The 56,726-nt window shown below is 69.8% G+C and carries 58 protein-coding genes (1 of these 58 running past the window's edge); 16 read left to right on the top strand and 42 right to left on the bottom strand.

All coding sequences use genetic code 11. The annotated features are described in order from the left end of the window. The first annotated feature begins 69 nt into the window (after positions 1-69). Positions 70-900 (top strand): inositol monophosphatase family protein, encoded by an 831-nt coding sequence (locus tag ACZ1DY_RS03210; protein ID WP_126733241.1) that lies wholly within the window; start codon positions 70-72, stop codon positions 898-900. 305 nt (positions 901-1,205) lie between these two features. On the opposite strand, the gene ACZ1DY_RS03205 is transcribed toward ACZ1DY_RS03210, so the two are convergent. The 3 genes from ACZ1DY_RS03205 to menD form a co-directional block, all read right to left on the bottom strand. Further along, a complete protein-coding gene (locus ACZ1DY_RS03205; protein WP_465483565.1) occupies positions 1,206-1,658 on the bottom strand; it encodes a DUF3592 domain-containing protein in 453 nt (150 codons plus the stop codon). Positions 1,659-1,680: 22 nt separating this feature from the next. Further along, positions 1,681-3,198, bottom strand: a complete 1,518-nt coding sequence (locus ACZ1DY_RS03200; protein WP_465483564.1) for a M1 family metallopeptidase — start codon at positions 3,196-3,198, stop codon at positions 1,681-1,683. Between the two features lie 108 nt (positions 3,199-3,306). Continuing rightward, a complete protein-coding gene (gene menD, locus ACZ1DY_RS03195) occupies positions 3,307-4,983 on the bottom strand; it encodes a 2-succinyl-5-enolpyruvyl-6-hydroxy-3-cyclohexene-1-carboxylic-acid synthase (protein WP_257489358.1) in 1,677 nt (558 codons plus the stop codon). A gap of 57 nt (positions 4,984-5,040) precedes the next feature. Here menD and ACZ1DY_RS03190 point away from each other — a divergent pair, with 57 nt between their 5' ends. From ACZ1DY_RS03190 to ACZ1DY_RS03175, 4 genes are all read left to right on the top strand, one after another. Continuing rightward, positions 5,041-5,964: a 1,4-dihydroxy-2-naphthoyl-CoA synthase gene (locus tag ACZ1DY_RS03190; RefSeq protein ID WP_126733237.1), complete on the top strand. Its 924-nt coding sequence runs from the start codon at positions 5,041-5,043 to the stop codon at positions 5,962-5,964. Between the two features lie 97 nt (positions 5,965-6,061). After that, a complete protein-coding gene (locus tag ACZ1DY_RS03185; protein WP_257489360.1) occupies positions 6,062-6,439 on the top strand; it encodes a hypothetical protein in 378 nt (125 codons plus the stop codon). Between the two features lie 32 nt (positions 6,440-6,471). Beyond that, positions 6,472-7,596 (top strand): o-succinylbenzoate--CoA ligase, encoded by a 1,125-nt coding sequence (gene menE, locus ACZ1DY_RS03180; RefSeq protein ID WP_465483563.1) that lies wholly within the window; start codon positions 6,472-6,474, stop codon positions 7,594-7,596. A 306-nt stretch (positions 7,597-7,902) separates the two neighbouring features. After that, positions 7,903-8,772, top strand: a complete 870-nt coding sequence (locus ACZ1DY_RS03175) for a 1,4-dihydroxy-2-naphthoate polyprenyltransferase (protein WP_465483562.1) — start codon at positions 7,903-7,905, stop codon at positions 8,770-8,772. A 220-nt stretch (positions 8,773-8,992) separates the two neighbouring features. On the opposite strand, the gene cds1 is transcribed toward ACZ1DY_RS03175, so the two are convergent. From cds1 to ACZ1DY_RS03160, 3 genes are read right to left on the bottom strand one after another with little or no spacing between them, the layout of a single operon-like run. Next, a complete protein-coding gene (gene cds1, locus ACZ1DY_RS03170; RefSeq protein ID WP_126733235.1) occupies positions 8,993-10,075 on the bottom strand; it encodes an L-cysteine desulfhydrase Cds1 in 1,083 nt (360 codons plus the stop codon). Next, entirely contained in the window at positions 10,072-10,350 is a 279-nt protein-coding gene (locus tag ACZ1DY_RS03165; protein WP_126733234.1) for a DUF4229 domain-containing protein, read from the bottom strand. Before ACZ1DY_RS03165 ends, cds1 begins: the two co-directional genes overlap by 4 nt. An 11-nt stretch (positions 10,351-10,361) precedes the next feature. Next, the gene (locus ACZ1DY_RS03160) at positions 10,362-10,835 is read right to left on the bottom strand and encodes an Lrp/AsnC family transcriptional regulator (RefSeq protein WP_185927119.1); all 474 of its coding nucleotides are present in this window, start codon (positions 10,833-10,835) and stop codon (positions 10,362-10,364) included. A gap of 249 nt (positions 10,836-11,084) precedes the next feature. Between ACZ1DY_RS03160 and ACZ1DY_RS03155 the strand changes: the two genes are divergently transcribed. Next, positions 11,085-11,297 (top strand): BldC family transcriptional regulator, encoded by a 213-nt coding sequence (locus ACZ1DY_RS03155; protein ID WP_005151795.1) that lies wholly within the window; start codon positions 11,085-11,087, stop codon positions 11,295-11,297. A 148-nt stretch (positions 11,298-11,445) separates the two neighbouring features. Next, entirely contained in the window at positions 11,446-11,634 is a 189-nt protein-coding gene (locus tag ACZ1DY_RS03150) for a hypothetical protein (RefSeq protein ID WP_125788692.1), read from the top strand. On the opposite strand, the gene ACZ1DY_RS03145 is transcribed toward ACZ1DY_RS03150, so the two are convergent. The 7 genes from ACZ1DY_RS03145 to hemL form a co-directional block, all read right to left on the bottom strand. Beyond that, complete coding sequence (locus ACZ1DY_RS03145; RefSeq protein ID WP_465483561.1) at positions 11,631-12,965, bottom strand: MinD/ParA family ATP-binding protein; 1,335 nt, start codon at positions 12,963-12,965, stop codon at positions 11,631-11,633. The genes ACZ1DY_RS03150 and ACZ1DY_RS03145 overlap by 4 nt on opposite strands. A 78-nt stretch (positions 12,966-13,043) precedes the next feature. Further along, positions 13,044-14,012 (bottom strand): c-type cytochrome biogenesis protein CcsB, encoded by a 969-nt coding sequence (gene ccsB, locus ACZ1DY_RS03140; protein WP_257489364.1) that lies wholly within the window; start codon positions 14,010-14,012, stop codon positions 13,044-13,046. 5 nt (positions 14,013-14,017) lie between these two features. Then, positions 14,018-15,517 carry a cytochrome c biogenesis protein ResB gene (gene resB / locus ACZ1DY_RS03135; RefSeq protein WP_465485813.1) on the bottom strand — a complete coding sequence of 500 codons (1,500 nt, stop codon included), beginning with the start codon at positions 15,515-15,517 and terminating at the stop codon, positions 14,018-14,020. A 74-nt stretch (positions 15,518-15,591) separates the two neighbouring features. Beyond that, entirely contained in the window at positions 15,592-16,365 is a 774-nt protein-coding gene (locus ACZ1DY_RS03130) for a cytochrome c biogenesis CcdA family protein (RefSeq protein WP_034310635.1), read from the bottom strand. A gap of 135 nt (positions 16,366-16,500) precedes the next feature. Then, positions 16,501-17,082, bottom strand: coding sequence for a TlpA family protein disulfide reductase (locus tag ACZ1DY_RS03125; protein WP_257489365.1), 582 nt, complete (start codon positions 17,080-17,082; stop codon positions 16,501-16,503). Then, complete coding sequence (locus ACZ1DY_RS03120) at positions 17,079-17,711, bottom strand: histidine phosphatase family protein (RefSeq protein ID WP_126733229.1); 633 nt, start codon at positions 17,709-17,711, stop codon at positions 17,079-17,081. Before ACZ1DY_RS03120 ends, ACZ1DY_RS03125 begins: the two co-directional genes overlap by 4 nt. After that, the gene (hemL, locus tag ACZ1DY_RS03115; RefSeq protein ID WP_465483560.1) at positions 17,708-19,012 is read right to left on the bottom strand and encodes a glutamate-1-semialdehyde 2,1-aminomutase; all 1,305 of its coding nucleotides are present in this window, start codon (positions 19,010-19,012) and stop codon (positions 17,708-17,710) included. The genes ACZ1DY_RS03120 and hemL overlap by 4 nt, the downstream gene beginning before the upstream one ends. Before the next feature lie 121 nt (positions 19,013-19,133). Here hemL and ACZ1DY_RS03110 point away from each other — a divergent pair, with 121 nt between their 5' ends. Continuing rightward, on the top strand, positions 19,134-19,625 hold the full coding sequence (locus ACZ1DY_RS03110; protein WP_465483559.1) for a TspO/MBR family protein: 492 nt from the start codon (positions 19,134-19,136) through the stop codon (positions 19,623-19,625). On the opposite strand, the gene ACZ1DY_RS03105 is transcribed toward ACZ1DY_RS03110, so the two are convergent. The 4 genes from ACZ1DY_RS03105 to hemB all read right to left on the bottom strand — a co-directional run bounded on the left by ACZ1DY_RS03105 (position 19,618) and on the right by hemB (position 22,136). After that, positions 19,618-20,001, bottom strand: a complete 384-nt coding sequence (locus tag ACZ1DY_RS03105; protein ID WP_126733226.1) for a hypothetical protein — start codon at positions 19,999-20,001, stop codon at positions 19,618-19,620. The two genes, ACZ1DY_RS03110 and ACZ1DY_RS03105, sit on opposite strands and share 8 nt — an antisense overlap. After that, a complete protein-coding gene (locus ACZ1DY_RS03100; protein WP_465483558.1) occupies positions 19,979-20,431 on the bottom strand; it encodes a hypothetical protein in 453 nt (150 codons plus the stop codon). Before ACZ1DY_RS03100 ends, ACZ1DY_RS03105 begins: the two co-directional genes overlap by 23 nt. Continuing rightward, positions 20,428-20,979, bottom strand: a complete 552-nt coding sequence (locus ACZ1DY_RS03095; protein ID WP_126733224.1) for a hypothetical protein — start codon at positions 20,977-20,979, stop codon at positions 20,428-20,430. Before ACZ1DY_RS03095 ends, ACZ1DY_RS03100 begins: the two co-directional genes overlap by 4 nt. A gap of 185 nt (positions 20,980-21,164) precedes the next feature. Then, positions 21,165-22,136 (bottom strand): porphobilinogen synthase, encoded by a 972-nt coding sequence (gene hemB, locus ACZ1DY_RS03090; RefSeq protein WP_257489370.1) that lies wholly within the window; start codon positions 22,134-22,136, stop codon positions 21,165-21,167. A 121-nt stretch (positions 22,137-22,257) separates the two neighbouring features. Here hemB and ACZ1DY_RS03085 point away from each other — a divergent pair, with 121 nt between their 5' ends. Continuing rightward, positions 22,258-23,544 (top strand): Nramp family divalent metal transporter, encoded by a 1,287-nt coding sequence (locus ACZ1DY_RS03085; protein ID WP_126733222.1) that lies wholly within the window; start codon positions 22,258-22,260, stop codon positions 23,542-23,544. Positions 23,545-24,117: 573 nt separating this feature from the next. Here ACZ1DY_RS03085 and ACZ1DY_RS03080 read toward each other — a convergent pair. The 7 genes from ACZ1DY_RS03080 to ACZ1DY_RS03050 all read right to left on the bottom strand — a co-directional run bounded on the left by ACZ1DY_RS03080 (position 24,118) and on the right by ACZ1DY_RS03050 (position 32,541). Further along, positions 24,118-25,650, bottom strand: coding sequence for a bifunctional uroporphyrinogen-III C-methyltransferase/uroporphyrinogen-III synthase (locus tag ACZ1DY_RS03080; RefSeq protein WP_034310603.1), 1,533 nt, complete (start codon positions 25,648-25,650; stop codon positions 24,118-24,120). A 60-nt stretch (positions 25,651-25,710) separates the two neighbouring features. Continuing rightward, positions 25,711-26,658 (bottom strand): hydroxymethylbilane synthase, encoded by a 948-nt coding sequence (gene hemC / locus ACZ1DY_RS03075; protein WP_185927118.1) that lies wholly within the window; start codon positions 26,656-26,658, stop codon positions 25,711-25,713. An 85-nt stretch (positions 26,659-26,743) separates the two neighbouring features. Next, positions 26,744-28,141, bottom strand: a complete 1,398-nt coding sequence (locus ACZ1DY_RS03070) for a glutamyl-tRNA reductase (protein ID WP_465483557.1) — start codon at positions 28,139-28,141, stop codon at positions 26,744-26,746. A gap of 1 nt (position 28,142) precedes the next feature. Beyond that, positions 28,143-28,970, bottom strand: coding sequence for a redox-sensing transcriptional repressor Rex (locus ACZ1DY_RS03065; RefSeq protein WP_371878877.1), 828 nt, complete (start codon positions 28,968-28,970; stop codon positions 28,143-28,145). Between the two features lie 248 nt (positions 28,971-29,218). Beyond that, on the bottom strand, positions 29,219-30,751 hold the full coding sequence (locus tag ACZ1DY_RS03060; RefSeq protein ID WP_465483556.1) for a molybdopterin-dependent oxidoreductase: 1,533 nt from the start codon (positions 30,749-30,751) through the stop codon (positions 29,219-29,221). A gap of 57 nt (positions 30,752-30,808) precedes the next feature. Further along, the gene (locus ACZ1DY_RS03055) at positions 30,809-31,045 is read right to left on the bottom strand and encodes a glutaredoxin family protein (protein ID WP_038520134.1); all 237 of its coding nucleotides are present in this window, start codon (positions 31,043-31,045) and stop codon (positions 30,809-30,811) included. Positions 31,046-31,056: 11 nt separating this feature from the next. Beyond that, a complete protein-coding gene (locus ACZ1DY_RS03050; RefSeq protein WP_465483555.1) occupies positions 31,057-32,541 on the bottom strand; it encodes an AMP-binding protein in 1,485 nt (494 codons plus the stop codon). A gap of 293 nt (positions 32,542-32,834) precedes the next feature. Between ACZ1DY_RS03050 and ACZ1DY_RS03045 the strand changes: the two genes are divergently transcribed. From ACZ1DY_RS03045 to ACZ1DY_RS03035, 3 genes are all read left to right on the top strand, one after another. Further along, the gene (locus ACZ1DY_RS03045) at positions 32,835-33,533 is read left to right on the top strand and encodes a sigma-70 family RNA polymerase sigma factor (RefSeq protein WP_126733218.1); all 699 of its coding nucleotides are present in this window, start codon (positions 32,835-32,837) and stop codon (positions 33,531-33,533) included. Between the two features lie 109 nt (positions 33,534-33,642). Further along, positions 33,643-34,731 carry a DUF5667 domain-containing protein gene (locus ACZ1DY_RS03040; RefSeq protein WP_465483554.1) on the top strand — a complete coding sequence of 363 codons (1,089 nt, stop codon included), beginning with the start codon at positions 33,643-33,645 and terminating at the stop codon, positions 34,729-34,731. A 96-nt stretch (positions 34,732-34,827) separates the two neighbouring features. Beyond that, positions 34,828-35,730 carry an HAD family hydrolase gene (locus ACZ1DY_RS03035; protein WP_192747707.1) on the top strand — a complete coding sequence of 301 codons (903 nt, stop codon included), beginning with the start codon at positions 34,828-34,830 and terminating at the stop codon, positions 35,728-35,730. Positions 35,731-35,988: 258 nt separating this feature from the next. Here ACZ1DY_RS03035 and ACZ1DY_RS03030 read toward each other — a convergent pair whose 3' ends face one another. The 11 genes from ACZ1DY_RS03030 to ACZ1DY_RS02980 all read right to left on the bottom strand — a co-directional run bounded on the left by ACZ1DY_RS03030 (position 35,989) and on the right by ACZ1DY_RS02980 (position 46,422). Further along, complete coding sequence (locus tag ACZ1DY_RS03030) at positions 35,989-37,080, bottom strand: lysophospholipid acyltransferase family protein (RefSeq protein ID WP_465483553.1); 1,092 nt, start codon at positions 37,078-37,080, stop codon at positions 35,989-35,991. After that, positions 37,077-38,126: an NAD-dependent epimerase/dehydratase family protein gene (locus ACZ1DY_RS03025; protein WP_465483552.1), complete on the bottom strand. Its 1,050-nt coding sequence runs from the start codon at positions 38,124-38,126 to the stop codon at positions 37,077-37,079. Before ACZ1DY_RS03025 ends, ACZ1DY_RS03030 begins: the two co-directional genes overlap by 4 nt. Before the next feature lie 287 nt (positions 38,127-38,413). After that, the gene (locus tag ACZ1DY_RS03020; RefSeq protein ID WP_007030867.1) at positions 38,414-38,515 is read right to left on the bottom strand and encodes a 30S ribosomal protein bS22; all 102 of its coding nucleotides are present in this window, start codon (positions 38,513-38,515) and stop codon (positions 38,414-38,416) included. 145 nt (positions 38,516-38,660) lie between these two features. After that, complete coding sequence (locus tag ACZ1DY_RS03015; protein ID WP_016330918.1) at positions 38,661-38,876, bottom strand: helix-turn-helix domain-containing protein; 216 nt, start codon at positions 38,874-38,876, stop codon at positions 38,661-38,663. Between the two features lie 193 nt (positions 38,877-39,069). After that, positions 39,070-39,885, bottom strand: coding sequence for a pyrroline-5-carboxylate reductase (proC, locus tag ACZ1DY_RS03010; RefSeq protein WP_465483551.1), 816 nt, complete (start codon positions 39,883-39,885; stop codon positions 39,070-39,072). A gap of 24 nt (positions 39,886-39,909) precedes the next feature. Then, positions 39,910-40,740 carry a thioesterase family protein gene (locus tag ACZ1DY_RS03005; RefSeq protein WP_465483550.1) on the bottom strand — a complete coding sequence of 277 codons (831 nt, stop codon included), beginning with the start codon at positions 40,738-40,740 and terminating at the stop codon, positions 39,910-39,912. Positions 40,741-40,881: 141 nt separating this feature from the next. Further along, on the bottom strand, positions 40,882-41,679 hold the full coding sequence (locus ACZ1DY_RS03000) for a sugar phosphate isomerase/epimerase family protein (protein WP_126733212.1): 798 nt from the start codon (positions 41,677-41,679) through the stop codon (positions 40,882-40,884). Positions 41,680-41,701: 22 nt separating this feature from the next. Next, entirely contained in the window at positions 41,702-43,282 is a 1,581-nt protein-coding gene (locus ACZ1DY_RS02995) for a hypothetical protein (protein WP_465483549.1), read from the bottom strand. A 105-nt stretch (positions 43,283-43,387) separates the two neighbouring features. After that, entirely contained in the window at positions 43,388-44,377 is a 990-nt protein-coding gene (locus ACZ1DY_RS02990) for a Ppx/GppA family phosphatase (RefSeq protein WP_126733210.1), read from the bottom strand. Positions 44,378-44,503: 126 nt separating this feature from the next. Next, positions 44,504-45,193: a response regulator transcription factor gene (locus ACZ1DY_RS02985; RefSeq protein WP_034310560.1), complete on the bottom strand. Its 690-nt coding sequence runs from the start codon at positions 45,191-45,193 to the stop codon at positions 44,504-44,506. Continuing rightward, positions 45,190-46,422 (bottom strand): sensor histidine kinase, encoded by a 1,233-nt coding sequence (locus tag ACZ1DY_RS02980; protein WP_185927116.1) that lies wholly within the window; start codon positions 46,420-46,422, stop codon positions 45,190-45,192. The genes ACZ1DY_RS02985 and ACZ1DY_RS02980 overlap by 4 nt, the downstream gene beginning before the upstream one ends. A gap of 271 nt (positions 46,423-46,693) precedes the next feature. Here ACZ1DY_RS02980 and ACZ1DY_RS02975 point away from each other — a divergent pair, with 271 nt between their 5' ends. Both ACZ1DY_RS02975 and ACZ1DY_RS02970 read left to right on the top strand, forming a co-directional pair. After that, positions 46,694-47,341, top strand: a complete 648-nt coding sequence (locus ACZ1DY_RS02975; protein WP_465483548.1) for a DNA-binding response regulator — start codon at positions 46,694-46,696, stop codon at positions 47,339-47,341. Then, a complete protein-coding gene (locus ACZ1DY_RS02970; protein ID WP_465483547.1) occupies positions 47,338-48,255 on the top strand; it encodes a hypothetical protein in 918 nt (305 codons plus the stop codon). The genes ACZ1DY_RS02975 and ACZ1DY_RS02970 overlap by 4 nt, the downstream gene beginning before the upstream one ends. 69 nt (positions 48,256-48,324) lie before the next feature. Here ACZ1DY_RS02970 and ACZ1DY_RS02965 read toward each other — a convergent pair whose 3' ends face one another. From ACZ1DY_RS02965 to ACZ1DY_RS02935, 7 genes are all read right to left on the bottom strand, one after another. Next, positions 48,325-49,074, bottom strand: coding sequence for a phosphoglyceromutase (locus tag ACZ1DY_RS02965; RefSeq protein WP_034310552.1), 750 nt, complete (start codon positions 49,072-49,074; stop codon positions 48,325-48,327). Between the two features lie 605 nt (positions 49,075-49,679). Next, positions 49,680-50,600 carry a DUF4349 domain-containing protein gene (locus ACZ1DY_RS02960; protein WP_465483546.1) on the bottom strand — a complete coding sequence of 307 codons (921 nt, stop codon included), beginning with the start codon at positions 50,598-50,600 and terminating at the stop codon, positions 49,680-49,682. 68 nt (positions 50,601-50,668) lie between these two features. After that, positions 50,669-51,184: a type III secretion system chaperone family protein gene (locus tag ACZ1DY_RS02955; protein WP_034310547.1), complete on the bottom strand. Its 516-nt coding sequence runs from the start codon at positions 51,182-51,184 to the stop codon at positions 50,669-50,671. After that, positions 51,181-52,485 (bottom strand): D-inositol-3-phosphate glycosyltransferase, encoded by a 1,305-nt coding sequence (mshA, locus tag ACZ1DY_RS02950; protein ID WP_257489384.1) that lies wholly within the window; start codon positions 52,483-52,485, stop codon positions 51,181-51,183. Before mshA ends, ACZ1DY_RS02955 begins: the two co-directional genes overlap by 4 nt. Positions 52,486-52,506: 21 nt before the next feature. After that, entirely contained in the window at positions 52,507-53,319 is an 813-nt protein-coding gene (locus ACZ1DY_RS02945) for an alpha/beta fold hydrolase (protein ID WP_465483545.1), read from the bottom strand. Positions 53,320-53,451: 132 nt separating this feature from the next. Next, complete coding sequence (locus tag ACZ1DY_RS02940; protein WP_257489386.1) at positions 53,452-54,624, bottom strand: L,D-transpeptidase; 1,173 nt, start codon at positions 54,622-54,624, stop codon at positions 53,452-53,454. Positions 54,625-54,803: 179 nt separating this feature from the next. Further along, positions 54,804-55,856 carry a UDP-N-acetylmuramate dehydrogenase gene (locus ACZ1DY_RS02935; RefSeq protein WP_465483544.1) on the bottom strand — a complete coding sequence of 351 codons (1,053 nt, stop codon included), beginning with the start codon at positions 55,854-55,856 and terminating at the stop codon, positions 54,804-54,806. Positions 55,857-55,882: 26 nt separating this feature from the next. Between ACZ1DY_RS02935 and ACZ1DY_RS02930 the strand changes: the two genes are divergently transcribed. After that, on the top strand, positions 55,883-56,380 hold the full coding sequence (locus ACZ1DY_RS02930) for a DUF2505 domain-containing protein (protein WP_192747693.1): 498 nt from the start codon (positions 55,883-55,885) through the stop codon (positions 56,378-56,380). Then, positions 56,362-56,726: the beginning of a class I SAM-dependent methyltransferase gene (locus ACZ1DY_RS02925; protein WP_465483543.1), read on the top strand. The gene runs 433 nt beyond the window's last position; only the first 365 of its 798 coding nucleotides appear in the window; it begins with the start codon at positions 56,362-56,364; its stop codon lies off the right edge, out of view. The genes ACZ1DY_RS02930 and ACZ1DY_RS02925 overlap by 19 nt, the downstream gene beginning before the upstream one ends.

The following is a 56,726-nucleotide window of genomic DNA, read 5'->3' as shown; positions in this document are numbered from 1 at the left end:
AAACGGAACAGACGACATGTCATCTCAAGGTCGTGTTCCGTAAACCAGGCTCGGCCACACTAGTCAGGCATGACCCTCCTGTCGTCTAGGCCGCCTCAGCCCGTCGAGCCCGGGCTGGTGTCGAGGGCCCTCGAAGTGGCCGGGCGGCTGGCCAACGACGCGACCGACGTGATCACCGCGACCGCGGGCCGGGGCGCCCAGCCCGATCCGAAGGACTCGCCCTTCGACTGGGTCACCGACACCGACCGGATCCTCGAACGCCACACCCGGCGCGTGCTGACCGCGGAATTCCCCGGTATCCCCGTCGTCGGCGGTGAATTCGGTGCCGACCACGGTGCCGACGTCGCGGAATACCGCTGGGTGGTCGACCCGGTCGACGGCACCGCGAACTACGTCGCCGGGGTGCCTTGGTGCGCGTACAGCCTCGCCCTGATCGACGCTTCGGGCCCGGTGGTCGGCGTGGTCGCGGACCCGTACCGCGCCCAGATCTACGCCGCCGCCCGCGGCCGCGGCGCGCGGGCGAACGGCAAGCCGATCACGCTCACCGACCGATGCGGGACCGCCGGCGCGATCGTCTGCACGGAACTCACGCGCAAGGGTGTCTGGCCCGGGATGGGCCAGTTCATCGAACGGGCCGCCGCCGCGCACGCCGGCGTCCGGGTGCTCGGCTCGGCGGCGCTGGCGATCGCGCAGGTCGCGCTGGGGCACGCGGCCGCGGCGGTGCTGCACAGCTACCGCGAATGGGACGTCGCCGGATCGGTCGCGCTGGCCATCGAGGCGGGTGCCGTGGTCCTGGACCGGCACGGGGAAGGGACGGCCCTGCCCGTCGACGCCCTGCTGGTCGCGGCACCGGGGGTGGCCGACGAGGTCCTGGGCTGGTGGCAGGAGTCGGTGGGCTGAGTTACGCCTCCAAGCACGCGAGTTACGTCTCCAAGCACGCGAGTTACGCCCCTGATCACGCGAGTTCGCCTTCCGATCACGCGAGACGTCCGTTCAATCACGCGAGTCGTCCATCTGATCACGTGAGTGCGCCGTCTGATCACACGTGTTCGCCGGTGCCGCGCGGCAAGCTCGCGCGACTGAGCACGGAACTCACGTGATTGGGCGCGAGATTCGCGTGATTGGGGGCGTAACTCACGTGATTGGGGACGTAACTCGCGTGATTGGGGGCGTAACTCGCGTGATCAGAGGGACGACACGCGTGATCAGACGGACGACTCGGCGAGCGAGCGCCGGTAGGCCAGCCGTTGCCCCCGGATCCACCAAAGGAGCGGGCCGGCGATCAGCCAGGTGAAGAAGATCATGCTCCCCAGCGGCAGCAGTGTGTTCGCCGCCGAGCGCCCGGCCACCCGGGCGAGTTCCGGGTCGCCGACGTCGTACTCGATGTTCACCAGCTGCCCGGCGGCCAGGCCCGAGGGGTAGAGCACCCCGTTGGCCGGGCTGTGCATGATGCCGTCGGGGGTCGCGTAGTTGATGATCGTGCGGTCGAAGGCCACCGACTCGACCTGCGCGGTCGCCTGCCCGAGCTCCGCTTCGATCGCGCTGTCGTTCCGGATGGCGGCGAACAGCAGCGAGACGCCGAGCACGGTGACGAGTGAGGCGACAACGAGGGCGGCATACCACCCGATGCGCCTCACCCGCTCCGCTTTGGCCGTCACGCCGCGAGCGTATCGCTACCCGTCAGTGGGCGTGTCGCTCGGCGAGGAATTCATGGGTCGCCTTGATCTGCGGGTACGACTTCGGTGCGACCGGGGCCACAGCGGCCCGCAATGCCGCCTGCGCACCGTTCGGGCCCACGGCGGGCTTGCCCTTGGTGTACAGCCACGTCTGGAACAGGTCGTACAGCGGCTTGCCCGAGATCCGCTCCGCGAGCGCGATGAACTCCGGGATCACCGCCGACTTGGCCTTCTTCACCTGCTGCCAGGTCTGCAGGATCCGGAAGAACGTGTCGTCGCCCACGGCCTTGCGCAACGCGTGCACCGCGAGCGCGCCGCGGTCGTAGACGGCCGCGTCGAACTGGTTGTCCGCACCGGGGTCGGCGGGCAGGACCTGCCAGAACGGGTCCTCGGCCGGAATCGAGTCGTAGATGTACTGGGCGAGTTCGTCGGCTGTGCCCTCGCCGCTCTCCTCCGACCACAGGAACTCGCCGTAGGAGGCGAAGCCCTCGTTCAGCCAGATCTCGCTCCACTTGCCGAGCGTGACGCTGTCTCCGAACCATTGGTGCGCCTGCTCGTGCGCCACGATCGAGGTGTTGGAGCCGCTCCGGAAGGCCCTGGCGCCGTACACCGGCCGGGTCTGGTTCTCCAGCGCGAAGGTGATGCCGGTGGTGACGACGCCGCCCTGCGCCTCGAACGGGTAGGGCCCGAACTTCGAGGCGAGGAATTCGGTGATCTCCGGCGTCCGCTCGATGCTGGCCTTGGCCGCGCCGAGCGATTCGCCGAGGTCGGCGCCGTAGGCGGTGATGAACGGCTTGCCGTCCGGCGTGGTCTGCTCGTTCACCTCGAACTTGCCGACCTCCAGCGACGTGAGGTACGTCGCCTGCGGTTTGGTGCTGCGCCAGTTCCAGCGCGTCCAGCCGGGCCGCTGCACCGTCTTGCGGACGAGCGTGCCGTTCGACAGCGCGGCGACGTCGTTCGGGACCTCGACCGAGACGTCGTAGGTGGCCAGGTCGGTCGGGTGGTCGTTGGACGGGAACCACCAGGCCGCGCTCTGCGGCTCGTCGACGGCCAGCGCGCCGTCCGGGGTCTTCTTCCAGGCGGTGAAGCCGTCGATCTTCACCTTCGACGGGGTGTCCGCGTAGGCGACGACGACGGTCGCCGTCTGGCCCTTCTTCAGCGGCGAGGCCGGCGTGACGGTGAGCTCACCGGTGCCGTCGGTCGACGTCGCGAACTTCGCGGGCCGGTTGTTGACCCGGACGCTCGACACCTTCAGCCCGAAGTCGAGGTTGAACGCCGAGAGGTCCTGCGTCGCGGTGAGCAGGATCGTCGTGGCGCCAGACAGCAGGTCGGTGGCGGGCTGGTAGGTCAGGCGGAGGTCGTAGTGACCGACGTCGTAGCCGCCGTTCCCGGCGTGCGGGTAGTACGGGTCGCCGATGCCGATCGAGCCGGGCGCGGGTGCGGCGGCCGCGCTGCCGGCGAGCAGCACCGAGACGACGCACGCGGTCAATCCGGCGAAGCCGGCGCGAGTCTTCAAGCGCATTGCGAATCCTCCCAGGATTTGTCAGCGCGCTCGAACGTAGCCAGCCGATCGACGCGGAGACACGTCCGAAGGAGGGGTTCCTAGCCTCTGGACTGAGATCAAAATCGGCTAGACAGCGCGTACGGCCGACGACACCGCCGTACGGAGGCGCGCGTGCAGCTCGCGGTGACGCGTTCGGTCCACGCGGACCTCCACCACGCGCAGCCCCGGCGCGGGCTTGAGCGCCGCGCGGAACTCGGTGAGCGTCTCGGCGACGACGTGCGGCACGCGGTAACCGGCGCACAGGGCACCGAGGTCGGCGCCGTGCGGCGTGCCGAAGACCCGCTCGAAGCTGGCGTTGTGCTCGGGCGCCCCCTGCTCCAGCAGGGAGAAGATGCCGCCGCCGTCGTCGTTGAGCACCACGATCGTCAGGTCGGGGCGCTGTTCGGCGGGCCCGGTCAGCAGGCCGCTCGCGTCGTGCAGGAACGTCAGGTCGCCGAGCAGGGCGTACGAATGTCCCCTGTGGACGGTCGCGGCGCCGATCGCGGTCGACACCATGCCGTCGATCCCGGCGACGCCGCGGTTGCGGTGCACGAGGACGTCGGGCCGCAGGCGTCCGGCGAGGGCGACGTCGCGGGTCGGGTTGGACGAGCCGACGACCAGCAGCGACCCCTCCGGGACCGCGTCGACCAGCTCGGTCGCCAGGCGCAGCCCGCTCGGCCACGGCTCGTCGGCCAGCGCTTCGGTGACCGCCCCCGCCGCCGCCTTGTCCGCGCGCTGCCAGCTCGCGAGCCACTCCGGATCGGCCGGTTTGGTCGGCTCGTCGAACCACTGGCCGACCTGGCGGACGTTGTGCGCGGGCGCGGGCCAGTCCGAATCGGGCCGGACCAGCAGCACCTCGACGTCCGGATCGGACAGCACCCGCTGGACCTGCCGGAACACCGTCGGACGCCCGATGCACAGGACCTGCTCGGGTTTGTGCCGCGAGATGAACTCCTCGACGCCGAGCAGCCAGGCGCCGGACGAGATCGCGGTCGCGCCCGCCATCCCGATGCCGCCGGTCTCCGAGACGACCGGCCAGCCGTGCAGCTCGGCCCACTCGCTGGCCGCCTGCACGCCGGTGTCACACGCGATGACCAGGCCGTGGCGGGCCGAGGGCACCACGAAAGAGGGAAGCGCGCCGAAGTCCGGGAGCTCCGTCCAGCGAGCGCCGTCGGGACGCCCTTCGAGTGACTCGTACCACTCGCCGTCATCGTCGAGATCGGGCACGAGCGGCTCGCGGAACGGGATGTTCAGGTGCACCGGCCCGCAGCGCCATTCGCCGTACGCGGCGTTCCAGGCGCGGCAGATCTGGCCACGCCAGTACGAGTTCTGCCCGGCGCGGCGTTCGGCGACGGCGAGCTCGTCGAAGTAGCGGATGGCGTTGCCGTAGAGCTGGTGCTGGTCGATGACCTGGCTCGCGCCGGCGGCCCGCATCTCGGGCGGCCGGTCGGCGGTCAGCACGATCAGCGGGACCCCGGCGCGGTCGGCCTCCAGCACAGCGGGGTGGAAGTTCGCGGCCGCGGTGCCCGAGGTGCACAGCACCGCCACGGGGCGGCCGGTGCGCGCGGCGATGCCGAGGGCGAGGAATCCGGCGCCGCGTTCGTCGATGCGGACGTGCAGCTGGAGGCGCCCGGCGGCCGCCGCGTCGTACAGCGCGATCGACAGCGGGGCGTTGCGTGAGCCCGGGCAGAGGACGACGTGCGAGACGGTGTTGCGGACGAGTTCGTCGACGATGACCCTGGCCTGCGCGGTGGAAGGATTCACCGGCAGACCTCGGGTTTCACACTACGACTCACGGCCACACGTCCTATTCTCCCAAACGTGGATGACGCCCAGGTTTCCGAGCTGTTCGACCCCGCCTTGTGGACCGAGGTCGAAGGTTTCGACTTCACCGACATCACCTATCACCGCTCCTCTGAGAGCCGCTCAGGCAAACGTGTCGTACGTGTCGCGTTCGACCGTCCCGAGGTCCGCAACGCCTTCCGCCCGCACACCGTCGACGAGCTCTACCGCGCGCTCGACCACGCGCGGATGAGCTCGGACGTCGGGTGCGTCCTGCTCACCGGCAACGGCCCTTCGCCGAAGGACGGCGGCTGGGCGTTTTGTTCCGGTGGTGACCAGCGTATTCGCGGACGCTCCGGGTATCAGTACGCGGAAGGGGAGACCTCCGACACGATCGATCCCGCCAGGGCCGGACGGCTGCACATCCTCGAGGTCCAGCGGCTGATCAGGTTCATGCCGAAGGTGGTCATCGCCGTGGTCCCCGGCTGGGCGGCCGGTGGCGGGCACTCGCTGCACGTGGTGTGCGACCTCACGCTCGCCTCGGCCGAGCACGCGCGCTTCAAGCAGACCGACGCCGACGTCGGCTCCTTCGACGGCGGCTACGGCTCGGCGTACCTGGCCAAGCAGGTCGGGCAGAAGTTCGCGCGGGAGATCTTCTTCCTCGGCCGCGAGTACACCGCCGAGCAGATGCAGGCGATGGGCGCGGTCAACTCCGCCGTCCCGCACGCGAAGCTCGAGGCCGAGGCGCTGGACTGGGCGTGGACGATCAACGGCAAGTCGCCGACGGCGCAGCGGATGCTGAAGTACGCGTTCAACCTCACCGACGACGGTCTGGTCGGCCAGCAGCTCTTCGCCGGCGAAACCACCCGGTTGGCGTACATGCAGGACGAGGCCGTCGAGGGCCGCGACTCCTTCCTGGAGAAGCGCTCCCCCGACTGGTCGGCCTTCCCGTACTACTACTGACCCTTTTCGACCAGGCGAAAAGGCCTGGAGCAGGGAGTTCGGCGGCGCTTACGTTTCCCCTCGAAAGCGAAACCCGACTATTTCGAGGGGACCAACGATGAAGAAGTCACTCCGAAGAGCTGCTCTGGCGCTGCCGGGCGTCGTCGCGGCGGGGCTGCTCGGCGTCGGCGGGGTCGCCGACGCGGCACCCGCCGACCCGGTGCAGACCCTGAGCTGTAGCCACGGGCACTCGAACAAGGACAGCGGTGAAGGCCGGACGAAGGAGAGGATGCGTTACCGCTCCGGCCCGCACACCAACTGCTCCTCGTACGGGTGGGTCGCCGGGGGCACGCTGATCTACTACCACTGCTACACGACCGGCACCGAAGTCAACGGCAACCCTTTCTGGACCTGGGGCCGGATCGCGGGCACGCAGAAGCAAGGCTGGTTCTCCGACCACTACCTCAGTGACGGCGGCGCCACGAAGCACTGCTGAGCCGAGTGTCCTTTCGGCGTTAGCCTGGCGGGATGCGTGCGGTAGGGGTGGACGGGAGTCCAGGGTCGATCGTCGAGCTGACCGCGGCACTGGCCGAGGCGCTCGACGGCGGCCCCGCCGTCCTCCCCTACTCGTCGGAGCCCCTGCGGGACGCGATGGAGCCGATGCGCCCGGCCGAGCCCGGGACGGCGGTGATCATCGCCACCTCAGGCTCCACCGGTGAGCCGAAGGGGGTCCTGCTGTCGGCGTCGGCGCTCACCGCGTCGGCTCACGCGACCCACAAGAGGCTCGGCGGGCCGGGCCACTGGCTGCTCGCGACCCCGGCGCACTACATCGGCGGGCTCCAGGTGCTGGTGCGCTCACTGCTGGCCGGGACGACGCCGTCCGTGCTGCACGCCTCCGGTTTCCGGCCGGACGACTTCGCCGAAGCCGCCGCACCGCTGCTGTCCCTGGACGGGCCGCGCTACACCGCGCTCGTGCCGACCCAGCTCGGGCGGCTGCTCGACGCGGGCGGCCCCGGCCTGGCGGCGGCGCGCGCCTTCGACGCGATCATCGTCGGCGCCGCGGCGACGACGGCGGATCTCCGCGAGCGCGCCGCCGAAGCGGGCGTGAAGATCGTGCCCGCGTACGGCATGAGCGAGACCGCGAGCGGCTGCGTCTACGACGGTGTACCGCTGGACGGAGTACGCGTCGAACTCGAGGACGAGCGGGTCTGTATCACGGGTGACGTCCTCGCGCACGGCTACCGGCTGCGCCCCGGCCTGACCGCGGAGGCCTTCGAGGACGGCCGGTTCCGCACTTCCGACCGGGGCCGGTGGACGACCGACGGGCGGCTGGAGATCCTCGGGCGGATCGACGACATGATCAACACCGGCGGGGTGAAGGTGGCCGCCGCGGCCGTCGAGCGGATCTTGACCGCCCAGCCCGGAATCCGGGACGCGTGCGTGGTCGGAGTGCCCGACCCCGAGTGGGGCGAAGCCGTCGTCGCGCTCGTCGTCGGCGCTGGTTGCGACGTCGAATCGCTGCGTGCCGCGTGCCGCGAAGAGGCCGGTGCGGCCGCCGCTCCGAAGCGGGTCGAATTCGCCGAAGAGCTCCCTTTGCGGGGCCCCGGGAAGGTCGACCGGGCGGCCGTCAGGAATCTCCTACGAAGGTCGTGAATTCCCCACCGATTACCGGGACGTTGTTGACACAGTCATTACCCGCGGGTTTACGTCTACTTATGACGCGCTGGACACGCACAGTATTGGCCTGCACCGCCGTCACGATGGGACTGGTCGCTTTGGCCGGGCCCGCGCTGGCGGACGAACCGGAGACCGCCGTTCCGAACAGCGGCACGCTCACCTGGACCCTGGAAGACACGATCGACGACCTCAAGTAGCGCGACTCGTCACCTGCTCGCGAGGGCGCGGGCAGGTGACGAGCCCCGCATACCGGCCGGTAGTGGCCAGGGCCAGAATGGCGGCATGGCGACTGCTGGTGAATGGATCGAAGGGGCGCGCCCGCGGACGCTGCCCAACGCGGTGGCGCCGGTGGTCGCCGGAGTCGGCGCGGCAATCGCGCTCGACGGCTTCTCCTGGACCCGCTCGATTCTCGCGCTGCTCGTCTCGCTGGCGCTGATCGTCGGTGTCAACTACGCCAACGACTATTCCGACGGCATCCGCGGCACCGACGAGAACCGCGTCGGCCCGCTGCGGCTGGTCGGCTCCGGAGTCGCGAAGCCGAAGGCCGTCCTGACAGCCGCTCTCGTGGCCCTCGGGCTCGCCGGAGTCCTCGGGCTCGTGCTCGTCGCGATCAGCGGCCTGTGGTGGCTGCTGGCGATGGGCGCGGTCTGCATCCTCGGCGCCTGGTTCTACACCGGCGGCAAAAAGCCTTACGGCTACTACGGTTTCGGCGAGATCGCGGTCTTCGTCTTCTTCGGGCTGGCCGGCGTACTGGGCACTGTGTACGTCCAAGCCGGACAGCTCAGCTGGACCGCGCTCGGCTGCGCGGTCGCCGTCGGCTCGTTTTCGACCGGCGTGCTGACCGCCAACAACCTCCGCGACATCCCGACCGACATCGAGTCCGGCAAGCGCACGCTCGCGACCCGGCTCGGTGATGGCGGCACCCGCCGGCTTTACCTGGTGCTGGTCGCGGTGCCGTACGTCGTGAGCGTGCTGCTCGCCTTCGTGACGCCGTGGGCGCTGCTGGGGCTGCTGACCGCGCCGCTGCTGCTGAAGTCGGTCAAGGCCGTCGGCGGCGGGGCGCAGGGGCGGGCGCTGATCCCGGCGTTGCGGGACACCGGGTTCGCGATGCTGGGGTGGGCGGTGCTGACCGCGGTGGCGCTGGCGCTGTGAGCCTGGCGCTGTGAGCCTGGCGCTGTGAGGCGTCACCGGACCTTTGATACGGGACTGTGTGGATTTCGGGGCGTTGGATGACCCGAAATCCACACAGTGCGGCGCGAAAGGTCCGGTCACGCGTCTTCCGTGCTTGCACGGGCACCACCTGGTGTCGCGAAAGCCACTTTCGGGACACCAGACGTCGCGAAAGTGGCTTTCGCGACACCACCCGAAGCCCTCAGGCCTCCGGGGCGAGCTTCCCGCTCACCAGGAACTCCCGGTACTTCTCCAGGTAAGGCGCGATGTCGATGTTCTTCTGCGCCAGCCAAGCGTCGTCGTAGTACGTGTTGGCGTACCGTTCCCCGCCGTCGCACAGCAGTGTGACGACGCTGCCCGCCTGGCCTTCCGAGACCATCCGCGAGATCAGTGTGAAAGCGCCGAAGAGGTTCGTCCCGGTCGAGCCGCCGGCCCAGTGCCCGGTCCGCTCGCGCAGCACGCGGATGGCCGCCAGCGAAGCGGCGTCGGGGACCTGGAACATCTCGTCGATCACGCCGGGCACGAACGACGGCTCGACGCGCGGCCGCCCGATTCCCTCGATCCGCGAAGGCATGCCGGTGCTGTAGTCGAGCGCCCCGGTCTGCCAGGCGCCGAAGAACGAAGAGTTCTCCGGGTCGACGACGGCGATCTTCGTGGTGTGCCGCTTGTAGCGCACGTAGCGGCCGAAGGTCGCGCTCGTGCCGCCGGTCCCGGCGCCGACGACGATCCACGCCGGCACGGGGTGCCGCTCGGACTGCATCTGCGCGTACACCGATTCGGCGATGTTGTTGTTCCCGCGCCAGTCCGTCGCGCGCTCCGCGTAGGTGAACTGGTCGAGGTAGTGGCCGTTGCACTCCGAAGCGAGCCGCTCGGCCTCGGGATACATGTCCGGCGCGCGGTCGACGTAGTGGCATTCGCCGCCGTAGAACTCGATGAGCGCGATCTTCTCCGGCGACGTGCTGCGCGGCACCACGGTGATGAACCGCAGCCCGAGCATCCGCGCGAAGTACGCCTCCGAAACCGCCGTCGAACCGCTGGACGCCTCGACGAGCACGGTGTCCGGCCCGATCTGGCCGTTCACCAGACCGTAAAGGAACAGCGAACGCGCGAGCCGGTGCTTGAGCGAGCCGGTCGGGTGGACGGACTCGTCCTTCAAGTACAGGTCCACGCCCCATTCCGGGGGCAGCGGGAAGACGTGGAGGTGCGTGTCGGCGCTGCGGTTCGCGTCGGCCTCGATGATGCGGACGGCTTCGCGGACCCAGCTGCGGCTGTGCAGGAGGCTCACGCGGCACCGTCCACCCGGTCGCCGCGCAGCTGCGAGCGCAGCTCGGCACGGGCGCGGGCGCGTTTTTCGTTGCGGCGGGCGAGCCCGGCGGTCACGCGCGCGTTCAGCGGGCGGAACAGCAGCAGGCCCAGCGGCAGCCCCACGACCAGGCCGATCACCAACGCGACCAGCAGCGGGACGTTGGCCAGCAGCAACCCGCCTGCGATGACCCCGACCAGGACGAACCTGGCCAGCACGTACAGCGTCAGGTCACGGGGCAGGTGATTATCGCTCACACCAACGCAGGCTACGCGTTGCCGTCGCGGCCGTCGTCCAGGCCCGCGTTGTTGGGCCGTCCTTCGAAGCGGGTGGAGAGCACGACGGTGGTGTTCGTGCGGCCGACGCCGGGGATCCGCCGCAGCCTGCCGAGGGTCCGCTCCAGATCATCGACGGTCGCCACCCGCACCTTGACGACGAAGGCCTCGTCGCCCGCGACGGCGTAGCAGCTTTCGACCTCGTCCAGCGCCCCGAGCGCCTCCGCGACGTCGTCCTCGGTCGCGGTGTCGGTGGGGTGGATGCCGACCAGCGCCGTCACCCCGAGTCCGACCGTGCTCGGGTCGACCATGGCGTGGTAGCCGGTGATCACGCCGGCGGCCTCGAGTTTGCCGACGCGTTCGTGCACTGATGAAGCCGAGAGTCCGACAGACCGGCCGAGGTCGGCGTAGGTAGCCCGCCCGTTCTCCCGTAATGCCGCGATGATCTTCCGATCCACCTGGTCCACCGCTACACCTTAGGTGCCACGGCCCGATTCGCGTGATCAGGGCGCGTTTTCATACATCCGTGACAAGACCGCGGGGCCGGAACGCGTATGTCGCGGTTGTCGGTTTTGACCTTTAAGGGCTCTTTACCTATGGACAACCGTTCGAGTACCTGACGGGTGAGATGCAACGATTGCCGCGTTGGCTACCCGGCACGACGGGCATCGGGCCCGCCCTCCGGTTTAGCACTGGAACCGTGAAGGAGGCGGAAAATGACCGCGACCATGGGCGGCAGGTTGCTCACCCCCGGCGAAGTGGCGGCTCTGTTCCGGGTCGACCCCAAGACCGTGACCCGCTGGGCGACCGCGGGCCGGATCGGCTCGATCCGCACTCCCGGCGGGCACCGCCGGTTCCGCGAGGCCGAGGTGAACGAACTCCTCGCCGAGCTCACCACCGACGCCAGCGAGCCCGCCCGCAAGGTCTGAGCAGGCATTTCCCTCAAATAGGACTCCAGTGACGAAGGGCCCGTAACCGCCCTTCGTCACATTGGGGTATCCATGAGTCCCCCCACGCGCGGCAAAGGGGCTAGCCTCGTGGGACTGAGGAACGTCCTCCACGCGGAAGGGACCGAGCATGATCTATCTGCTCGCGGCCATCGGAGCGCTCACCGTCGCCGTGGTCTTGTGGCGCGCGTTCGGGATCGAGCGTGTCGGGGTGCCCTCGTCGCGACCGACACTGGCCCCGGACGACGACCCCGACTTCCTGCGCAAGCTCGGTGAGCAGCAGCGCAAGGGTAAAGACGAGGACAAAGGTAAAGACTAGGCCTGGATCGGCTGGTACGGCTGGCCACCGAAGCCGTCGGCGACGGTGGCCGCCAGTTCCAGCAGCGCCAGCCTGGTGTCCGCGTCGAGCCGGTCCAGTTCGATCTCCGCGCCCTCTTCCAGGTGCGGGTCGAACGGGATACGGCACACCGATCGGACGCGCGCGCCGAAGTGCGCGGACAGCTTGTCGAGATCGACGGAGCCGCCCTTCGGCCGCACCGAGTTGATCACCGCGACGGACCGTTTGACCAGGTCGCCGTAGCCGTGCGCCTCCAGCCAGTCGAGCGTGGCCGACGCACTGCGCGCCCCGTCGACGGAGCCGGAGGAGACCACCACCAGCGCGTCCGCGACGTCGAGGACGCCCTTCATCGCCGAGTGCATCAATCCGGTCCCGCAGTCGGTGAGCACGATGTTGTAGAAGTGCTCCAGCAGGTTGACCGTGCGCCGGTAGTCGTCCTCGGAGAAGGCCTCCGAAACCGCCGGGTCCTGCTCGCTGGCGAGGATCTCCAGGCGGCTCCCGCCCTGTGAGGTGTACGAACGGACGTCGCTGTACCTGGTGATCTTGTCCGCGTCCCGCAGCAGGTGCCGGACGGTCGCGGTGGTCTCGATCGGAATCTTCTGCGACAGCGTCCCGCGGTCCGGGTTCGCGTCGACGGCGACGACGCGGTCACCGCGCAGCGACGCGAACGTCGAGCCCAGGGTGGTCGTCGTGGTGGTCTTGCCGACGCCGCCCTTGAGGCTCAGCATCGCGATCTTGTAGCACCCGCGCAGCGGCTGGTTGATCTGCGCGATCAGCTCCCGCTTACGCGTGTCCTTGGGGCTTTCGCCCGGGTTGACCAGCTTGCCGGTGCCCACGTAAAGCGCCTTGCGCCAGCCCGACTGCGGCTTGCGCTTCTGCGGCTTCACCAGGCTCGCGGTGGCGAGTTCGTCCGGGAGCGCGTGCCTGCCCTGCGGCTGCGGAAGCCCCGGCACCGCCTGCTGCGGCTGCGCGTACTGCTGCTGGGGCGGGTACTGGGCGGCCTGCTGCGGCGGCGCCTGCTGGGGCTGCTGAGGGTGCAGCGGCGGCAGGTTCTGGTCGTAGGGCTGCTGGTACTGCCCTTGCGACGGCTGCGGCAGCGGCTGCTGCTGGGGAGCGGGCTGCTGCTGCTGCGGATACTGGGCCTGCTGGGGCGGATACTGCGGCTGCACGACCTGAGTCGGCTCGGCCTCGAAACCCCCCGCGGTCGGATGCGGCGCCGAATCCGTCCGGTCCTCGGAGAACAACTCCGAGGGCTGGACGCTCTCGGTCGGTTCGGGGTGGCCAGGAGCCGATTCTTCGCTGGGTCCGGTCACCGCTGAATTCCTCCTCCGCGCACGTCTACCCCCATACCTCAGTATTGACGGTAGTCGTCGCGCGCGCAGAGGCGGCGGTCAGCCCCCGGCGTAGGAGTGCAGACCCGACGTCACCAGGTTCACGAAGAACATGTTGAAGATCGTCGCGGAGAAACCGACGATGTTGATGATCGCGGCCCGCTTCCCACGCCAGCCCGCGGTCGCGCGGGAGTGCAGGTACGCCGCGTAGACGACCCACGCCACGAAGGCGACGGTCTCCTTGGGGTCCCAGCCCCAGAACCGGCCCCACGCCGCCTCGGCCCACACCGCGCCGCAGAGCACGCCGAAGGTGAAGATCGGGAAGGCGAAGATGGTGGTGCGGTAGGCGATGCGGTCGAGCACGTCCGCCGCGGGCAGCTTCGGGCCGAACTTGGCGAACTTCGCCGGGTTGTCGTCGTGGGCGGCGCGGAACAGGTAAAGGACGCTCGCGACACCCGGCACCAGGAAGACACCGGAGCCGATGATCGCCGCGGAGACGTGGATGATCAGCCAGTACGACTGGAGCGCGGGCTGCACCGGCGCGGCCGTCGTGTACAGCATGGTGCCGTTGACGAACATCAGGATCACCACCGGCAGCAGCAGGAAGCCGGTGAGGTGGCGGACCGGGAACTTCCGCATGATGACGATCCAGGTCACGACGGCGATGAAGGTCGTCGCCATGCCGTATTCGTAGAGGTTGCCCCACGGCGCGCGGTGCACGGCGAGCCCGCGCAGCACGATCGCGGCCAGGTGCAGCAGCGCGGCCAGCACCAGCAGCGCGGCGCCCATGCGGCCGATGCGCTCGGGGCGGCCGACCTCGCGCGGGGCCTCGACGGGCGTCCCGTATGCCGGCGGACCGCCGGCGCCGACCAGTTCGCGCGCCTTCTGTTTGCTGCGCTCGGCCGCCAGACGGCCCTTCGCACCGAAGCCCTGCTCGACGAGGGCGAACATCAGCGCGAGGACGTAGATCGCCGCCGCGGTGGTGTAGGAGTAGTCGCTGTACTGGGACAGCGTCTCGTTGATCGGCATGACCTCTAGTTGCCTCTCTGCCCCTGGACCAGCTTGTCGCTGATCCGCTGGAACTCTTCGCCGTAGCCCGCCTGATCGGTGCGCGCCAGCCCGGCGACCTCGATCACGGTACCCGGCTCACCTTCGCGCGCCGGGGTCACCCGGACCCACACCCGGCGCCGTTTGACCAGCAGCGATCCCGCCAGCCCGATCAGCATCGCGACCGCGCAGACCAGCACCCAGCCCTGCACCGGATCGTGCGAGACCTGGATGGCGACCCATTCCTGGACGCCGTCGAAGCGGACCTTCGTGCCGTCGTCCAGCACGGTCTCCTGGCCCTGGTCGAGGTTCTGCCGCGTGAGCTTCTTGAGCCTGCCGTCCGCGACGAGCGACTGGTCGATCTGGAAGATCGACTGCCCGCGGCCGGCGTCGAGGCCGAGGTCGCCGCGGTAGATGTCGACGGCCACGGCCGGCTTGTTCGCCTCGGGCCGCGACGACGTCAGCACGTTGCCGTGCATGAACGCGGTCGGCGCGAGGAGGCCGGTGATCGCGAGCTGGCGGGTGCGGCGTTCGATCGGGTCGGTGATGCCGGGCTGGTCGATCTTCGTCGCGCCTTCGGAGAGCTTCGTCGGCTCGTCGGCGGGACGCCACGGAGTGATGTTGGTGCGCACGGTGCCGTCGGGGAAGGTCACGGTGAACTTCGGGGAGTAGCCGAAGTTCAGCAGGTAGACGCGGTCGCCAGCGGTGCGCAGCGGCGAGTTGACCTCGAGCCCGTACGGCTTCCACGCGCCAGTCTGCAGGTCTTCACCGGACTGGTACTCCATGTTGGAGTGGTAGTAGTTCGCCTGGCCGGACTCGGTGTAGCGCGCCTCGAAGTCCTTGAGGCGGATGCAGAACGCGTTGAGGTCGGTGCCGTCGACGCGCAGCCCGGCGTTGAAGGTGTCGTAGCCGAGGATCCCGGAGTTGCACCACGGGCTGCCGTCGGCCTGGACGATGACCTGGCCTTCGTAACCGAACAGCTTGCCCAGCGCGAAGAAGATGATCAGGCCGAGCATGCCGAAGTGGAAGACGAGGTTGCCGGTCTCGCGGAGGTACCCGCGTTCGGCGGAGATGCTCCGGCTTCCGTCGGCCTCTTCGCGCTCGACACGGCGCCAGCCCTTGAGCAGCGTGTGCGTGTCCGTCAGGACCGTCTCGGGAGTCCGGTCGGTCGTGGTGGACACGTGATGCGGCATCCGCGAGAGCTTGCGCGGCGTGAGCACCGGCTTCGCGCGCATCGCCTTCGCGTACTCGAAGCTGCGCGGCGCGAGGCAGCCGATGAGCGAGACCATCAGCAGGATGTAGATCGCCGAGAACCAGACGCTGCCGTAGACCTCGAAGAACTGAAGGCGGTCGAGCAGTTCGCCCCACCAGCCGTGCGCGGCGATGTACTCGTCGGTCTTGGCGACGTTGAGGTTCCGCTGCGGCAGCAGGGCGCCGGGCATCGCGGCGAGCGCGAGCAGGAACAGCAGCACCAGCGCGGTGCGCATCGACGTCAGTCCTCGCCAGGTGTTGCGCAGGAAGGCGAAGGCGCGCTTGAGCGGCGTCGGGCGGTATCGAGTGGTCACAAGGGCAGCCTGATGTCGTTCACGAGGGTGTTGCGGATCCAGCCGGTCAGGTCGCCCCACAGTCCGGTCACCAGCAGGACGCCGACGACCAGCAGCAGGACACCGCCGAAGACCTGCACCTGGCGGCCGTGGCGGCGCAGCCAGTCGGTGGCGCGGACGGCCCAGCGGGCGCCGAACGCGATGATGAGGAACGGCAGACCGAGGCCGAGGCAATAAACCAGGATCAGCACGTACCCGCGCGCCGCCGCCCCGCCGGTGGCGCTGGCCATCGACATGACCGCGGACAGCGTCGGGCCGATGCACGGCGTCCAGCCGAGCCCGAAGACCGCGCCGAGCACCGGCGCGCCCCAGAGCCCGCCGCGCGGAACGTGGTGCGAGCGGAACTCGCGCTGCAGGCCCGGGATCCAGCCGAGGAAGACCAGCGCCATCGCGATGGTCAGCACGCCGCCGAGGCGCTGGAGGAGGTCCATGTTGAGCTGGACGACGTCGGCGATCCACACCAGCGTCCCCAGCGTCACCACGAAGACGACGGTGAACCCGAGCACGAACAGCGCCGCCGCGCCGACGACGGCGTAGCGGCCCTTCTTGCGCCCCTCGTCGGGGCTGACCGCGGGGGCGTCCGCGCCGACCAGCGCCGCCAGGTACGCGAGGTACCCGGGCACCAGCGGCACGACGCACGGCGACGCGAAGGAGATCGTCCCGGCCAGCAGCGCCACGCCCGCCGCGAGCAGCAGCGGCCCTGAGAGCGCCAGCTCGGTAACACCGTTCACGCAAAGGAGCGTAGGCAGTGTGGTCGGCGTGAAAGCGCCGGGGCTGGCCGAACGGGACCTACGTCGCACCCGGTCAGGACCTTGGTCCCGGTCGGCGGATCGCGTTTAGCGGGCTAAACGCGATCCGGGCGGGGGTCAGGCGGGTTCGGCGGCCAGGCGCTGGACGACGGGCAGCAGGTCCGACGCCAGCAGTTCCCGCAGGAACACCGCCGCGACCCGGTGCTGTTTGTCCAGCACGATCGTCGACGGGATGATGTTGCGCGGATAACCCGAAAGCTGCAGCAGCGTCCGCCCCGACGGGTCGTAGATCGACGGGTACGTCAGCTTCCGGTCCCGCATGAAGTCCTGCGGCGGCTTCCGGTCGTTGTCGCGCAGATCGATGCCGATCACCTCGACGCCCGACGCCTTGGTCTGGTCGTAGACCTTCTGCATCTCCGGCGCCTCGACGCGGCACGGCCCGCACCACTGGCCCCACAGGTTCAGCACGATGACCTTGCCGGGGAAGTCCGCGATCGAAAGCTGTTTGCCCTCGTTCATCAGGTCGTCGCCGGACAGCGTCGGCGACGGCTGGCGGTCCGCGACGTCGTAGGTGATGTCGACCTTCCCGCCCGGCGAAACGAAGTTGAACGAACCGCCGGTGACGACGGCGTCCTTGCCGGTGGTGCAGCCGGTGACGACGAGCGCCAGCCCGACGACGGCCGCCACGAGTCGCTTCATGCCCCGGTCACCTTCGGGTCGGTCGTGCCGGCGGGCTCGCTGTAGACGATCCGCACGAGCTCCTCGCCCTCGAAGACCAGGCTGGTCAGCGACGCGAGGGAGCACTGCCGGTTACGCGGGTCGTGCCAGAGCCGCTTCGCCTCCAGAAACCGCCGGACGGTCCAGATCGGCAGCTGGTGCGAGACGCACAGCGCCTCGTGGCCCTCGGCCGCCCGCCGCGCGCGATGGATGGCGCCGAGCATGCGGTGCGCGATCTCGACGTACGGCTCGCCCCAGGACGGCCGGAACGGGTTGACCAGCTTCGGCCAGTGCTTCGGCTGGCGAAGGGCGCCATCGCCGACGGCGACCCGCTCGCCTTCGAACTGGTTGTCCGCCTCGATGAGCCGATCGTCGGTGTCGACGTCGAGGCGGTGCGCGGCGGCGATCGGCGCCGCGGTCTCCTGCGCGCGCTGAAGCGGCGAAGCGACCACGTGCGTGATGTCGTGCGTCGCGACGGCTTCGGCGACCGTCAGCGCCTGACGCTGTCCGCGGTCGGAGAGCTTGAAGCCGGGCAGGCGGCCGTACAGGATCCCGTCCGGGTTGTGCACCTCACCATGGCGGAGCAGGTGCACGATCGTCGTCGCGCTCACGCCTGGACCGCCTCGGCGGCGGCGCGGGCGGCGACGCGCAACGCGGACTCGATGATCTCGAACTCGGCGTCGCCCATGGCCGCGTTGACGAACCACGCCTCGTACGCGCTCGGCGGCGCGTACACGCCGTTGTCCAGCAGCGCGTGGAAGAACGCCGGGAACCGCCAGGTCTCCGAGGCCTGCGCGCCCGGGTAGTTCGTCACCGGGTTCTCGCTGAAGAACACGCTGACCAGGTTGCCCGCGTACTGCACGGTGTGCGTGACACCCGCCTCGGTGAGTGCCCGGCCGAACAGGTCGCCGAGCCGCTTCGCGTTGGCGTCGAGGGCCGCGTACACGGCGTCGTCGGCCGCGCGCAGCGTCGCGAGCCCGGCGGCGACGGCGACGGGGTTCCCCGACAGCGTCCCCGCCTGGTACACCGGCCCACCCGGAGCCAGCTTCGCCATCACGTCGGCGCGGCCGCCGAAGGCCGCGGCGGGCAGCCCGCCCGACATCACCTTTCCGAAGGTGTACAGGTCACCGGCGACGCCTTCGAGGCCGAACCAGCCCGCCTTCGAGACGCGGAACCCGGTCATCACCTCGTCCATGATCAGCAGCGCGCCGTGCTCGCGCGCGATCTCCTTGAGCCCGGCGTTGAAACCGTCGAGCGGGGCGACTGCGCCCATGTTGCCCGCGGCGGCTTCGGTGATGATCGCGGCGATCGCGTCCGGATTGTCCACAAAGGACTTCCGGACCGCGTCGAGGTCGTTGTAGGGCAAGACGATCGTGTCGGCCGCCTGCGCGCCGGTGACCCCGGGAGACGTCGGGAGGCCGAGGGTCGCGACGCCGGAGCCCGCTTCGGCGAGCAACGCGTCGACGTGGCCGTGGTAGCAGCCCGCGAACTTGATGATCTTCGCCCGGCCGGTGAACCCCCTGGCCAGCCGGATCGCGCTCATCGTCGCCTCGGTGCCGGAGTTGACCAGGCGCACCTGCTCCACCGGCTCGACGCGGCCGATGATCTCCTCGGCGAGCTCGACCTCACCGCGCGTCGGCGTGCCGAAAGACAGGCCGTCGAGAGCGGCTTCACGGGCGGCGGAGACGACGTCCGGATGCGCGTGCCCGAGGATCATCGGGCCCCACGACGAGACCAGATCGACGTAGCGGTTGCCGTCGGCGTCCCAGAGGTACGGACCCTCACCGCGCACCATGAACCGCGGGGTGCCGCCGACGGAGTTGAAGGCCCGCACCGGGGAGTTCACCCCGCCCGGGACCACGGCCTTCGCTCGTTCGAACCATGCCTTGGACTGATCGACTCCGGTAGTCACGTCCCCAGTCTCGCAAATCGCCGGGGACACCCGCCGCCGAGTCCTCGCCGTTCCGGGCATGGCGTGACCAGGCCCACTAGGGTGGGAGCACTCCCGCCGAAACCCTCGCGGAGGAATCCACGTGTCCACGGTGCCGTCACCACCGACCCACCACCGTCGCCTGCGCTGGCAGGCCTTGGCGGGATTCATCGCCATGGCGGCGATCGTGGGGATCGTGGCCGGGCTGGCGGTGGCCACCCGCACCGAGACGCACAACGCGCTGGCCCGTCCGTCGTGGGCACCGCCGGGCTGGCTCTACGGCCCGATGTGGTCGGTCCTGCTGCTCATGGTCGCCTTCGCGGGCTGGTTCTACTGGCGCACCGACGGCGAAACGCGCGGCTTCGCCTTCTACGGCGTCTGCCTGCTGCTGACCCTGCTGTGGACGCCGCTCTTCTTCGCCGGCGGCGCGCACGTCCTCGCGCTGGCCGACGTCGTCGTGCTCGACTTCGTCGTGCCCGTCACGATGGCGGAGTTCGGCCGCCGGTCGAAACTCGCGGCCTGGCTGCTCGTGCCGTATCTGCTGTGGCTGCTGTTCTCGACCGCGGTCAACGCCGCGGTCGTGTTCCTCAACTGAGCTTCGGTTCCTTGGGCTTGCGGCCCTTGGCCCGGACGGCGAGCAGGAACTGGCGGATCGCGTCCACCACCAGGATCGCGGCCAGCACGCCCAGCCCGATGGCGCCGGCGAGCGGGCCGCCGAAGTAGCGCTGCGATTCGAGCGTCGTTTCACCGTAGGAGATCACGACCGGGACGACACCGGCCTTCCAGCAGGCGAAGGCACCCCACACGGCGAGCGCGGCGAGGATCAGTTCGACCGCCCCCACCACGGCGCGCAGGGGTTTGTGCAGCCGGGCGTCGCGCCGGGAGTCCTCCGGTGGCCACAGATCGGCGCCGGTCGGCTGGGGAAGGTCGATCACGGTGAGCAGTTTCTCATGACTCTGAGGTGCGGGCACGCACCAAATCCCCGAGAGCCGCACGGAGGGCGTCCGGATCCTTGGCCCAGGCGCGCACGAAAACGCCGTCTTCGAGTTTCAACCCGACTTCGCCGTACTTCTTGGGGATCGTCCAGCCTCCACCGAGGACCCGCGAGCCGACCGGGGCCTCGTCTTCGAGCACCTCGGCGATCCGGGCCACTTCGAGCGTTTCCCGGCCTTGGCGGTAGCCGTCCGCGGTGACTTCGAGCGAGAGGTACCGGCGGCGCGCGTACACCCAGGGCACGGTGATCGCCACCAGTCCTGCCGCGACCAGGATCCAGGCGAGCCAATGGACCGGGCCGCCCGTCGCCAGTTCCGCGAGCAGCCCGGCGAGCGCGAACAACGGCGCCCAGAGCAAAGCCGTCCAGCCCACGCCGGGTTCGTCGTAGAGGGACGGCTCGGCGGTCATGGCAGCGTGCGCCCGACCTTCGGGAAATGGTCGGCGACGCTGGGCAGGTACATGAGCACCAGCGCGATCGCCACCAGCAGGGTGGAAACCAGCAGGAACACGTTGAGCGAACCGCGCAGGATCAGCAGTTCCACCAGCACCAGGAAGACCGCGCCCACGGTGAGGACCGTCCTGGCCGACCGCGTTCCCTCACGGGCCTTGTACGCGAACAGCGCGAACAGGACCGCGAAGGTGAGCGCGCCGCCGAACAGCATCCAGAGGAGCGTGTTCACGCCGGAGGCGACCTGCGCCGGATCGGCGGGCTGGCCGGGAACCGGGTTCTCCCTGATCTGCTTGAGGATCCCCTCGGTCAGCTCGTCCTTCAGCACCAGCAGGGCGATCTGCCCGGCCACGAGGACGACGCCGGCGAGGATCCACAGCCAGAACGAGATCGCGACCGGCTTCGGCACCGTGATCTTCGGTGGCTTCTGGCCGGGCAGGATCGGATCCGGTGACATCCCCCGCTTGCGGCGCTCGTCGTCCGTTTCGTCGGCTCTGCTGTCGCTCACGCTGGGCAGCCTAGAGGGTGGCTCAGACCGCCGTCGACCGGTCGGGTGAGGACACGCGCGCGCGTTTCTGTTTGGCCGGAGGCCTCGGGTTTGCGGAGGCGGGCCGCCGACACGGCTGGGTGAGTGCTCGCCCGCGGCCGCGGCCCGGCTACGGAAATCCGAAAGCGCGCCTCGAGAGATACTGCCTAGTCCAGCCAAGCTGCGGCTTCGGCGGCCCAGTAGGTCAGGATCATGTCCGCGCCGGCGCGGCGGATCGAGGTCAGCACCTCGAGGATCGTGCGCTCGCGGTCGAGCCAGCCGTTCGCCGCGGCGGCCTCGACCATCGCGTACTCCCCCGAGATGTTGTACGCCGCGACGGGAACCGTCGACGTCTCGGCGGCGGCCCTGATGACGTCCAGATAGGACAGCGCGGGCTTGACCATGACCATGTCGGCGCCCTCGGCGATGTCCAGCTCGATCTCGCGCAGCGCCTCACGCACGTTGCCCGGATCCTGCTGGTACGTCTTCCGGTCGCCCTTCAGCTGCGAATCGACGGCCTCGCGGAAGGGGCCGTAGAACGCGCTGGCGAACTTCGCCGAGTACGCGAGGATGCCGGTGTCGGTGCGGCCGGCGCGGTCGAGCGCGGCGCGGATGACGCCGACCTGACCGTCCATCATGCCGCTGGGGCCGAGCAGATGCGCCCCCGCTTCCGCCTGCGCCAGACCCATCTCCGCGTACACGCGCAGGGTCGCGTCGTTGTCGACACCGCCGTCGGCGTCGAGGACGCCGCAGTGGCCGTGATCGGTGAACTCGTCGAGGCACGTGTCCGCCATCAGGACCGTCGCGTCGCCGAGCTCGGACCTCAGGTCGCGCAGGGCGACGTTGAGGATGCCGTCCGGGTCGATCGCGCCGGAGCCCTCGGCGTCGCGCGTCTTCGGGATGCCGAACAGCATCAGGCCGCCGACCCCGGCGTTGACCGCGTCGACGGCGGCCTTGCGCAGCGTGTCGCGGGTGTGCTGGACGACGCCGGGCATGCTGGAGATCGGGCGGGGCGTGTCGATGCCCTCGGCCACGAACATGGGAAGGATCAGCTGGCGCGGGCGCAGCGTCGTCTCACCGACCAGCCTGCGCATGGCCGGAGTGGTACGGAGCCTGCGGGGACGATGTTCGGGGAACACCCCTACGACGGTACTCCCGCCCGCTTGAGAGGCGGTGAACGGCCGAACCTTTCCTAAGGATCGGTAAAGAGTCGCCTTTGTCCGATTCCCGTGCGGTGTGACGTGGGTTACCTTCCCCTGCATGTCGAGCTCAACGGTGACCGACCAACTGGAAGAACCGCCCGTCGGCTGGCGCGCACGGCTGCGCCAGGTCGGGCCAGGGATCATGGCCGCGGCGACCGGGGTCGGCGCGGGCGACCTCGTCGCGACGATGGTGGCCGGATCGCGCTTCGGGTACACGCTGCTGTGGGCGGTGCTCGTCGGCACGATCTTCAAACTCGCGCTGGCCGAAGCCGTCGGCCGCTGGCATCTGACCTCGGGCCGGACGATCCTGTCCGGCTGGCGGACGCTGGGGATCTGGGCGCTGATCTACTTCGGGATCTACGCGGTGATCTGGGGCTTCGTCTACGGCGCGACCGCGATGTCCGCGTCGGGCCTGCCGCTGAACGCCCTCTTCCCCGCGCTTTCGGTGCGGTACTGGGCGATGATCTGCGGTCTGCTCGGCTTCGCGCTGGTGTGGTTCGGGCGCTACGCGATCATCGAGAAACTGATGACGGTGCTCACCGGCGTCATGTTCGTGACCGTGGTCGGGACCGCGATCCTCGTCGTGCCGAACTTCGCCGAACTGTTCAAGGGTGCCGTCCCGACCCTGCCCGACGGCTCGCTCGTCTACGTCCTCGGCCTGGTCGGCGGCGTCGGCGGCACGATCACCATGGCGGCGTACGGCTACTGGACGCTCGCGAAGGGCTGGCGCTCGTCGAAGTGGCTCCCGATGATGCGCACCGACAACGCCGTCGGGTACGTCATGACCGGGATCTTCGTGATCGCCATGCTGATCGTCGGCGCGGAACTGCTGATGGGCCAGAAGATCATCTCGGGCGACAAGGGCCTGCTGTTCCTCGGCGACACCCTCGCCGCGGATTACGGGCAATGGGCGCGGATCCCGTTCCTCATCGGCTTCTTCGCCGTTTCGTTCACGTCGGTGATCGGTGTCTGGCACGGCGTGAGCCTGCTCTTCGCGGACTGGTGGCGCATCCTGCGGCTGCCCAAGGACGCGACGGAAAGCGTTGAGACGTATGAGAAGAAGGCCGGCGAGCGCAGTGCCGCGTACCGGGGATACGTGCTGTGGCTGACCTTCCCGCCGATGGCGTTGCTGTTCCTGGACCAGCCTTTCCAGCTCACCGTGATCTACGGCGTGCTGGGCGCGTTGTTCATGCCGTTCCTGGCGGCGACCCTGCTGGTGCTGCTGAACACTTCGCGGGTGCCACGGGAAGGACGCTCGCGGTGGCTCTCGAACGGGCTGCTGGGCGTGTGCCTGGCGATGTTCGCGTACCTGGCGTACACGGAGGTCGTGAAGTTCTTCAACTGAACCGTGTTCTGGCGCGGTGCCGGACCGCGTCCTTCACTGTGTCACTGTGTGGATTTCGGTGCGTTGGATGACCTGAAATCCACACAGTCCGGCGCGACCGTCCCTGTCACGACCGGTTCAGGAGGGTGTGTGGAAATAGGGACACTCAACGTCCCAATTTCCACACACCCTCAACAGAACCAAGCGGGTCGCACTGGTCGACAACCCGGCGTCGATCCATCTCACCCCGTCATCGACGACGATCTGGAGCCTCCTGCCCACCGGGGACTCGGTGAACCACACGGTGAGGGCGGAGACGGGAGAACTGTCGGACACCTTGGACCGCGCAACCGGCCGGGGCGCAGACCTCGACGGGGGTGGCGGCGGCCGCCGTACCCGGAAATCCGAGGCCACGGCACCCATGGCGGCGACGGCGAGAACGAGAGATTTCATGATCACTCCCCGGCGACTGCCGGAATCACCGAGGCTATGACCGGCCGCTACCCACCCGGCGAAGTTCCACTAAGTACGTGAAGGCCCCCTTCGCTGCGTCTAGCGCAGTGAAGGGGGCCTTCACGTACTTCAAGCGACCGGTCAGGAGCGGCGGGCCCGCTTCGCCTTGCGCGGCGGCGGAAGCGCGCCTTCGGCACGGAGCCGGGCGGCGTGCTCGGCGAGCGCGTCGACCAGGTGCGGGACGTCGGCCTTCTCGGGCTGGACGTCGACCCGCAGCCCGAACTCCACGGCGGTCTCCGCGGTCTTCGGGCCGATGCACGCGACCAGCGTGCGGGTGTGCGGCTTGCCGGCGATGCCGACGAGGTTCCGCACGGTCGAGGACGAGGTGAAGCAGACCGCGTCGAAACCGCCGGTCTTGATCATCTCGCGGGTCTCGGCCGGCGGCGGCGCGGCCCGGACGGTGCGGTACGCGGTCACGTCGTCGATCTCCCAGCCGCGTTCGCGCAGGCCGGCCGAAAGGGTCTCGGTGGCGATGTCCGCCCGCGGCAGCAGCACGCGGTCGACCGGGTCGAGGACGTCGTCGTACGGCGGGAACTCGGCGAGGAGGCCCTCCGAGGACTGCTCGCCCTCCGGGATCAGCTCGGGGATGATGCCGAACGAGCGCACCTTCGCGGCGGTCGATTCGCCGACGCAGGCGATCTTCACGCCGGAGAAGGCGCGGGCGTCGAGGCCGAACTCCTCGAACTTCTCCCACACCGCGCGGACGGCGTTGGTCGAGGTGAAGACGATCCACTGGTAGCGGCCGTCGACGAGACCCTTGACCGAACGCTCCATCTGCGCGGGGCTGCGCGGCGGCTCGACCGAGATGGTCGGGACCTCGTGCGAGGTGGCGCCGTGGCCGCGAAGCCGCTCCGCCATCTCACCGGCCTGCTCCTTGGTGCGCGGCACCAGGACCTTCCAGCCGTACAGCGCGCGCGACTCCCACCACGACAGCTTCGAGCGCTGGCCGACGGCCTGGCCGATGGTCACGATGAGCGGGCCGACGAGCTCGCCCGCCTCGTTCGCGACGGTGGCCAGCGTGGTGTCCAGGGTGCGCTGGGTGTTGATGGTGCCGTTGGACGTCACCGCGACCGGGGTGGTCGGCGCCAGCCCGTGCTCGGTCAGCGCGGACGCGGCCTCGGCCAGGTGCGCCGACGTCGCGTGCAGCACGATCGGGCCGGGGGTGGCGGCCAGTGCGGCCCATTCGACGTCGCCGCGGACGTCGACCTCGGTGTGCGTGCCACCGAGAGCGACACCGGCATACGCCGGGACGGCCGCGCCGGGCGAGACGCCCGGGATGATGTCGAACACGGCGCTGGTCCGGGAAACGGCCTGCACCTCGGCGACGACGGCGGGCTGGGTCAGCGGGTCACCGGCGATGAGCCGGAGCACCAGCCGTCCGGCCTTGGCCTCGTTCACCAGGTCCTTGGCGACCTCGGTGGCCTCGCCGACGGCGGGGCGCACTTCGGCGCCTTCGGCGGCGAAGGCCAGGACGCCGGCAGGGACGTCCGGATCGGTCACCACGACCTCGGCCTTGGCGAGCAGCTCCTGAGCGCGGACGGTCAGCAGACCGGCGTCACCGGGGCCCGAGCCCACGAAGGCGACACGCCCGGTGGTCTTACGCGCGGGGGTCATCTGTGCGTTCTCCTCTTGAGCGGCCGCAGTCGAGCGCGGCCCTACCTTCAACGTTCTGACTCACTGGGCGGGGCCGGACAGCGCGCCGGCCCCCAGGTCGAGCAGCTCGGCGGCCAGTGTCCGGCCGAGCTGATCGGCTTCGTGCTTGTCGGCGAGCGCGGAAGCGCGCACCATGTCGACCGCGTCCCCGTCCCCTTCGACGGCGGCGGTGCCCCGCAACGAGATCCGCTCGACGACCCGCCCTTCGGCGTCCAGGTCCTCGACGATCTCCGCCAGCGCTCCGACCGGTGCGCTGCACCCGGCTTCCAGCGCCGCGAGCAACGCCCGTTCGGCGGTCGCCACGGCACGGGTGCCTTCATCGTCCACTGTGGACCCGAGCAGGTGCTCGATGTCCACGTCACCGGTCCGGCACTCCACCGCCAGCGCGCCCTGTGCGGGCGCGGGCAGCATCTGGATCGGGTCGAGGGTCTCGGTGATCTCCTCCGCCCGGCCGATCCTGGCCAGTCCGGCACGCGCCAGGACGACGGCGTCCAGCTCTCCGTCGCTCACCTTGCGCATGCGGGTGTCGATATTGCCTCGGATCGGCACGATTTCCAAACCGAGACCGAGCGCGCGCAGCTGCGCGGTCCGCCGCGGCGAGCCGGTGCCGACGGTCGAACCGGGCGGGAGCTCGCCAAGGGTCAGCCCGTCACGGGCGATCAGCGCGTCGCGCGGGTCCTCGCGGGGCGGCACGGCGGCGAGCGTGATGCCCGGCTCCGGCTTCGTCGGCAGGTCCTTGTACGAGTGCACGATGACGTCCACTTCCTCGCGCAGCAGGGCTTCGCGCAGCGCGGAAGTGAAGACGCCGACCCCGATCGTCGGGATCGGCGCGGACGATTTGTCGCCAGGGGTCGTCACGGTGACGAGCTCGACCTCGGCCCCGGTGGCGCGCAGGGCGTCGGCGACGGTGCCGGTCTGCGCGAGGGCGAGTTTGCTGCCGCGCGTCCCGATGCGGATGACTCTGCTCACTGATGATCACTGTCCTTTTTCGCGGTGCGGCGCGCGACCGCGATCGCGCCGCCAGGGCGCCCGTGCACTTGGAACTCGCTTGTCATTACTCGGCGCTCCGCCGTCGCGATAGCGGGGCGTCCGGCCGGAGCGCGCGCGACGGGTCGTTTCCCGAGGCCGGGATCGGGCCGCGCTCACCGCCGGCACCCTTCGGCGCGGTGGGACTCGCCACCGCGGCGGGCGCCTGCGGGTCGAGACAGAAGAGCTCGCGCAGCGCGTTGGCGTAATCGGTGTCGGCCGTCTCGGCGGCCAGCTGCTTGACCCGCACCGTCGGCGCGTGGAGCAGCTTGTCGACCACGCGGCGGACCGTGCGGCCGACCTCCTCGCGGACCCCGGGTTCGAGGTCCGGCAGGCGGTTGTCCAGCCGCAGCAGCTCGGCGTCGACCACCTCGGCCGCCCGGCGCCGCAGCGCCGTCACCGTCGGGGTGACCTCGGCGCTGCGCTGGCCGGCGAGGTACTCGCGCACCTCGTCGAGCACGATGCCGGTGGCCTTCGCGGTCTGCCGTTCGGTGGTCGGGGTGCCCGCTTCCCGCATGCGGCGCTGGATGGTCTCGAGATCGACCACGGTGACGTCGGCCAGCTCGGCGACGTCGTGGTCGACGTCGCGCGGGAGGCCGAGATCGCAGACGACCAGCGGGCGCCCGGCGCGGGCCGGGACGTGCGCGGCGGTGAAGACCGCGGCCTGCGCGCCGGTGCAGCAGACGACGACGTCCGCCTCGGCGACCGCGTCCGCGATGCCGCTCATCTGGACGGCCTTGGCGGGCACTCCCTGCTCGACGCTCGCGGCGGCGAGGCGGGCGGCCCTGGCCTCGGTGCGGTTGGCGATGGTGATCTCGCCGATCCCGGATTTACGCAGGTGGGACGCGGTCAGCGCGCCCATCGACCCGGCGCCGACGATCAGCGCGTGCTTGCCGGCGATGTCGCCCGCGGCGGCCAGCGCCTCGGAGACCACCGACGCGCCCAGCTGGTCGAGGCCGGTCTCGGTGTGGACGCGTTTGCCGACGCGCAGCGTGGTCTGGATCAGCTCGTGCAGCGTGCGGCCGACGGTGCCCGCCTCACGCGCGGTGGCGTACGAGGACCGGATCTGGCCGAGGATCTGCGTCTCGCCGACGACCATCGAGTCCAGCCCCGAGGTGACCGAGAACAGGTGCTCGATCGCGGCGCCCGCGTAGTGCACGTACAGCGAGTCGTAAAGGTCCGCGGGCTGCATCCCGGCCTGGCGGGCCAGCACGTCGGAGACGTCGTTCAGACCGCCGTGGAAGGTCTCGACGACGGCGTAGACCTCGATGCGGTTGCAGGTCGAGACGAGGATCGCCTCGCTGACGTGCTCGGCCTGCTGCAGTTCGTGGAGCACCTTGGTCACGTCGGTCGCGGGGACCGCGACACGTTCCAGGGTGCTCAGCTCGGCACTGCGGTGCGAGAGCCCGACCGCCAACACGCTCATTTCAGCGCACCACCATTCCGTTGCCGTGGCCGTTCACGCTGCCATTGTCGGCGCCCCCGGGGCCACCGTCTCCTCCGCCGTTGCCGTTAGCGGCCAGATCGGCGCGGCGAGCGACGTGGAACGACAGGATCTGCAGCTCGACCGCGAGATCGACCTTGCGCACCTCGATATGTGCCGGAACCTGCAGCACCACCGGGGCGAAATTCAGGATGCACTGCACGCCACCTGCGACGAGCCGGTCGCAGACGGACTGCGCGGCGGTGGGCGGAGTGGCGATGACGCCGATGGAGATCTGCCGTTCGGCGCAGACTTTGGGGATCTCGTCGAGATGCGAGACCGGGAGGCCGCCGACCGGGACGCCGACCAGATCGGGGTCGAGGTCGAACAGCGCCTCGACCGGGAACCCGCGGCCGGGGAACCCGCCGTAGTTGGCCAGCGCGTGCCCGAGGTTACCGATACCGACCACGGCGACCTTGTGCTTGCGGGTCAGGCCGAGGATCCGCTCGATCTGGCTGACCAGGACCTGGACGTCGTAGCCGACGCCGCGGGTGCCGTAGGAGCCGAGGTAGGACAGGTCCTTGCGCAGCTTCGCGGAGTTGACGCCCGCGGCCTGCGAAAGCTCCTCGCTGGAGATCGTCGTCGCGCCCTGCTCGGCCAGCCCGGAGAGGACACGGAGGTACACGGCGAGGCGGGCGACGGCGGCTTCGGGGATCGACTTCGCGCGGACCGCTTCGGGTTCGGCGGTGGCCTCGACGGCCGGCATCTCCGCGGTGGGCGCGTTGTCGGCGTCCGGTGTCACCCGGGTACGCCGGCCTCGTTGCGACACCACGCTTGTCCGCTCCCTCTGGTCCCTGCTGACGACATGAATCGCCCGAACCTGGAAATCGGCTCTTGACCCGCGGCGCTGAGTCCGGTTCGATGCCGGGCGCTTTCGGAGGCGACGTATCTACGGTAGCCACTTGTGAACGCAGGCACAAAGTCACAGGTAGAGGGGATGACGCACCCCACACCCGGCATTTCCCGCGTGAAGGCCCCCTTCCCTCGGCTGAGCCGCGTGAAGGGGGCCTTCACGCGGGTTCAGCGCGCGTTGACCGACACCGTGTGCCAGCCGGTGGCGCCGTCGGGCACGGTTCCGGCCCGCTCCGGTGTCTGCGTGTAGCCCGACTGGTCCGTCGCCCGGACGGCGATCTCGTGCTGACCAGGGGCGATCTGGACTTCGGTCCACCACATCCGCCAGGTGTCCTTCGACGTCTCCGCAGACAGGACGGCTTCCTGCCACGGCCCCTGATCGACCCGGACCTCGACCTTCGCGACGCCGGTGTGCTGCGCCCACGCGGTCCCGGAAACCACGACCTTGCCCGCGTTCACCGCCGAGCCGGGCGCGTCGATCCGCGACTGCGTCTTCACCGGCGCTTCCCTGGCCCAGCCGCGGCCGAGCCAGTACGCCTGGCGCTCCTCCCAGGTGGTGATCTCCAGTTCGGTGACCCATTTGGTGGCGGACACGTAGCCGTAGAGGCCGGGGATCACGATCCGCGCGGGGAAGCCGTGCTCGATCGGGAGCGGTTCGCCGTCCATGCCGAGGGCGAGCATCGCGCCGCGACGCGGGTCCAGGGCGGCTTCGACCGGGGTACCGCAGGTCCAGCCGTCGACGCTGGTCGCGAACATCTGCTCGGCGCCCGGTTTCACGCCCGCTTCGTTCAGCAGGTCGCGCAGGTCGATGCCGATCCAGCGGGCGTTGGAGATGTACGGGCCGCCGACCTCGTTGGACACGCAGCACAGGGTGACGTCGCGTTCGATCAGCGGCCGCGAGCGCAGATCTTCATACCGATAGGTGACCTCGCGGTCGACCATCCCGCGGATCTGCAGGCTCCAGTCCTCGGTGCGGACCTGCGGGACCACCAGCGCCGTGTCGATCCGATAGAAATCCTTCGAAGGAGTGAGGTACGGCGGGGTGCCGAGCTTCGCGAAGTCCGCGTCGGGCGGGATCGGCGGCGCGGTCCTCGCCGCGACGAGCCTGCCGACGGCGGCCCGCGACTCCTCGGCGTTCTTCCTGGTCCCGACGATCTGGCCGGTCAGCGCGGCGACACCGGCCCCCGCCGCGACGGAGGCCCCGGTGATCAGAACCTTCCGCCGGTCCGGACCCTCGCCTTCGCGGTCGTCGAAGAACACCTTCGGGCGGAAGAACGAATGCAGCCGGGTGAACACGACGAGCGCGACGACGGTGGCGATCACCGGCGCCAGCAGCGCGATCTGCCCGAGGTCGGTGCGCACGAAGACGGCGGCCACACCCGCCGCGCCGAGCAAGCCGACGATCACCTGGCCCGGCAGCGGATTGCGGCGCGAGAGCTGCCCGGCGAGCAGCGCGAACAGCACCAGCACGACGGCGAGGCCGATCTTGAGGACGAACTTGTCCCACGTTTCCAGCGTCTGCTCGGCCCACGCGACCACCGCGTGCGGGCTGTGGTCGATGACGAAGTTCGCGACGGCGACGAACGGCGAGGCCGTGTACCCCACGAAACCCGCGACGAGATGCCCCACGCCGAGAGCGGCCACCAGCGACAGAAGGCCGGTCAGCGCGGCTTGGGAAGAGGTGAGCCTGCGTTCGTCCACGACTCCATCTTCGCCACGGATGCGCCCGGAGGTCGCCCGATCGCCCTTACGAGACTGTTACGCCAGCGCCTTCCGGAGCCTGTCCTCTTCGACACGCCAGTAGCCGTGCTCGGCGTCGTCGACGAGGATCACCGGCACGCGGTCGCCGTATTCGGCCCGCCATTCGGGGTCGCTGTCGACATCCTGCGCCGACCAGGCGACACCCAGCTCGCCGCAGATCCGCTCGATGTCCTGTTCCGCGACCTCGCACAGGTGGCAGCCCGTGCGGGTCATGACGGTCACGTGATGCGCCATGCCGTCAATCTTTACCTGAGGCGCATCCTGCGCAGCTTCCCGGTGGCCGAATGCGGCAGGGACTCCGCGAACTCGACGGTGTGCGGCACCTTGTACCCCGCCAAATGCTCCGCGCAGTGCTCGACGACCTGCTGCTCCGATAGCGAAGCGCCGGGCGCCGGGACGACCACGGCCTTCACCGCTTCGCCGGTCCGCTCGTCGACGACGCCGACGACGCCCGCCTCGACGACCTCGTCCAGCATCGAGATCACGTTCTCGACCTCGTGCGGGAAGACGTTGAAACCGTTGACGATGATCAGGTCGTTGGCGCGGTCCACCAGGTGCAGGTCGCCGTCGGTGTCGAGGTAGCCGACGTCGCCGGTGCGGAACCAGCCGTCCTCGTCGGGGCCGTGCGAGCCGTCGGGCCAGTAACCGGAGAACAGGTTCGCGCCGCGGATCGACACCAGGCCGGTGCCGCCGTCCTCGTCGAAGGCGTCGCCGAGATCGTCCGGGTCCAGCGGGACGGGTTCGGCGTCGCCGTCGCTGTCGACCAGCCGGAGCTCGACGCCGGGCAGCGGCCGCCCGACCGAACCCGGCTTCGGGTAGCCGGTGACCAGCGTCGTGGTGACCACCGGCGCGCATTCCGTGAGGCCGTAGCCCTCGTAGACGTCGAGGCCGGTGGCGCCGCGGAGCGCGGTGAGGATCTTGGGGTGCAGCGGCGCCGCACCCGAGGTCATCCGCCGGACGGTGGACAGGCCCCGGCCGAGTTCTTCCGGGTCCATCGCGGCGAATTCGGCGTACATCGCGGGCACGCCGGCGATCGACGTGATCCGGTACTCGGCGCAGTCGGCCAGCGTGCGCTCGGCGAGGAACCGTTCGGACAGGATCGCCGTCGCGCCGACCGCCGTGGTCTGCAGCAGGCCGGGACCGAGGCCGTAGACGTGGAACAACGGGATGGTGATGAGCACGCGGTCGCCGTGCACGAGCGGTGTGGGGACGATCCGGCTCAGCTGGTCGAGGTTCGCCAGCAGCGCCCGATGCGACAGCATCACGCCGCGCGGCGGGCCGGTCGTGCCGGAGGTGTACGAGATGACCGCTATGTCCTCGCCCGCGCCGGACGCGTCGACCGGTTCGACTGCTCCATCAGAGGTAACCGGCGGTGAGAGGCTTGTCACTCCATCGGGGAGATCCTCGGTGACTTCGCGTTCGAGGACAAGGCGTGCGCCGCTGTGCTCCAGCAGCCCCTTCAGCTCCGCCGCCGGGCCTTGCGGCGAGATCGGCACGACCACCGCGCCCGCCCGGAGCGCCCCGAACAGCGAGACGGCGAACGCGGCCGACGTCGGCAGCCGCAGCGCCACCCGGTCGCCGCGCTCGATTCCCGCGTCGAGCAGGGCGCGGGCCAGCGCGTGGGCGGCGTTGTCGAGCTCCGACCAGGTCAGCGCGACCCCGCCGCCGGTCTCCTGGACGGCCGCCTTGCCAGGCCACTGACGGGCGGCCTCGGCGAGCAAGGTGGGCACGCTTCCTTCGGCAACCTGCTCCGCGCTCAACTGCGAACCTCTTCCCTCGGTGAAACGGCGTTGTCAGTTTGTCATCTCGGCCACCGTCATGGGTGTCACTCGCTTTCGTCGCAGTTCCGTAACCCCGGCACCGCTACCTACTTCGCGGTAACTACACGTATGCTGCTGGGCGTCGTCGAGTGGTGTTGATCACTCGATGGTGAGAAAGGGAGTCCGGACGTGCAGATCTTGCAGGCCCACGCGGCGGTGGGACATGCGGGCCGGTCATCCCTGTCCGGAACGGGAGGTGGACCGTGACTCTTCCCGCGCCGAACCCCGTCTCGATGCTGGCGGGCCACATCCTCCGCCGCAGCGGCTTCCCCGCGGCGCCCGCGGCCCGGCCCAAGGCGGAAGAAGGCTCAGACGCCGCCGAAGCCGCGAAAGCCGAAGCGTGGGAGCTGGTCAGCGCCGCGCAGGGCGGCGACACCTCCGCCTTCGGGCGGCTCTACGACCGCTACGTAGACGTCGTCTACCGCTACGTCCTGTTCCGCCTCGGCGACCGGGACCTCGCCGAGGACGTCACCAGCGAGACGTTCCTCCGCGCGCTTCGCCGCATCACGTCGGTGAGCTACCAGGGGCGTGACGTCGGCGCCTGGTTCGTCACGATCGCGCGCAACATCATCCTCGACCACGTGAAGTCGAGCCGGTTCCGCCTCGAAGTGGTCACCGACGAGGTCGCCGAGCCCAACGGCGCGCCGATCGGGAACGTCGGCGTGCAGGCGGTCGCCGGGCCCGAACAGCAGGCCATCAGCCGCGCCACCCGGGCCGAACTGCTGCGTTGCGTCGCCGAACTCGGCGAGGATCAGCGCGAGTGCATCGTGCTGCGGTTCATGCAGGGGCTTTCGGTCGCCGAGACCGCGGCGATCATGAAGCGCAACGAAGGAGCCATCAAGGCCCTTCAGCACCGCGCGGTACGCCGTTTGGCACAACTTCTGCCCACCGGATTGCGTTAAAGTCCCATATTTGTCCCTCACCGGGCCTTGCCGTAACCCTTGGGCGTCCCCGCTCGTTTTCTCAGCCAGACCGGTGTCAGGACCGGGCTGAGCAGATGGAGACTTCGCCGTGGGCGTGCCGGGATGGTTCGCGCGGGAGCGGGCGGACGGTGACCGCTTCGCCGACCTTGTCGACGGCACCGCGTCCCCGGAGGACGACGAGTTCGCTCGTGAGCTCGCCCTTGTCGGCGGTTTGCGCGAGCTGGGTGCCGGCGGCGCCCCCGACGCGGAGACACGGCAACGCATCCGTGACGAGATCGCCGGACGGCTCGCCGAGGCCGAAGCCGCGCCGAAGCGCCGCGGTCACGTTGTCGCCAACCTCGCCGCGGCCGCCGTCGCGCTCGTGCTGGCCCTGGGCGGCATCACCCTGCTGCTGTCCAAGGACGCGCTGCCGGGCGATCCGCTGTACGGCATCAAACGAGCGGGTGAATCGGCCGCGCTCGGGCTCACCTTCGACGAGCAGGACAAGGCCAAGAAGCATCTGGAGTTCGCCGCGAACCGCGTCGGTGAGCTCGACGAGCTGACGCGGCAGGGCGCGCCCACCGACGCCTACTTCACCGGCCTCACCGATTTCGAGACGGATCTGCGCGCCGGTGTCTCGCGGCTGACCGCGCTCGTCACCGATCAGGGTGGCCAGACCCGGCTCGCCGAGCTCCGCACCTGGGCGCGGAACCAGTCCGACCGGCTCGGTCTCCAGGTCGAGCACGCGCCCGCCGAGGCGCGCGACAAGTTCTCCGCGGCGCGTGCCCTGCTCGACAAGGTCCAGGAGCGCACGACGGATCTCGGCTCGCGGCTGGTCTGCTACACGATCACCACGGGCTCTTCAGACGAACTGGGCGCGGTCCCGGCCGCCGGTGACTGCGTCCGCGACCCCGATTCCCCCCACGCGGTCCTGCCGCCGGTGACGTCTTCCCCGCCGTCGTCGGCACCGACCGGGTCGCCGGCGCCGGTGTCCTCCGCGCCGCCGTCGTCCGCCGTGGACACCGCGGCCCCGACCGGACCGATCGCGCCGCCGACCGGAGGCACGCCGCCGCCCGTGGTACCCGTCCCCGGCCCCACGAACCTGCCGCCGCTGCCGACGACCCCCACCACGCCGAAGCCGCCGCTCATTTCGATTCCGCCGCTGATTCCGGGATTACCGCCGATAACCATCGGCTGACTCGGTGTCACGTGAGGCAGGCACCACACCCGGGACAGCGTGCTCGGCCGCTCGCTACGCTGTGCACAGGCACCTGGGATTCCGGAGGCGGTGTGCGTGTCAGTTTGGCGGGGCAAGGATAAGAGTCAAGAGCTCGAACGACTGGCCGAGCTGGCGGGCGAGGCGTCGGCCGAGGCCGCCATGGCGACCGCGTCCGCCGAAGCACTCGAACCGCCCGCGCCGCCCGCACCGCCGGACCTGACCGCGGCCGCGTTCTTCGACGTCGACAACACCATGATGATGGGCGCGTCGATCTTCTACTTCGCCCGCGGCCTGGCCGCGCGCAAGTTCTTCACCTCCGCCGATCTGGCCGGATTCGTCTGGCAGCAGGTGAAATTCCGGCTCGGCGGCCGGGAGAACAAAGAGGACATCAAGACCCACCGCGAGCGCGCACTGTCCTTTGTGGCCGGCCGCACCGTGCAGGAACTGACCGACATCAGCGAAGAGATCTACGACGAGTTGATGGCGGACAAGATCTGGTCCGGCACCAGGGCGCTCGCGCAGATGCACCTCGACGCCGGCCAGCGCGTCTGGCTCGTCACCGCCACCCCGATCGAGCTCGCCGCCATCATCTCGCGGCGCCTCGGCCTCACCGGCGCGCTGGGCACCGTCGCGGAGACCAAGGACGGCGTCTACACCGGCCGTCTCGTCGGCGACCTGCTGCACGGCCGGGCGAAGGCTCACGCCGTCCGGGCGCTGGCGTCACGCGAAGGGCTGAATCTCAAGCGCTGCACGGCGTATTCGGACTCGCAGAACGACGTCCCGATGCTGTCGGTCGTCGGGACCGCGGTCGCGGTGAACCCGGACGGCGGCCTTCGCGACGTCGCACGCGCGCGCGGCTGGGAGATCCGTGACTTCCGGACCGGGCGCAAGGCGGCGAAGATCGGCGTGCCCTCGGTGCTCGGCGTCGGTGCCGTGGCCGGCGCCGTCGCGGCCGGGATGGCGTACCGGAAGCGCTGAACCCACGCATTCAGTCCTCTGGATGCGGGTCCAGGCCTTCGACGACGTTGCGAAAACCACTTTCGCAACGTTGAAGGTTGCGAAAGTGGCTTTCGCAACCCGCCGCCTTGCCCAACGCGAAGCGCCGACCCGGCACTCGCGTGCTCAAGACCGAAACTCGCGTGTCTGAAGCCGTCATTCGCGTGATTGGGGCCGTAACTCGTGAGTTACGGCCCCAATCACGCGAGTTACGGGTCTGATCACGCGAGTGACGCGGTTCTAGCCCTTGAAGACGCTCTTCCGCTGCGAAAGGCGTTTGTACAGCGACTGCTGGATCGACTCCCGCACCTGGTCGGTCAGCGTGAAGACCAGCATCGGGTCGTCGACGGCGTCCGCGTCGTAGGTGTCCGTGCGGATCGGCTCGCCGAACTCGATGCTCCACTTCGTCGGCAGCGGAATCGCGCCGAGCGGGCCGAGCAGCGGGAAGAACGGCGTCACCGGGAAGTACGGCAGGCCGAGCACGCGCGCGAGGAGCTTGATGTCCCCGATCTTCGGGTAGATCTCCTCCGCGCCGATGACCGACACGGGGATGATCGGCACGCCCGTCCGCAGCGCCGCCGAAACGAAACCACCGCGGCCGAACCGCTGCAGTTTGTACCGCGACGAGAACGGTTTCCCGATCCCCTTGAACCCTTCCGGCCAGACGCCGACGAGTTCTCCCTTGCGCAGCAAGCGTTCCGCGTCGGCGTTGCAGGCGAGGGTCTGCCCGGACTTACGGGCGAAGGAGCCCACTAGCGGCACCTGGAACACCAGATCCGCGCCGAGGCCGCGCAGATGCCTGCCGCCGGGAACGTGGTCGTGCACGGCGACGGCGGTCATCAGCGCGTCGAGCGGCAACGTGCCGGAGTGGTTCGACACCAGCAGCGCGCCGCCGTCGGCGGGCAGGTTCTCGACGCCGAAGGTGTCGACGCGGAACCACTTCTCGTACAGCGCGCGCAGCGGCGGCAACAGCAGGGTCTCGGTGAGCTCGGCGTCGAAGCCGAACTCGTCGACGGTGTAGTCACCGGTCAACCGGTCACGCAGGAAGCCCAGCGCCGTCCTGAGCGAGGCCGGGAGGAGATCCGCGTCGGCCGGACGGGTCCTGGCCGGCGCGACGCGCGCCGCCCCGGGGAAGTCGACGACGGGCGCGTCCGCCCGGCGCTCCCGCTCCAGATGTTCTTGCGCTTCTTCCGACTCGCGAAGATCCCGTTCCGCCTGGGCGGCCGGGTCCGGCTTCTCTCTGCCGGGGCCGTGCAACGGGATGACCTGCGCTTCAGCGCCGCTCACGTCTTCCGCCTCGCCTTCGTGAGAGTTCTCGTGCGGTCTGCTCATCGGTGGACCGCCTGCCCGGTCGCCGCGGCCACCAGCACCTTGCCCGCGAAACCGGCCAGTTTGCCGCCGTCCACCACGGGCCGGAGCCCGCGGCCGGTGATGTAGTCGTCGAACGCTTCCCGCGTCGTCCAGCGCGGGGTGTAGCCGAAGTCCTGCTTGAGCTTCGTGATGTCCACGACGCGGCCGAAGTTCAGCAGCCGCACCTGGTCGGCGGAGAAGTCGACGACCCTCGCTCCGCGCAGCACCTTGCCGACCGACGGCACGACGCCACTGGGCATCGGCAGTCCGACGCGGCCTGCTCGCCGGATCGCCTGGGAAAGGGTGAGCACCCCCTCCGAACCGACGTTGAACACGCCGGGTTTGTCGTTCAGCGTCGCCTGCTCGAACACGGACAGCGCGTCCGAAGCGTGCAGCAGCTGGATCCGCGCGTCGTAGCCGAAGACGGTAGGGACGACCGGCAGCGCGAAGTAGCGCGAGAGCACGGTGTCGATCTCCGGGCTGATGATGTTGGCGAAGCGGAACAGGCTCGTCGTGATGTCGGGGCGACGGCGCAAGAGCCCGCGGACGTATCCCTCCATCTCGACGGCGTCCTTCACGTAGCCGCTGGTCGAGGTGGGGATGAGCTCGGAATCCTCGGTGAAGACGGCCTGGGAGCGCGCTCCGGCGCCGTACACCGCGGCCGTCGACTTCACCACGAGCTTGCGCACGAGCGGCGAGCGCTGGCAGGCCGCCAGCAGCCGCATCGTGCCGATGACGTTGACCTCTTTGATCGCCGTGCGGCGAGCGGGGCCCGCCGGATGCGCGGTGCAGGACGCGTGCACCACGGTGTCGACCTTGGCCGTGCTGATCACCTTGGCGATCAGCGGGTTGCGGATGTCGGCACGGACGTATTCGGCGTGGCCCATCCGCTGCAAAACCGCTTTCCGCGGGGGCGTGGTGTCGACGCCGATCACCCGCTCGAACTCCGGATTGTTGCCGAGTCTGGCGAGCAGCTTCCCGCCAAGGTCTCCCCCGACCCCGGTCACGAGCACGATGTTCGACGGCATAGGACTCCCTGCGGCTTTTCGGGCGGTTCTCGGACTTCGATCACGGGGTCCTGATGACCTTGAGCGCTGGTCCATCGACCGTGTGTGCGCGAACCTGCACTCATTGGAAGCATCGCGCGGCTGCCCTTGAGATGTTACCGCTCATTAGGGGTAGTCGAGCCAGCGCTTACATGCTATTAACCCGCTGCTCGCAGAGGGGATGCACGTCTCACTCGAATGGGCGGAAACCGCCCACGAAATGGGAATGGCCCGCCCAGAAACTGGGCGGGCCACTCACCGGCTGTGTCTTACTTGCCGGCCTTCCTACGCTGAACGCGCGTCCGGCGCAGCAACTTGCGGTGCTTCTTCTTCGACATGCGCTTACGGCGCTTCTTGATCACAGAGCCCATCGTGAGCGCTCCTTCCTTCGTCGTCGGTCACGCTGCCCGGCGCAGCGTCCAACGGGTGGAGCGCACAGGCACGAGCGGTCTTCCAGGGTACTCGCGCCCCGGAAGACGCCCTCGGGCGGGCACGTCGTACTCCGCGAAACGGGCGTCAGCCCACGTCGAAGTACGCGCCCTGCAGATATTCGTGAACGGCCTTTTCGGGCACTCTGAACGACTTCCCGACGCGCACCGCGGGCAACTCGCCCGAGTGAACGAGGCGGTAGACGGTCATCTTGGAGACCCGCATCAGCGTGGCCACCTCGGCGACCGTCAGGAACTGGACCTGGCCCACTGAAGGCAGGTCATCCTTCTTGTTCGGCGGCATGATTCACCGTGTCCTTCGACACGTGTCGCGCCACGAGGCTTCCCCACCTGTGGTATCGACACGCACGTGCTCTCCTGAGAGTAGCGGGACACGTGTGGCTAAAGCGACGCGAGTCACCGAGATGGGCCCGTACGACTACGCATTTCGTCCTCTGGATGCGGTAGTCAGACGGCGAACTACCGCATCCAGAGGACTAACTGCGGGGTTCGTGGGCGGCTCCCAGCTCGGTCGAGCGGTCCTTCGCGGCCTCGATGGCGGCCAGCAGCGCCGCGCGGACGCCGTGCTTCTCCAGCTCGCGGATGGCGTTGATGGTCGTCCCGGCGGGCGAGGTGACGGCTTCGCGCAGCAGCACCGGGTGCTCGTCGGATTCGGCGAGCATCTTCGCCGCCCCGACCGCCGACTGGATGATCAGCTGCCCGGCGAGCGCGCGCGGCAGGCCGAGCAGGATGCCGGCGTCGATCATGGCCTCGACCAGGTAGAAGAAGTACGCGGGCCCGGAACCGGACAGCGCCGTGACGGCGTCCTGCTGCGACTCGGGCACCTCGACGACCTGCCCGACGTGCGACAGCAGGTCCTTCACCACCGCGATGTGCTCGGCGGTCGCGTGCGCGCCCGCGGAGACCGCGCTCATCGCCTCTCCGACGAGCATCGGGGTGTTCGGCATGACCCGCACCACCGGGACGCCCTCGGCCAGTCTGCGCTCGTACAGGGCGGTCGGCAGGCCCGCGCACAGCGAGACCACCAGCGACTCCGTGCCGAGCAGCGGCGCGAGCTCGTCCAGCACCGGTTCGATGTCCTGCGGTTTGACCGCGACGACCAGCACGTCGGCCCGGCGGGCGGCGTCGGCGACGCTGACCCCGTGCACGCCGTAGCGCTCGGTCAGCTCCGCCGCGCGCGCCGGATACCGCTCGGTGAACAGCAGGTCGGCGGGGCTGTGCCCGCCGTGCAGCAGGCCCGAGAGCAGGGCCTCCCCGATCTTCCCGGCACCCAGAACCGCGATCACACTCATGTCATTCAGCGTGCCAAACCGCCGTCAGGCTCCAGGCGCCGGGGCAAGCGCCAGCTGCCGCGCCTGGCAGACGAGCCTGCCCTGCGAGTCGACCACGAGCGCGTCCGAGTCGAACCAGGCCTCGTGCACCGATTGGCTCTGCACGATCACCCGCAGCCAGCCCGGCGCCGGGCGCGTGCGCAGCAACGCGGTGAGCTGCACGGTCGGCGCCCAGCCGACCCGCCCGAGGTTGTAGACCACCGGCGGGTTCACGTCGCTCGCGAGCAGGGCGAAGAACGGATCCGCGAGCCCGTGCCTCGGCCGGACCCACAGCCGGATCCTCGGCGGGTCCCCGATCCGGCCGTGCAGGTAGCCGACGCTCGCGGGATCGAGCCGGACCTCGCAGCCCTTCGCGAGGTTGAACAGGCCTTCGGAGGTCTCACCGGTCATGGGTACCGCGCCGGGCGGCGGCTCCGCGGGCATGGTGGGGACGTCGGTCCACTCCGGACGCCGCATCGGCAGCCGCCCGGTGGTCACCCTGGCCTCGACGCAACTGCGGCCCCGCTGCTCCAGCGTGACCGCGACGACCGAGGCGCGCCTTCCGACCTTCCGGACGTCCATGCGCAGCAGCACCGGCCCCACCGCCGGCGGATGCAGGAACTCCGCGCTGATCGCCAGCGGCTCGGACGGCGGCTCGCCGCGTTCGTGGAGGAAGGTCAGGGCGGCCCGTGCCATCAGTGCCATCAGGAAGCCGCCGTGGGGGTGTCCACCGATCGACCATTCGGTCCGGAGGACCGCCGTGAAAGTGCCGTCACCCAGCGATCTCGTCGCGCACGCCGCGTCGAAGGAGGTGCTCGTGTCGTCGGCCGCGCTCACCGAGCACTGACCCAGGCCACGAGCCGATCCATCGGGGTGCGGGAGATCAACAAGCGCAGCTGGTTCACGGTCGGAACTTTACGTGTACCAGCGCCTCGGGCGCAGTGAGGAATGAATCTCCGCACCCGGAGACGATCTTTGTCACTGACCGAGGTGAAGCCTCGCGAACAGGAGTGACTCCGCGAGATCCCGCGACCGCCGCGCCGCGCTCGGCGAGCGCCGGGTGTTGATCTCCAGCACGACCTGTCCGGAGAAGTCGCTGTTCACGAGCTTTTCGAGCAGTTCGGCGCAGGGTTCGATGCCGCGTCCGGGCACCAGGTGCTCGTCCTTCGGCAGGCCCGTGCCGTCGGCCAGATGGACGTGCGCGAGCCCGGACCCCATCCGTTCGGCGAGCGCGAGGGCGTCCATCCCGGCTGCCGCTGTATGGGACAGGTCGAGCGTGTAGTGGCGAAACCCTACGTCCGTAGGGTCGATCGAGGGCCGGAACGCCGACACGCGGGACGTCCGAGAGCCGCCGGGCGGGCGGACCTTGAACATGTTCTCGACCGCGATCTCGATCCCGCTCGCCTCTTCGAGCTCGTCGACGAGGTCACCGAACGCGTCACCGTAGCGGCGCTGCCACCGGAACGGCGGATGCACCACGACCGTGCGCGCGCCGAGCTCCTGCGCCGCGTCCACGGACATCCGCAGGCGGACCTCGGGATCCGGCGACCACACGCGCTGGGTGATCAGCAGCGAGGGCGAGTGGATCGACAGCACCGGCACACCGGTGCGGCGCGACCAGCGGCGCAGCGCGGAGATGTCCTGGCTGACCGGGTCCGCCCAGACCATCACCTCGACACCGTCGTAGCCGAGGTCGGCGGCCAGCTCGAACGCCGTGCCCGCCCGCAACGGCCAGACGGACGCCGTCGAGAGACCTACCGGAATCTGCTGAACCATTCCGGCATCCTTCCCGAGGCCGCTAACGCGCGACCAGCAGGAGTGCGGCCGGTGAGACCGTCACCACCAGTCCGACCAGTACCGCGAGCACCAGGGTCTGGAGATCCTCCGCCTTGCGGATCTTCCGGACGATCCACACCAGCGCGACGATCACCAGCAGCGCGGCGACCAGCGCGGCGGCGGGGATGTTCACCCACAGCCAGTTGAAGCCCAGCCAGACCCCGGCGCCGCCGACGACGCCGAGGGCGAGCTGACCGGCCAGCGCCAGCCACTGCTTGCCCGGCGAGACCTTCTCGGCGGGCGCCGCGGGCTCGTCGTCCTCGACGACATCGTCGACGCTGTCGTCGTAGTCGTCCTCGTAGTCGTCGGCGCGGTAGCCGTAGTCGTCGCGGCCGAAGTCCGGGCCGCCGTCCGGGTACGCCGGGTCGGCGAACTCGCGCTCGTACTCGTCGAGGTTGTCCTGCCGGTCGCGGTCGTCGAGCGAATGCGGCGGCACGAACGGCATCGGCGCTGGGTGGCCCATGGTGGGCGGACCGGCGTCGAACGGGTCCGGCTCGGGGTCGGCGTCCGGTTCGACGGGCGCGACCGGGGGCGGCACCGGCGGGATCCCGCCGATCTCGGTGTCCTCGGACTGCACCTTCTGCCTGCGCTTGCGCCATCCGGCGAGGCCGGCGGGCGGTGCCGGCGGTTCCACCGGTGCGGGTGCCTCGGGTTCGGCCGGAGCCTCGTCGCCGACCGCGGCGAACTGTTCGGTGTTCGGTTCGGCCTTCGGCTGAGGCGGGCGCGCCGCGGGACGGCGGCGCCGCGCCGGCTGGGCGGGCGGCGTCGCGAACGCGCCGCTGGCCATCGGACCCGGCTGGTCCTGCACGTCTTCGGCCGGGGCATCAGTGCCACCGAGGGCGCCGTCGAGCCTCGCCGACAGCCCGGACGACGGAGGTCCGGCGGGCGGCTCGGGGCGGCGGCGGACCGGCGGCACCGCGCCGCGGGTCTCCTCCGGGCGGGGACGGCCACGCGGCGGCAGTCCCTCGGAGTCCGGCGGACGCTGCTGGTAGCCGGACTGTTCCTGCGGCGGCGTCGGCCGCGCGAACTGACCCGACTGCTGCGGCGGCTGCGGCGGACGCTGCTGGTAACCGCTCTGCTCCTGCGGCGGCGTCGGCCGCGCGAACTGACCCGACTGCTGCGGCGGACGCTGCTGATAGCCGCTCTGCTCCTGCGGCGGGCGCACCGGCGGCGTCTGCCGGGTCGGGGTGGACGCGACGTCCGGCGGCACCGGCAGCGGCGCGGAGTCCTGCGGCGGAAGCGGACGCGGACCGGAGTCCTGCTGCGGCTGCGGGAGCGGACGCGGTGCGGAGTCCTGCGGCCGCGAGCGGCGCGGCGGACGGTTGAGCGGCGGCGGGGTGTCGCCGGACACCCTGTCGATGATCGCCTGGGGCGCGGTGTCGCTCGGGGACGGCGCGCGCCGTCCGCGGGCGGGCTCGGGAGCCTCGTCGTCGTCGGCCGCGCGGCGTCGCCTGCGGCGCCCGCCCTCGGGCTGGGCTCCGTGCTGCGCGAGCAGCTCCGCCACGGTCTTCTGTGGCTGGCCGCTCTCTGTCTCGTCCGTCATACCGTGCAGTCCAATGCGCGCTCCGGCCGTTGCGAACCGGCACGCGACGGGGCATGGGCGGCGTCGCGCGCGCTATCCACCGTCATCCGCATTTCCGTCACCTCTTCACCGTGCCCGTTCTCCGTCGACTAAGTCCAGTCGGGCGCTGCCGCCCACAGTCTCGTCCGCACCGTTCGAATGGTCCAGCCGTCGAAGGATGACACCTTCTCGCAGCGCCCACGGACAGATCTCCAGTTCTTCCAGGGAAAGCGCCCGCATGGTGGCTTGTGCGACGAGCGCGCCCGCCACCAGCTGATGCGCCCTGCTCGCGCTGACCCCCTCGAGTTGTGCCAGGTCATGGGCGGTCATCCGGGAGATGAACGCGATGAGCTGGCGCAACGCGGTGTCGGTCAGGGTACGGCGCACATGCGGCCCGCTGGCCGACGGCGCCGCTCCGGTCAGCCGGGCGAGCGACCGGAACGTCTTCGACGTCGCCACGACACGATCGGGTTCACCCAATTTGGCGACCTTCTTCGCGAGCGGGGCGAGTTGTTCTTCGAGCCACGCCGAAGTCGCGATCAGCTCCGACCGGGTGGGCGGGTCGTGCTGGAACCGCGTCCTGGTGGTCCGGCCCGCGCCCAAGGGCAGCGATTCGGCCAGATCCGGCTCCTCGTCGCGGCCCATCGCGACCTCCAGCGAGCCGCCGCCGATGTCGAGGACCAGCAGTTTTCCCGCCGACCAGCCGAACCAGCGGCGGACGGCGAGGAAGGTGAGCCGGGATTCGTCGATCCCGGAAAGCACCCGGAGTTCGACGCCGGTCTGTTCCTGGACCTTCGCCAGCACCTTCGGGGCGTTCTTGGCTTCGCGGACCGCGGAAGTGGCGAACGCCATGACCTCTTCGCAACCGAGGCGGGCCGCGGCCGCCTTCGCCGATTCGACCGCGCGCACGAGGCTGTCCGCGCCCGCGCGGCTCAGGTCGCCGTTGCGGGTGATCTGCTCGGCGAGGCGGAGGACGGCCTTTTCGGAATGCATCGGGGTCGGGTGGGCGCCACGGTGGGCGTCGACCACGAGCAGGTGGACGGTGTTGGAACCGACGTCGAGTACCCCTAGGCGCACGAGCGTCTACGGTACCCGCCCCCACGTCAGGTCACGAAACCGTAACCGTGATCTGTATCGCACGGCTCCGCGTGAAGGCCCCCTTCCCTCGGCTCAGCCGAGGGAAGGGGGCCTTCACGCGCTATCTCACGTCTCGAACTTGTAGCCGAGGCCACGCACCGTGACCAGGTGCCGGGGCGAACCCGGGTCCGGTTCGATCTTCGACCGCAGGCGCTTCACGTGGACGTCGAGCGTCTTGGTGTCGCCGACGTAGTCCGCGCCCCACACCCGGTCGATCAGCTGCCCGCGGGTGAGCACGCGGCCCACGTTGCGCAGCAGGTACTCGAGCAGGTCGAACTCCTTGAGCGGCAGGGAGACCTCCTGGCCGTCGACGGTCACCACGTGCCGCTCGACGTCCATCCGCACCGGCCCGGCGGCCAGCACCAGCGGCGCCAGATCGCCTTCGGAGCCCGGCTCACCGCCGCGGCGCAGCACCGCCCGCACCCGCGCGATGAGCTCGCGGGCCGAGTACGGCTTGGTGACGTAGTCATCGGCGCCGAGTTCCAGGCCGACGACCTTGTCGATCTCGCTGTCGCGCGCGGTCACCATGATCACCGGCACGGCGGAACGCTGCCTGAGCTGCTTGCAGACGTCGGTGCCGCTCATCCCGGGGAGCATGAGATCGAGCAGGACGATGTCGGCGCCGTTGCGGTCGAACTCCTCGAGTGCCTGCTGCCCCGTCACGGCGACGGCGGCGGTGAAGCCCTCTTTGCGGAGCAAGAACGCGAGCGGGTCGGCGAACGACTCTTCGTCCTCGACGATGAGAACCCTCGTCACAGGTTTCCTCCATGGTCGGGGCTTTCTTGCCCTGTTGCCACGAGACGGGGTGTCCGCTCGGGGGTCTTCTCCGGCCGGGACGCCGGCGGAGCCTGTTTCGCGGGCGCGGCCGGTTCGGCGGGGATGTGCGCGGGGATCCGCAGGGTGAAGGTCGACCCGGTGCCGGGGCGGCTCCACAGGCCGACCGAACCGCCGTGGTTGGCGGCCACGTGCTTGACGATCGCCAGCCCCAGCCCGGTGCCGCCGGTCGCCCGCGACCGTGCCTTGTCCGCGCGGTAGAACCGCTCGAAGACACGCTGCTGCTCGTCCTCGGCGATACCGATACCGCGGTCGGTCACCGCGATCTCGACCTTCCCGTCGACCAGCCGCCTGCTGATCGACACCGGGCTGCCCGGCTGCGAGTACGCGACGGCGTTCTCCAGCAGGTTCGACAGCGCGGTGACCATCAGCGTCCGGTCGCCCTCGATGAGGAGCCCGCTGGCCGCGTCGGTGGTGATGGTGATCTCGGCGGATTCCGCCGAAAGCGTCGTCCTGCCGAGCGCCTCGCGGACGACGGCGTCGACCTCGACGACGTTCAGGTCAGGCAGCCGCTCGGCGCCCTGGAGCCGCGACAGCGCGATCAGTTCGGTGACGAGCTGGCCGAGCCGCGTCGATTCGCGGAGGATCTTGCCGCCGAAGCGGCGGACCTCCTCGGTGTCCTCCGCGGCGTCGAGGACGGCCTCGGTGAGCAGCGCGATCGCGCCCACCGGCGTCTTCAGTTCGTGGCTGACGTTCGCGACGAAGTCACGCCGGACGGCTTCGAGGCGGATCGCCTCGGAGTGGTCGACGGCCTCGACCACGGTGAACCCGTCGCCGAGCGGGCGGACCTCGCCGAGGACGGCCTCGGGCTGGCGCCCCCTCGCCTCCAGCGGGGAGAGGTCGATCTCCATCGGTTCGTCGGTCTCGACCACCTGCTCGGCGGCCTTGCGGGCCCGGGGATCGGCCTGGTTGACCTTCACCAGCCCCAGTTCGTAGGCACGCGGGTTGTGCAGGACCATGTCGCCGAACTTGTTGAGGACGACGACGCCGTTGTTGCTGGACCGCACGAGGCGTTCGAGCAGTTCGGCCACGGTGGGACCGGTCGGCCGCCGCTCCTCGCGGCGGGTGCGGCCCCTCGCGATCAGGAAGCCGAAAACCACACCGACGATCAGTCCGCCGACGGCCAGGGCGAGTGCAACAGGCGTGGTCACAGGGGAATCGTAAGCGTGCGGGTAGCCTTTTGGCCTAGTCCCGGCCGCGTACTCGTGATGCCTATGACACCTGGGGACACCCTGTTCGCCTGCAGGTCAGGCCTCGTTCACGTGGCCGAGACCTCCTGGGTGAGGCGGGTCACCCGAAACGGGGACATCGGTACCGTCCCGTGCCCGGATCCCGACTTTCGTCGTGACCTTCCGAACCCGCTCACCGGTGAATAGCGACGTTCCCGTCACGGGTGCCGGGGAATGTTGGAAGACTGTCGCCGTGGAACTCGTCAGTGACATCTCCCTGATTCGCGGAGAAGAAGAGCTGTTCGACCGGACGGCTCATCTGTTCGTCGCGGCGACCGACATCGCGTGCGCGGCCGACGACCTCTATACCTGGGCGCTTTCCCGGCCGTCGCTCACCCGGCAGGGGGAACGGCTGGTCCGCGACAAGCGGATCCGCAAGCTGTACCGCCCCGGCGTCCTGCTGAACGAGCAGACCGCGCGGCACCTGCACCATCTGTCCGAACTCGGCGCGCAGATCCGGATCGGCACCGAGGAGATCAACGAGACGATCCTGCTCGACGAGCGGGTCGCGATCATGGCGGGCGACGAGGGCAAGGCGGTGCGCTCCTACAGCGTCATCTCGCGCCCCGAGCTGGTGCAGGGCATCCTGGCGCTGTTCGAAACCGCCTGGCAGGCGTCCACCACCCTCGAGACGTTCGACGCGCGGTTCGCCGACATCCGGATGGAGGCGCCGCAGATCCTCGAGTTCCTGACCACCGGCTGCAAGGACGAGAAGGCCGCGAAGAGTCTCGGCATGGGCGTGCGCACCTATCAGCGTCGCGTGTCGGAACTGCTGGTCGCGCTCGGCGTGACGTCGCGGCTCCAGGTCGACGCGCGGGCGCGGGAACTCGGGCTGCTGTGAAACGCTGGACGGGGCTCGCCCTGCTGCTCGCGCTCGCTGGCTGCACCACCACGGTTTCCGGCACCGCCCAGCCCGAACCGGAAAGCCCGCCCGCGAACCTCGCGCTCGTCGATCCGGCGAAGACGGCGTCCGTGCTCACGGCGGTGAAGACGGCCGCGGAAGCGGTGTTCTCCTACGACAGCACGGCCGTGCCCGCCTACGAGAAGGCGCTCGCCGACAATCTGACGCCGAGCGCGCGCGACGAGCTGGCGAAGCTGTTCGCCGAGGTCCGGAAGTCGGCCGAGCCGATCAAGCTCGAGACCAAGGTGATCGTCTCGGCGGCGGTCGAGGAGACGCCGGACAAGGCGCGGGTGCTGACGGTGCTCGACCAGAGCAGTAGCAGGGCGGGCGCCACGAACAAGGGCATCGCGTCGGTGCTGCTCGCGGCCACGCGCGAAGGCGACCGCTGGCGGATCGGCAAGGTCGAGGTGAACCCGTCCGTACCGCCGCCCGCGGCGGAGAAACCGGGCGCCGGCGACCGGGTGTTCGCGAGGACACGGGATTCCGCCCGCGACGGCGCCCTCCGCGCCGCGGAGGCCCTGCTGAACGTGGACTCGGCCGACCCCGAAGGCACGTACGCCCGCTACGAGTCCGTGTCGACCGGGCAGCTGTTGACGCAGTTCCAGCAGGGCAAGGCGGCGCGGCTGAACCAGATCCGGTCCAGCGGCACGAAGACGTCGCTGGCGCCGAACCCGGCGACCGCGGTCATGGAGGTCGTGGACGACAAGGCGAGCGTGCTGCTCTTCGCGACGACGGACGTCAAGGACGCGGCCGGGCAGACGACGAAGCGATACCTGCCGATCGTCCTGCGCCTCCAGCGGCTGCCCGAGGGCTGGAAGGCCGCGGGGGTCGAATCGGTCCAGCCCCTCCCCTGACGCAATTCGTCCTCTGAATGCGGTGGTTCGAGAGCGAACTACCGCATCCAGAGGACGAATTGCGTGGGTCTAGCGGCCCTGGTTGGCGACGGCGGCCGCGGCCTCCTTGGCGGCCTCCGGGTCCAGGTAGGTCCCGCCGGCGGTGACCGGCTTGAGGTCCTCGGTGAGGTCGTAGCGCAGCGGGATGCCGGTCGGGATGTTGAGCCCGGCGATCGCGTCGTCGGAGATGCCGTCGAGGTGCTTCACCAGCGCGCGCAGCGAGTTGCCGTGCGCGGCGACCAGCACGGTCTTGCCCGCGCGCAGATCCGGCACGATCGCGGACTCCCAGTACGGCAGCAGGCGCGCGACGACGTCCTTGAGGCATTCGGTCAGCGGGGCGGCGTCACCGAGGTCGGCGTAGCGCGCGTCGCCCACCTGGCTGAACTCGTCGGCCGGGTCGATCGGGGGCGGCGGGGTGTCATAGGAACGGCGCCAGAGCATGAACTGCTCCTCGCCGAACTCGTCGAGGGTCTGCTTCTTGTTCTTGCCCTGCAGCGCGCCGTAGTGCCGCTCGTTGAGGCGCCAGTCGCGCTTCACCGGGATCCAGTGCCGGTCGGCGGCGTCGAGCGCCAGGTTGGCGGTCGAGATCGCCCGGCGCATCAGCGACGTGTGGACGACGTCCGGCAGCAGACCGGACTCCGCGAGGAGCTGCCCGCCCTTGCGGGCCTCCTGCTCGCCCTGCTCGGACAGCGGCACGTCCACCCAGCCGGTGAACAGGTTTTCGGCGTTCCACGTGCTCTGCCCGTGACGCAGCAGCACCAGAGTCCCAAGCTCAGCCATGGGGTTCAGCCTGCCAGAGCGAGCGGAAGCGCCGGTCAGAGGGCCGCGCTTCGCTTTGTTTCTACGGAGAGTGCGTTACCCGCGAGTAACACCTTCACCCGTCCAGAAGACGGGCTGCCAACAAGTCCAGTTCCCCGGAAATCAGGCTGCACTCCGTTATCCCCGTTTTCCAAGTTCACTCGAACGGAGTAACCGGTAGTCTTGTGATTACAGGTGGAGATCTGACAGGTTGACTACGTCCCGCGCGGCCGGATTCCACGCACTCCCCGGTTCGACGCGGGTGACGACCGCGACTCGTCTCCCCCCTGCCGAGTCGCGGCGCCCGCCGGCCCCGTTGGCATCCCCCTCGTCACCGGGTCCACCTTGGCGGGAACTTCAGCGGGGCGGCTCGAGATCGCGACTCCCCCCTCCCTCGAGCCGTCCCGCCTGTTCTCTTCTCGGGCTGCAGCCCCGAACACGCGTGATTGAAGCCGTAACTCACGTGCTTGAGGCCGTAACTCACGCCCTCGAGACTTCCGCCCCGAGACACGCGAGTTACGGCCCCGATCACGCGTGTTACGGCTTCAGGCACGCGTGTTACGGCTTCAAGCACGCATGATCGGCTCTCAGTCCAGTGGGGGCGCGGACGGCAGATCCGAAGCGGTCGCCATCGCGGGCTCCGCCGGACGGCGCCGCTTGCGGAGCCACCACACCAGCGCGGCCGCGGGTACACCGAAGACCAGCAGGAACGGCACCATCGCGCCGAGCACGGTCAGCAGGCCGCCGCCGAAGGTCAGAAACGCGTCCCAGCCGTCGCCCAGGCCGCCGAGGAACCCGCTGCGGGATTCCTCCGCCGCCGCGACGGTCTCCGCCTTCACCTGCAGGGAGATGGTCGACATGGCGACACTTCCGGCCAGGCTTTCGCGCCGCTTCTGCAGCGACTCGAGCTCGGCCTCCCGGCTCGTCAGCTCACTCTCGACCGAGGCGATCTCCGAGACCGACGTCGCCCTCGCGAGCAGCGCGCGGATGCGCTCGACGCTCGCCCGCTGGGTGGCCAGCCGCGAATCGACGTCGACCATCTGCTCGGTCACGTCCGTCGCGGTGACCTCGCGTTTGACCTGCTTCCCGAGCTTCCCCAGCTGATCGAGCACGCCGTCGAGACGCTCGGCGGGCACGATGACGTTGACCGAAGCCCGCTTCTCCTGGGTGCTCTCCTGCCCCGTGTAGCCGGCGGCGCCCTGGGTGATGACGCGCACCTGCGAGATCACGTCGGCGACGTTCGGCGCGGTGAGCTCCAGGCTCGCCGTGCGAACCAGCTTGCGGTCGGCGATGCCCGGCTGCCCCGCCGGCGCCGGGGCCTTGCCCGAACCCGCCTTGCTGTCGGTGCCCTCTTTGTTCGCCGGCCCTTGGTTCGGCACGGCCTGCTTGGTGTCGGCCGACATCGGCATCCCGGCGGATTCACTGCTGCCGCCGGAATCGTTCGCCGAACAGCCCGCCACTGCCAGCACGATGCCGGCGGCGGCGACCCATCTCATTCGCTTGCGCATCAAGACCGTCTCCCTCCAGTGTCGCGGAAAGAGACGGAGCCGGGCTCAGACCCGTTGCACCATTCGGGTCACGAGTCGGTCAAGGCTCCGGGTTCGTGTCCGTTCGAAGGTTCGACGAGATGTTTGAACGCCTGAAGGTTCGCGAGCGATTCGCCACGGGAAACGCGCCAATCCCATTCGCGTTTGATCGATTCCGCGAAACCGAGCTCCAGCAACGTGTTGAAATCGCCGTCGGCGGCTTCCAGCACCTGCCCGAGGATCTTGTCCAGCTCGGACTCGGTGACCGTGTCCAGGCCGAACCGGCCGACCAGGTAGATGTCGCCCATCGCGTCCACGGTGTAGTGCACGCCGTACAGCTTCGCGTTGCGGCGCAACAGGAACCGGTAAACGTCCTCATGGGACTCATCGGGACGGCGGCAGACGAAGGCTTCGACGGCGAAGGCGTGGTCCCCGGCGACCAGCCAGCAGTTGGTCTGCAGCTTCTTCGTACCGGGCAGGGTGACGAAGTACTTTCCCTCGCCACGCCTTTCGTATTCCAGGCCCGCATTGTCCAAAGAGGACCGCAAGGTCTCGTCGAGCGTCAAACCGCCACCTCCGCGCGCTGTTCGAGGGCACGCCGGAACGCGCCGGTCGCCTGAGCGTACGTGTCCAGCAGCCGGTCCGTCGTACGGCTCCAGGAGAAGCGCCGCGCGTGGACGACGGCGTTGGCCGAAAGCTCGGCACGCCAGCCGGGCCGTAGCGCGACGTTCGCGAGCGCGCCGGCCCAGTCCTTCGGGTCGTGCGACGGCACGAGCAGCCCGGAAACCCCGTGCGGCACCGCGACCGGCAGCCCGCCGACCTCGGCCGCGATCACCGGCGTCCCGCAGGCCTGCGCTTCGAGCGCGACCAGCCCGAACGACTCGTTGTAGCTCGGCACGGCGACGATGTCGGCCGCGCGGTAGACGTCGACCAGCGACTGGCCGGGCTGCGGCGGCATGAACCGGGTCTGCTCCCCGATCCCGAGGGAGACGGCCAGTTCGCGCAGGGCCTGCGGCTGCTCCAGCCCGGTCCCGGACGGGCCGCCGACGATCAGCACCACCAGCCGCGACGCCAGCTCCGGCCGCTCGCGCAGCATTTCGGCCGCGGCAAGCAGAAGGACGTCCGGCGCCTTCAACGGCTGGATGCGGCCCGCGAAGGCCAGCACGATCGCGTCCTGCGGCAGCCCGAGCGCCCGGCGCGCGGCGGGCCGGGATCCGGGGGTGAACCGGTCGAGGTCGACGCCGGGCGGGATGGCGTGCACGGAATGCGGGTCGGCGTCGTACAGCTCGATCAGCTCGCGGGCCTCGACGCGGGTGTTCGCGACCAGGCAGTCCGCCTCCTCGACGACCTGCTCCTCGCCGATCACGCGGGTGCGCGGCTCCGGGGTGTCGCCGTCGGCGAGCGCGGCGTTCTTGACCTTGGCCAGGGTGTGCGCGGTGTGCACCAGCGGCACGCCCCAGCGGTCGCGGGCGAGCCAGCCCGCCTGGCCGGAAAGCCAGTAGTGCGAATGGATGAGGTCGTAGTAGCCCGGCTCGTGGAACGCCTCGGCCCGCAGCATCCCGGCGGTGAACGCGCAGAGCTGCGCGGGCAGCTCGTCGCGTCCCAGCGGCTCGAACGGCCCGGCCGGGATGTGCCGGACCAGCACGCCGGGCGCCAGCTCGGCGATCGGCGGCTGATCCGAGGACGTCGCCCGCGTGAACACCTCGACCTCGACGCCGCGGCGGGCCATCTCGGTGGCGGTCTGGCTCACGTAGACGTTCATTCCGCCGGCGTCGCCGGTGCCCGGCTGCTCCAGCGGAGAGGTGTGCAACGACAGCACCGCGACGCGCCTGGGCGCGGCGTCGAACCCGTACAGGGGGATCGTCACCTGGTCAACACTCCCGAAGTCCTACTGATCGGCGAACCGGCGCAGTAGATCACCGAACTCGTCCGCCGCTTCGGCGAACGGCAGATGCCCCACCTCAGGTAGCCAACGCACGACAGCCCCCTGAATCTTCCCCGCCGCGTATTCCGCGGACGTCGGATCGATCACAGCGTCCGCGAGACCATGGACGATAAGTGTCGGTTTGTCCAGATCGCGAAGTACGTCCTCGCTCCCGATGTCGCGCCGGAACAGCGCGGAGCGCACCGCGGGCGGGGTCGAGAGACAGGCGCCGAGCAACGATTGGGCGAGCGTGCCGGACACCGGGGCGGCCGTCATCCGCCCGCTGAACTGCACCAACGCGGGAATCGCGACCGCCGGATCGTCCGAAAGCACCGCCGGGATGGCCTCACGCATGGCGGGCCCGACCTTGCCGCCGGGCCGGTTCTTGCCGATTTCTGTGATGGCGCCCACAAAAACGATGCCACCGAGCCTCGACGAGCCGTGCACGCGGAGGTAGTCGGTGATCACCAGGCCGCCGTAGGACCAGCCGACGACGATCGCGTCCTCACCGGCGAAGTCGAGAACCGAGGCGAGGTCTTCGGCCCAGACGCGCGGATCGTCGTATCCGGCGGAGGGCACCTCGGAGTCGCCGTGACCGCGCAGATCCATCGCCACCAGGCGGAATCGTTCGCTGAGCGCGGGATCCGCCAGCTGCGGTGCCCAGGCCTTGGCGGACTGGGCCCAGCCGTGCACGAACACGATCGGACGGGTGTTCTCGGCGCCCTCGACCCACAAGCCGATGCGGGTCCCGCCGTAGCCGACTACCTCGGTCTTCATGCCCGCACTTTATGAGGTCGGCCGGGTTGGTCGTGAGTGGCGTTTCGGGTTAGAACCCGAAACGCCACTCACGACCACCTGTACCGAACGGCCACCGGCGCCCTTGTCACTTGGCTACTTGATGTCACTTGGCTACTTGATCGCGGAAAGGGCCTTCCAGGACTTCCAGTCGTAGAACCAGTCCTTGACGTCCGATTTGGTCGGGCTGCCCAGTTTCGAACCGGTGATCTCGACCGGGTCGCCGATCATGGCCGAGTCGAAGTACTTCTTCGCGTCCGAGTCGAGCAGGTTCACGCAGCCGTGCGAGGTGTTGGCCTTGCCGATGTTCGCCGCGTTGTCCTGGTTCTCGTGGATGTACTCGCCGTTGTTCGAGATCCGGCAGGCCCACTTCTTGTTGACGTTGGTGTAGCCGTAGCGCGCGTTGTCGAACCGCGCCGTCGGCTCCTTCGTCATCACGATGAACGTGCCGTTCGGGGTGTTGCGCTGGACGTCGGAGTCGAGGCCGTTCGAGCACGGGTAGCTCGCCGATTCCGCGCCGCCCCGGTAGACCTTCATCACGTGGTCCGGGGTGTTGATCTTGACCACCTGGTTGCGGCCGATCTTGAACTCGGTGGTCACGTCGGCCTTGCCGTACGCGCCGCCGCCGAGCGCGACGCCGTAGAGCTTCGCCTCGACGTTGACCTTGATGTTCGCGGGCCAGTACTCCTTGGGCCGCCAGTCGACCTGTGTGTCCGACAGCCAGCCCCAGGAACCCTCGACGTCCTTGTCGGTCTTCACCGTGAGCGCCTTTTCGGCGGCCGCCTTGTCCTTGACCGGGGACGCGAACTTCACGCTGATCGGCATCGCGACGCCGACCTCGGCGTCGTCGGTCGGGTTCAGCGTGGCGCGAACCTCCTTGGCGGGTTTGACCGTGCTGAACGAACCCTTGAACTCGGCGGGCTTGTTGTCGCTGCCGGTGGCCTTCGCGGCGTACGTGTACGTCTTGCCGTAGCCGAGGACCTCGGTGCTGGTCCAGGTGAGCCCGTCGGGGGAAAGCTCGCCCTTGACGTCCTTGCCGCCGTCCCCGGTGACCTTGACCTCGGTGAGCTTGCCGTCGGCGACCTTCACGACGACCGGCGTCACCACGGAGGCGTCCTTGGCGTCGGCGGCGGGTTCGGCGGTGATCTTGGCGACCGGGGCGGCGTTCTGCTCCCCGCCGCTGCCTTCGGGCTTGGCGTTACCGCCTTCTCCGCTGGAGCAGGCAGCGGCCAGCGCGGCCGCCCCCGCGGCGAGCGCGGCCTTGAACACCGTGCGCCGTTCGATCACGTGTACCTCCCATGAAGATCCCCGTCTCCCCGCGAGCCCCTACCCGCTCAGCGCTGGGAACCTCTCCGACGTTACCCGCGGCGACGGAAGTCACCCGCGCCCCTCACGGGGATAGACGCGCAAGACCGGCACGGGGTTGTTCACCCTCCCGCATTTCGTCCGCTGAATGCGGGCGAGGGCTAGAGCGAGCAGTTGATCAAAAGAGGTTCCGGGTGCAGCGAAACGCCGAAGCGAGCTTCGACGCCGTCGCGCACTTCGCGCCCCAGAGCGAGAAGGTCCTCTGTCGAGGCTTTACCCCGGTTCGTGAGCGCGAGCGTGTGCTTCGTCGACAGCGAGACCCTGCCGCCGGGCCCTTCGTGCCCCTTCGCGAACCCGGCCCGCTCGATCAGCCACGCGGCGGACAGCTTCGTGCCGCCGGGCGCCGGGTACTGCGGCACGCGCACGTCCTCGCCGACCACCTCCACGATCCCCGCCAGCACCTTCGCCAGCCGCGCCTCCCCGATGATCGGGTTGGTGAAGAACGAGCCCGCGCTCCACGTGTCGTGGTCGTCGGCGTCCAGGACCATGCCCTTGCCGCGACGCAGCCCGAGGACGGCTTCGCGTGCCTCGGCCGCCGGGACCCGGTCACCGATCTCGACACCGAGCGTGCGGGCGAGTTCGGCGTAGCGGATCGGGGCGGAGAGGCCGTCTTCGGTGACCTTGAAACGCACGGTGAGCACGACGCCCGCGTCGGTCCCCTTCAGGATCGACGTGCGGTAGCCGAAGCCGAGCTCTTCGGCGCTCAGCGTGCGGATCTCGCGGGCGGCGCGGTCGTAGAGGTCGACCGAGACCAGTGACTCGGCCACCTCGCAGCCGTACGCGCCGACGTTCTGGATCGGTGTCGCACCGACCGAACCGGGGATCCCGGACAGGCATTCGAGCCCGCCGAGGCCCTTCGCGACCAGATCCTCGACGAAACCGTCCCAGTTCTCCCCCGCCGCGACCTCGACGAGATCCCCGTCACGTGTCCAGCCGGTCGTGCCGACCTTCAGCACCGTGCCCGCGAAACCGTCGTCGGCGACGACGAGGTTCGAGCCGCCGCCGAGCAGCAGGATCGGCTCACCGGCGTCGTCGGCCTCGCGGACCGCGTCGACCAGGGCCTCCACGGTCTTCGCCTCGGCATAACGCCGTGCCGGACCGCCGAGGCGCAACGTGGTGTGGTCGGCGAGGGTGGGAGTTTCGGCAGTGCTCACGCCCGTGAACGGTACTGTCTGGCGCCATGGCCTCCCGTATCGAGCACCGATCGACGTTCTCCGCAGACCTCGCGACCACGTTCGACGCGGTCGCCGGCGAGGCGGCGCTGCGGGCGAGGCTGGAGCAGATCGGCGGCGACGACGCGGAGCTGCTGGAGTACGCCCCGGCCGGGGACGGCGTGCGCTACAAGCTGCGCCAGGGCATCAGCTCGGACAAGCTCCCGTCGGCCGTGCGGACGCTGCACCGGGGCGATCTGATCGTCGAGCGGGAGCAGACCTGGAAGGCCGCCGGATCCGGCTACACCGGCACCGCGACGGCGTCGGTCTCGGGCGTGCCGGGCGAGATCACCGCCAAGACGTCGCTGACCGGCGAAGGCGAGCGGACGACGCTGGTCAACAGCGGCGAGGTCAAGGTGCGGATCCCGTTCGTCGGCGGGAAGCTGGAAGGCGTGATCGCCGAACAGGTCACCAAGCTGCTGGAACGCGAGGCCGAATTCGTCGCGAAGTGGCTGGCCGAGCGCTGAAACCGGTCGGGGCACCGACACGGGGCACGACCAACCCCAACCGGCTCCGCCGCGTCGACCGCTGGCTCGCGAGCGACCCTGCCGTGACCGGGCTGCTGCATCGCGCGGACGAACCGCTCGTGGTGGACCTCGGCTACGGCGCCTCACCCGTGACCACCGTCGAGATGGCGCGCCGGCTGCGCACCGTCCGGCGCGACGTCCGGGTCCTTGGCCTGGAGCTGGACGCCGAACGGGTCGCCGTCGCGCAAACCGCCGTCGACCGGCCGTGGCTGGACTTCCGGCGCGGCGGCTTCGAACTCGCCGGGACGCGGCCGGTGCTGGTGCGCGCGTTCAACGTGCTGCGCCA

The sequence above is a fragment of the Amycolatopsis sp. PSD-21 genome (assembly GCF_055561455.1).
The sequence above is the reverse complement of the archived record's forward strand: the minus strand, read 5'-3'. Positions and strand labels throughout refer to the sequence as shown.

Coding starts and splice junctions, on each gene's coding strand:
- ACZ1DY_RS03210 (WP_126733241.1), top strand. CDS start 70: ATGACCCTCCTGTCGTCTAGGCCGCCTCAGCCCGTCGAGCCCGGGCTG.
- ACZ1DY_RS03200 (WP_465483564.1), bottom strand. CDS start 3,198: ATGCGCTTGAAGACTCGCGCCGGCTTCGCCGGATTGACCGCGTGCGTC.
- ACZ1DY_RS03185 (WP_257489360.1), top strand. CDS start 6,062: ATGAAGAAGTCACTCCGAAGAGCTGCTCTGGCGCTGCCGGGCGTCGTC.
- menE (WP_465483563.1), top strand. CDS start 6,472: ATGCGTGCGGTAGGGGTGGACGGGAGTCCAGGGTCGATCGTCGAGCTG.
- ACZ1DY_RS03175 (WP_465483562.1), top strand. CDS start 7,903: ATGGCGACTGCTGGTGAATGGATCGAAGGGGCGCGCCCGCGGACGCTG.
- ACZ1DY_RS03155 (WP_005151795.1), top strand. CDS start 11,085: ATGACCGCGACCATGGGCGGCAGGTTGCTCACCCCCGGCGAAGTGGCG.
- ACZ1DY_RS03150 (WP_125788692.1), top strand. CDS start 11,446: ATGATCTATCTGCTCGCGGCCATCGGAGCGCTCACCGTCGCCGTGGTC.
- ccsB (WP_257489364.1), bottom strand. CDS start 14,012: ATGCCGATCAACGAGACGCTGTCCCAGTACAGCGACTACTCCTACACC.
- resB (WP_465485813.1), bottom strand. CDS start 15,517: ATGCGCACCGCGCTGGTGCTGCTGTTCCTGCTCGCGCTCGCCGCGATG.
- ACZ1DY_RS03125 (WP_257489365.1), bottom strand. CDS start 17,082: ATGAAGCGACTCGTGGCGGCCGTCGTCGGGCTGGCGCTCGTCGTCACC.
- ACZ1DY_RS03100 (WP_465483558.1), bottom strand. CDS start 20,431: ATGACCGCCGAGCCGTCCCTCTACGACGAACCCGGCGTGGGCTGGACG.
- ACZ1DY_RS03085 (WP_126733222.1), top strand. CDS start 22,258: ATGTCGAGCTCAACGGTGACCGACCAACTGGAAGAACCGCCCGTCGGC.
- ACZ1DY_RS03080 (WP_034310603.1), bottom strand. CDS start 25,650: ATGACCCCCGCGCGTAAGACCACCGGGCGTGTCGCCTTCGTGGGCTCG.
- ACZ1DY_RS03070 (WP_465483557.1), bottom strand. CDS start 28,141: ATGAGCGTGTTGGCGGTCGGGCTCTCGCACCGCAGTGCCGAGCTGAGC.
- ACZ1DY_RS03055 (WP_038520134.1), bottom strand. CDS start 31,045: ATGGCGCATCACGTGACCGTCATGACCCGCACGGGCTGCCACCTGTGC.
- ACZ1DY_RS03030 (WP_465483553.1), bottom strand. CDS start 37,080: ATGAGCAGACCGCACGAGAACTCTCACGAAGGCGAGGCGGAAGACGTG.
- ACZ1DY_RS03025 (WP_465483552.1), bottom strand. CDS start 38,126: ATGCCGTCGAACATCGTGCTCGTGACCGGGGTCGGGGGAGACCTTGGC.
- ACZ1DY_RS03020 (WP_007030867.1), bottom strand. CDS start 38,515: ATGGGCTCTGTGATCAAGAAGCGCCGTAAGCGCATGTCGAAGAAGAAG.
- ACZ1DY_RS03015 (WP_016330918.1), bottom strand. CDS start 38,876: ATGCCGCCGAACAAGAAGGATGACCTGCCTTCAGTGGGCCAGGTCCAG.
- proC (WP_465483551.1), bottom strand. CDS start 39,885: ATGAGTGTGATCGCGGTTCTGGGTGCCGGGAAGATCGGGGAGGCCCTG.
- ACZ1DY_RS03000 (WP_126733212.1), bottom strand. CDS start 41,679: ATGGTTCAGCAGATTCCGGTAGGTCTCTCGACGGCGTCCGTCTGGCCG.
- ACZ1DY_RS02995 (WP_465483549.1), bottom strand. CDS start 43,282: ATGACGGACGAGACAGAGAGCGGCCAGCCACAGAAGACCGTGGCGGAG.
- ACZ1DY_RS02965 (WP_034310552.1), bottom strand. CDS start 49,074: ATGGCTGAGCTTGGGACTCTGGTGCTGCTGCGTCACGGGCAGAGCACG.
- ACZ1DY_RS02960 (WP_465483546.1), bottom strand. CDS start 50,600: ATGCGCAAGCGAATGAGATGGGTCGCCGCCGCCGGCATCGTGCTGGCA.
- ACZ1DY_RS02945 (WP_465483545.1), bottom strand. CDS start 53,319: ATGAAGACCGAGGTAGTCGGCTACGGCGGGACCCGCATCGGCTTGTGG.
- ACZ1DY_RS02930 (WP_192747693.1), top strand. CDS start 55,883: ATGGCCTCCCGTATCGAGCACCGATCGACGTTCTCCGCAGACCTCGCG.